We start from the raw sequence: 57,671 nt of genomic DNA on the forward strand, positions 1-57,671 counted from the left end.
GGCACAACCCGTTCGGGTACCGCTCGGGCGCGGTGCGGCCGTACGAGAGCGCGGTCGCCATGGCCGGCCTGGCCCGGGCGGGCTTCGAGAAGGAGGCCACCGGGCTGCTCAGGGGCCTGCTGGACGCGGCGGAGGTCTTCGGGTACCGCCTCCCGGAGATGTACGCGGCCGAGCAGCGCACCGCGGGCAGCGCTCCGCTTCCGCATCCGGCGGCCTGCCGTCCGGCGGCGGTCGCGGCGGCCGCGGGGATCCACGTACTGACCGCCCTGGCCGGTATCCGCCCGGACGCCCCCGCCGGCACGGTCGCCCTCGTACCGCTCCCCGGTGCTCCGCTCGGCGGGCTCCGCCTGTCCGGGCTGCGGGTTTCGGGGGAGCCCTTCGCCGTCCGGATCAGCCGGCTGGGCCTGGGCATGGTGGAGGAGGCCGCCGATGCGCTTCAACTGGGCGGGTAGGCGGCGCCCTGCCGATCGGGCCGGAGCGGGCCGGAGCGTCCGGTTCCCGGGTCCTAAGATCCGCAAAGCTCTGTTTATCGTCAGGCAGACGACTATGATCGCGGCATGTCGCCCTACGACCCGTCGGCCTTTCCGCCCTTCGCCGTCACCGTCGACCTGGTCGTGCTCACCGTGCGGCGCCATGCGCTCTGCGCGCTGGTCATCCGACGGGGTGAGCAGCCGTTCCAGGGACGCTGGGCACTGCCCGGCGGCTTCGTGCGCGGGGACGAGGACCTGTCGGCGGCCGCCGCCCGCGAGCTGTCCGAGGAGACCGGCCTCTGCGCCCACGACCCGGCCGCTCCGGACGTGGGCAACGGCGCACACCTCGAACAGCTGGCGACCTACGGCGATCCGAAGAGGGATCCGCGCATGCGCGTGGTCAGCGTCGCGCATCTGGTGCTGGCTCCGGACCTGCCCGCCCCCCGGGCCGGCGGCGATGCCAACAGCGCGCGCTGGGCCCCCGTCGACGAGCTCCTGTCGACCGACGGCCAGACCGGCGCCGGACTCGCCTTCGACCACGAGCAGATCCTCGCCGACGGGGTCGAGCGGGCCCGCTCGAAGATCGAGTACTCCTCGCTGGCCACCGCCTTCTGCCCGCCCGAGTTCACCGTCGGCGAGCTGCGCCGGGTCTACGAAGCGGTCTGGGGGGTCGCCCTCGACCCCCGCAACTTCCACCGCAAGGTCACCGGCACCCCGGGGTTCCTGGTGCCCGCCGGGGGTACGACGACACGTCAGGGCGGCCGCCCCGCCCAGCTGTTCCGGGCCGGCGGGGCCACCCTGCTCAACCCGCCGATGCTGCGCCCGGAAGTCTGACGCACGGGCGCCCCGCACCACCTCCGGGGCGCCACCCGGGCCGGAGGCCCGGCCGGGATCCGGGCGGGCGCGGCCGTGGGGCACGGCTCCGGCGCCGACACGGGTGAGATGCGCGGCGACCTGCGCCGTAAATCGGACATATCGCGTTATCTTGTTAGCGGAATTCACCCTGCCGCAGAGCGGTCTCACCCCCCGCGAGAGAAGCGATGCTCCAGGCCATCGGACTCACCAGCACCCCCCGCCGAAACCAGCCGCCCCTCGTGGACGACCTCACCTTCGAGGCCCGCCCCGGGAGCGTGACCGCACTGCTTGGCGAACCCGGCTCGGGCAAAACCACCGCGCTGCGGCTCATGCTCGAACTCGAACCGGGCCGCGGAGTCACCTACTTCCGAGGGCGCCCCCTGCACCGGATCCCGCATCCGGGCCGCGAGGTCGGCGTGCTCCTCGGCGACCTCCCCGGCAACCCCTCGCGCACCGTGCGCGGCCAGTTGCGGATGCTCTGCGCCGCCGCCGGCGTGCCGGCCGCGCGGGCCGACGCCATGCTGGAGGTCGTCGGCGTCGCGGGACTGCGCGACCAGCGGCTCGGCTCGCTCTCGCTCGGCATGGAGCGCAGGGTCGCACTGGCCGCCGCACTGCTCTCCGACCCCTGCACGCTCCTCCTCGACGAGCCCGCCGCCGGGCTCTCGCCCCGTGAACGGAGCTGGCTGCACGGGCTGCTGCGCGGCCACGCCTCCCTCGGCGGCGCGGTGCTCTTCACCACCGACGACGCGAAGGAGGCCGCCCGCAGCGCGGACCGGGTCGTGAGCATCGAGGCGGGCCGGCTCGTCGCCGACCAGGACGCCGCCGAGTTCGCCCGCACGCGGCTGCGGCCCCGCGTCGCCGTACGTACCCCGCACGCGGCCCGGCTGGCCGACGTACTGGGCCGGGAGGCGCGGGCCGCCCAGCGCACGGTGGAGATCGTGGAGGAGAGCGGCAGCCGGCTGTCCGTCTACGGCAGCAACTGCGCGGAGGTCGGCGAGGCCGCCTTCCGGCACGGCGTGCTCGTCCACCAACTCGCCGACGAGACCGGCGACGCGGGAGCGCAGCCGGCCCTGCCGCGCGCCCGGGACCGCGCCGGATCCGGGGCCGCGGCCCCGGCCACGGCCGCCGACGGAACGTCTGCCGCGTCCGGAGCGGGCGGCGGCGACCGGCACCGCTCCGCGCGCTCCGCCCGCTCGTCCCGCTCGTCCCGTTCGGGCGGGCCCGCCTCGGCCGTGCGCCGGCTCGGCGGCCCGCTGCGGCCCCTGCGCTACGAGCTGCACCGGACCTTCGGCACCGCCACCCCCGTGCTCACCGCCGCCTTCGTCGTCGCCGTATCCGTCGTCACCGCGCTGGTGCTGGCCCGGGTCGGCCACACCCCGCAGAACCGTTTGCTGGCCGCCTGGCCGGAGTTGCTCCCGCTGCCGCCCGCCGCGCTCGGGGCCGGACTGCTCGGAGCCCTGGCCTTCGGCGAGGAGTACCGCTACCCCGCGCTCGCCGCCGACCGCGGCACCGTCCCGCGCCGACTCGGGCTGCTCACGGCGAAACTCGGCGTCAGCGCCGCCCTGGCGCTGCTGCTCGGCGCCCTCGCGGTGACCGCCGACGCCGCCGCCCTGACCCTGGTGTTCGGCAGCGGGCCGCTCCGTACGCCCGCGGAATGGGTCTCCCCGGGTGCGAGTTGGGCAGGGCTGCTCATCGGCTGCGCCTGGTCCGGGGTCCTGGCCTCGGGCGCCTTCCGGTCCGCCTCCGCAGGCCTGGCCGCGGTGCTCGCCGTACCGGTCATGGTCGTACCGCTCGTGCGCAAGGCCCTGGACGGCCCGTCCGCGTACCCGGTCACCGGACTCGCGGAGCGGCTGCGCGGCCTGGCCTGGGCGCAGTGGCCGCCGGAGGCGGACCGCGTGGTCCTCGGGGCGATCCGGGTCATGGCCCAACCGGTCGGCACCGCGCTGGTGTTGTCGCTGATGGTCCTGTTGTGCGCCTATGGGTTCACAGGACTGCGAGGCCGCGTCCGTTTGTGAGGGATCGTTGGTGATCGTTCCGGTGCCGGTCCGGACCCAACGGGACCGTTGTGGTCCACATCAGACCCGGCGGACCGCAACTCCCCGCAAAAGGCCCGGTTCTTTATGATAAGTCGTCAATTGCGTAGGTGGCACCGATCACCCTTTCGTGTGCTTTTCACCAAAGACCTCAAGGGTCGCGGAGACACGGCCGACAAAGGATTCGTGAGTACCCTTGCGCACACCATGATGACCGCCGCCCGCCATGCCGATTCCGGCCTCGCCGGCGCGGGTGAACTCGACCGCTACCCCTACCCGGAGGCCTCGGGGGCCGACCGGGTGGGAGTGCCCCACTGGGACGGATCCGACATCGAGTTGAGCCGGGTCGGCCGCCGCGCCGCAGGCAGCCGCGGCCGCGGACTGCACGGCCAACTCGTCCAGCAGCTCGGCCAGATGATCGTTTCCGGTGACCTCGGCGCGGACCGCCCGCTGGTTCCCGAGGAGATCGGCCAGCGTTTCGAGGTCTCCCGCACCGTCGTCCGCGAATCCCTGCGCGTCCTCGAGGCCAAGGGCCTCGTCAGCGCCCGCCCCAACGTCGGCACCCGGGTCCGCCCGGTCGCCGACTGGAACCTGCTCGACCCCGACATCATCGAGTGGCGTGCCTTCGGCCCGCAGCGCGACGACCAGCGCCGCGAGCTGGGCGAGCTGCGCTGGACCATCGAACCGCTCGCCGCCCGCCTCGCCGCCGGCCACGGCCGTCCGGAGATCCAGCAGCGCCTCGTCGACATGGTCGAGATCATGGGACACGCCCTCGGGCAGGGCGATTCGATCACCTTCGCGCGTGCGGACCACGAGTTCCACGCCCTGCTCATCCAGGTCGCGGCCAACCGCATGCTGGAGCACCTCTCCGGCATCGTCTCCTCCGCCCTCCAGGTGTCAGGCAGTCCCATCACCGCCTGCGACCGCCCCAGCGAGACCTGCGTGGCGCACCACGCGCGCATGGTCGAGTGCCTCGCCGCCGGCGACGCGGTGGGCGCGGAGAACGCCATGCGCCAGCTCCTGACGGTGCATCCGGAGGTCGAGCGCGTGGTCCCGGCCCCGCGCGAGCACTGACGGGCAGCAGCGCGAGGGCGCGGGCGCACCGGTGGGCTGCCGGTCCCGGGCGGCAGGCCCGGACGGGGTCCGGGCAGGGCCCGGCGGCAGCGGAGTCCGGCTCCCCGCCGGGGTTCTGAGCGCCCCGGCCGGTTGCCGGCTCCGGTCCGCGGCCGTCGGGACGCCGATTCCGGGGAGCCGTCCGGCCCGCGAAACGGGGCGTGTTCGGGCAGACCGGACGTGCAGAAATCACGGTATGACCGGCATGGCATCAAACGTGGTGTGACTCGGGCCACGAAGATTGGGCGTAACGCTCCGCGAGGTCACGCGATGACCTAAGAGGTGATGGCCGACGGAGGGAAGACAGCAGCCCTTGGGGATGCTGTGCAGCTCCCCGGCCCCTGCCCGCGCCCCCGGCCCATCCCCAGTCGGTGGTCGTCGGCTCCGGTCCAGCACCACCAGGCCGGGGTCGGAAGCCGTTTCCATCGTTCCGAGAGGTTGTTCGTGTCGGCCAGCACATCCCGTACGCTCCCGCCGGAGATCGCCGATTCCGAGTCTGTGATGGCGCTCATCGAGCGGGGCAAGGCCGAGGGGCAGATCGCCGGCGATGACGTGCGTCGGGCCTTCGAGGCTGACCAGATTCCTGCGACCCAGTGGAAGAATGTTCTGCGCAGCCTCAACCAGATCCTCGAGGAAGAGGGTGTGACGCTGATGGTCAGTGCCGCGGAGTCGCCCAAGCGCACCACCCGCAAGAGCGTCGCAGCGAAGAGCCCCGTCAAGCGGACGGCCACCGAGCCCGTCGCCAAGAAGGCGGCGGCCGGGACGTCGGCCGCGGCCGCACCGGACGCGGTGGCCGGGGCGGCGGAAACGAATCCCGTCGAGTCCGGCGCCGACAGCGGCGCCGAGGCCCTCGCGGAGGGGACCGTGACCGAGCCCGCCGCCAAGAAGACGGCGGCGAAGAAGACGGCCGCGAAGAAGGCCGCGCCCGCCAAGAAGGCCGCGGCGAAGAAGACGGCGGCGAAGAAGACCGCCGCCAAGAAGGACGCCGACGACGCGGGCGACGAGGAGTCCGGGGAAGACGGTCCCGCCGCCAAGGCCGAGTCCGAGGACGAGGAGGAAGGCGCCGAGAGCAAGGGCTTCGTCATCTCGGACGACGAGGACGACGCCCCGGCCCAGCAGGTCGCCGTGGCCGGCGCCACCGCCGACCCCGTCAAGGACTACCTCAAGCAGATCGGCAAGGTCCCCCTCCTCAACGCCGAGCAGGAGGTCGAGCTCGCCAAGCGCATCGAGGCCGGGCTCTTCGGCGAGGACAAGCTCGCCAACTCCGACAAGCTGGCGCCCAAGCTCAAGCGCGAGCTGGAGATCATCGCCGAGGACGGCCGCCGGGCCAAGAACCACCTGCTGGAGGCCAACCTCCGCCTCGTGGTCTCCCTCGCCAAGCGCTACACCGGCCGCGGCATGCTCTTCCTGGACCTGATCCAGGAGGGCAACCTGGGTCTGATCCGTGCCGTGGAGAAGTTCGACTACACCAAGGGCTACAAGTTCTCCACGTACGCCACCTGGTGGATCCGGCAGGCGATCACCCGCGCCATGGCCGACCAGGCCCGCACCATCCGCATCCCGGTGCACATGGTCGAGGTCATCAACAAGCTGGCCCGAGTCCAGCGCCAGATGCTCCAGGACCTGGGCCGCGAGCCCACTCCGGAGGAGCTGGCCAAGGAACTCGACATGACCCCCGAGAAGGTCATCGAGGTCCAGAAGTACGGCCGCGAGCCGATCTCGCTCCACACCCCGCTCGGTGAGGACGGCGACAGCGAGTTCGGCGACCTGATCGAGGACTCCGAAGCGGTCGTACCGGCCGACGCCGTGAGCTTCACGCTCCTGCAGGAGCAGCTGCACTCGGTCCTCGACACGCTGAGCGAGCGCGAGGCCGGGGTGGTCTCGATGCGCTTCGGCCTCACGGACGGCCAGCCCAAGACCCTCGACGAGATCGGCAAGGTCTACGGGGTCACCCGTGAGCGCATCCGCCAGATCGAGTCGAAGACCATGTCGAAGCTGCGCCACCCGTCCCGGTCCCAGGTGCTGCGCGACTACCTCGACTGATTCGGGCCGACGGGGCGGCGAGGGGTTCGCCGCAGGTCGTCGCCGGTGGCCGCGCGGGTGCGCACGGCCACCGGGCGTCCCACTCTGAGTGGAGTCATGCACACTCGGAGTCAGGAGGCCTCATGCGTCGTCCCTTTGCCCGTGTCCTGGCGGGAGCGCTGACCCTGGCGGCGGGAGCGGCGGCGGCGCCGCTCTTCCAGGCGCCGCGAGCGGCCGCGGACAGCGTGGTGATCGGCGGAACGCCGGTGAAGGTGGCCGATGCCCCGTGGGTCGTGGCCCTTGCGAGCCGTGACCGGTTCGGGGGTACGCGCGGCGGCCAGTTCTGCGGGGGGGTCCTCGTCACCCCGACCAAGGTGGTGACCGCGGCCCACTGCCTGGGGCGCCAGGTGCTGGGAGGCCCGGTCGAATCGGTCCGCGACTTCCGGGTGATCACCGGGCGTACGGAGCTGCGCGCCGGCGAGGGCCGGGAGATCGCGGTGCGGTCCGCCCGGGTGAACCCGGCCTACGACCCGGGCAGCAATGCCGGGGACCTGGCGGTGCTGGAGCTGGCCGAAGCCGTGGCCGCGCAGAACGTGCTGCCGATGGCCGGCTCCGGGCATCCGGCCTACGGGGCCGGCACCGAGGCGGCCGTGTACGGCTGGGGAGACACCAGCGGCTTCGGCGACTACGCCTACGCGCTGCGGGCCGCCAGGGTGACGGTGCTGGCGGACGAGGTGTGCGGGCGGGCCTACCCGGGGGACGCCGACGGTCAGTACCGGGCCGACTCCATGGTGTGCGCGGGGGACCGCGAGGGCGGCAAGGACGCCTGCCAGGGGGACAGCGGCGGCCCCCTGGTGGCCCAGGGCCGGCTGATCGGGCTGGTGTCGTGGGGGCGCGGCTGCGGGCGGGCGGACAGCCCCGGGGTGTACACGCGGATCGCACCGCTGATCGGTTTCGTCGCCGACTCCGCCAGCGGCCCGGAGGCGGCCCGCGGGGAGCTGGGCCGTCCTGGTGCCCACGGAGCGCTGGGAGTGGGCGTACGCCCCGCTCAGGGGCCCGGGAGGGGCCTCGCGGCAGGGGACCGGCCGGCGCCGCGGCGCTGAACCCCGTCCGGACATGAGGACGGGCGGTCCCTCTGGGTCGCAGAGGTACCGCCCGTCGACCGGCTACGCCGGTCCTGGCTCGTCGGATGCGAGGTGTAGGCCTTGTGTCAGCGGTCCTCGGGTTCGGCAGCACTGGCTGCCGGAGCGGACGTAAGCCGCTCGGTCTCATCCTGTATTTCCGCGGCGATCTTCTTGAGTTCCGGCTCGAACTTGCGTCCGTGGTGGGCGCAGAAGAGCAGTTCACCGCCGCTCAGCAGGACGACGCGCAGATATGCCTGGGCGCCGCAACGGTCGCATCGGTCAGCGGCCGTCAGCGGGGTCGCGGGTGTCAGAACAGTAGTCACGTCGCCTCTTCTCTAGCTCGACGAGCTGTCGTACCAGGGTCAACATCCAACCAGGCCGAAAACGTTCCCGCTCGCGGCTTTTCCTCGAAACTTCCTTCCGAAGCTGGCCGGCCGTTGCCGGTTGGCGGCGAAGGAGCCGTATTGCGTTGCTTTACGGTTTCGCGTTGTCAGGTCGTTCGCTTGTCGCAGTTCTGCCCTCTCCGGCTGAGTGCCGGTTGTTGATGAGGACGTGCCCGAACACTAAATGGTTCATGCGCGGAAGGGAACGTGATGTTTGCTTCACCCTCACGGGGGATCGAACATGCGTGCGGACCTGCACTAGGCTGGTGAAGGGGCTGGGATGGCGTTGCATCGGCTCTACCAGGCCTCGGTACCCTTCCAACGGCAACCGAGCCACCACTGCGCCCGACCGGGCCAGAAAAGAAATTCAGCGAGGAGCGAACTGCGTGACCGCCGACACGTCCGTGCCTTCCAGCGCACTGCTGACCGGAGCAGACCGGGACGGCTCCAACTACACCGCGCGGCACCTGCTCGTCCTCGAGGGCCTCGAGGCCGTCCGCAAGCGCCCCGGCATGTATATCGGCTCCACCGACAGCCGGGGCCTCATGCACTGCCTCTGGGAGATCATCGACAATTCCGTCGATGAGGCCCTGGGCGGGTACTGCGACCACATCGAGGTGATCCTCCACGAGGACTCCTCCGTGGAGGTCCGCGACAACGGCCGCGGCATCCCCGTGGACGTCGAGCCCAAGACCGGCCTCTCCGGGGTCGAGGTCGTCATGACCAAGCTGCACGCCGGCGGCAAGTTCGGCGGCGGGTCGTACGCGGCCTCCGGCGGCCTGCACGGCGTCGGCGCCTCCGTCGTCAACGCCCTCTCGGCGCGTCTGGACGTGGAGGTCGACCGGGGCAGCGCGACGCAGGCCATCAGCTTCCGCCGCGGCGTCCCCGGCATGTTCACCGAGCAGGGCCCCGACAGCCCCTTCGACCCCGCCAACGGTCTGCGCAAGGGCAAGCGGATCGCCAAGGGCAAGACGGGCACCCGCATCCGCTACTGGGCCGACCGGCAGATCTTCCTCAAGGACGCCAAGCTCACGCTGGACACGCTCTACCAGCGCGCCCGCCAGACGGCCTTCCTCGTACCCGGCCTGACCATCGTGGTCCGCGACGAGCGGGGCCTGGAAGGCGCCGGCAAGACCGAGGAGACCTTCCGCTTCGACGGGGGCATCAGCGAGTTCTGCGAGTACCTCGCCCAGGACAAGGCGGCCTGCGACATCCTGCGCCTCACCGGCACCGGCATCTTCAAGGAGACCGTCCCGGTCCTCGACGACCGCGGCCACATGACCCCCACCGAGGTCACCCGCGAGCTCGGCGTCGACATCGCCCTGCGCTGGGGCACGGGGTACGAGACGAACGTGAAGTCGTTCGTGAACATCATCGCCACCCCCAAGGGCGGCACCCACATCTCCGGCTTCGAGCGCTCGGTCACCAAGACCGTGAACGAGGTGCTGCGCTCCGCGAAGCTGCTGCGCGTCGCCGAGGACGACGTGGTCAAGGACGACGCGATGGAGGGCATGACGGCGGTCGTCACCGTCCGCCTCGCCGAGCCGCAGTTCGAGGGGCAGACCAAGGAGGTGCTCGGCACCTCGGCGGCCACCCGGATCGTCGCGGCCGTCGTCGCCAAGGAGCTCAAGGCCTTCCTGACCTCCACCAAGCGGGACGACAAGCAGCAGGCCCGCTCCGTCATGGAGAAGATCGTCGCGGCCGCCCGGACCCGGATCGCGGCCCGCCAGCACAAGGAGGCGCAGCGCCGCAAGACCGCGCTGGAGTCCTCCTCGCTGCCCGCCAAGCTGGCCGACTGCCGCAGCGACGACGTGGAGCGCAGCGAGCTCTTCATCGTCGAGGGCGACTCGGCGCTCGGTACGGCCAAGCTCGCCCGGAATTCGGAATTCCAGGCGCTGCTGCCCATCCGGGGCAAGATCCTCAACGTCCAGAAGTCCTCGGTCTCGGACATGCTCAAGAACGCCGAGTGCGGGGCGATCATCCAGGTCATAGGAGCCGGTTCGGGCCGGACCTTCGACATCGACGCCGCCCGCTACGGGAAGATCGTCCTGCTCGTGGACGCCGATGTGGACGGCGCGCACATCCGCTGCCTGCTGCTCACGCTCTTCCAGCGCTACATGCGCCCGATGGTCGAGGCGGGCCGGGTCTTCGCCGCGGTGCCGCCGCTGCACCGGATCGAGCTCGTCCAGCCGAAGAAGGGCCAGGACAAATACGTCTACACGTACTCGGACAACGAGCTGCGCCAGACCCTCCTGGAGTACCAGCGCAAGAACGTCCGGTACAAGGACTCGATCCAGCGCTACAAGGGCCTCGGCGAGATGGATGCCGACCAGCTGGCGGAGACCACCATGGATCCCCGGTTCCGCACCCTGCGCCGGATCAACATCGGCGACCTGGACTCGGCCGAGTCGGTCTTCGACCTGCTCATGGGCAACGAGGTGGCTCCGCGCAAGGAGTTCATCACCAGCTCCGCCGCCACCCTCGACCGTTCGCGGATCGACGCCTGACCGGACCGGGGGCCGCCGGGGGATCCCCGGTGGCACTTCCGTGGCACTGGCACACCCGTGCTCTTCACTCCATCACCTGATGGAGTGAAGAGCACCGGGACACCAGTCCGGAAACCGTTTCTCCCGCACATCCTTGTGGGCACGCGGCCACTGCGGCGGCGGACAAGGAGAGTTCGGTGGACAAGCACGAAGGTCGTGATGCCGGAACGATCCGGCTGGACGACCCCTGGTACGACGCACTGGCCGTCGGTTGGGGCGAGGGCGAGAGTGCCGGCGCAGGCGAGGGATCGGGCGGAGCGGAAACGTCACCGCCGAGTTCCTCCCCGGGCGGCGCGCCCGCGCGAGCGGCGTCCGACATCTACCTCGAAGTGCAGCGCAGCGCCGCCTTCCAGGAGGTGCGCGGCCGCTACCGGAGGTTCGTCGTCCCCGCCACCGTCGGCTTCTTCCTCTGGTACGTCGCCTACGTGATCGCCGCCACCACGGCGCCCGGCATGATGGCCCGGCCCGTGTTCGGGTCCGTCAACGTGGCCCTCCTCGCGGGCCTCGGCCAGTTCCTCAGCACCTTCGTCCTGACCTGGGCCTACGCCCGCCACGCCCGGCTGCGGCGCGACCGCGCGGCGCTGGACCTGCGCTGGACGGTCTTCGAGCAGGAGCAGGTCCGCCGGGCGGACGCCGGGGAGCGCACCCGGGGACGGGGGGCGGGCCGGTGACCACCGAGCACCAGACACTCGCGCTGCTCCTGTTCAGCGTCTTCATCGCCGTCACCCTGGGCATCACCACCTGGGTGAGCCGCAACCGGCACGGTTCGGCGGAGGAGTTCTACGCGGGCGGGCGGCTGTTCTCCCCGATGGAGAACGGTTTCGCCATCGCCGGCGACTACATGTCAGCCGCCTCCTTCCTCGGCATCTCCGGGCTCATCGCCCTCTTCGGCTACGACGGCCTGCTGTATTCGGTGGGCTTCCTCGTCGCCTGGCTGGTGGTCCTGTTCCTCGTCGCCGAACTCGTCCGCAACTGCGGCCGGTTCACCCTCGCCGACGTGGTCGTCGCCCGCATGAAGGAGCGGCCGGTGCGGATCGCCGCCGGGACCTCCTCGGTGGTCGTCTCCGTGCTGTACCTCGTCGCGCAGATGGTCGGCGCCGGCAGCCTCGTGGGCCTGCTGCTCTCCGATTCCGGCCGGGCCGCACGGACGCTGACCGTCATCGGGGTCGGTGCGCTCATGGTGATCTACGTGTCCTTCGGCGGCATGCGGGCCACCACCTGGATCCAGATCGTCAAGGCCGTACTGCTGATGGGCGGGGCGATCACCCTGACCGTGCTCGTACTGCTGCGCTTCCACGGGAATTTCGACCAGCTGCTCAGCAGCGCCGCCGAGCGCAGCGGGTACGGCGACCGCTTCCTGGGCCCCGGGCTCAAGTACGGCGGCGACTGGACGGCCCGCTTCGATTTCATGAGCCTCGGGCTCGCCCTGGTCCTGGGGACGGCCGGGCTGCCGCACATCCTGTCCCGCTTCTACACCGTGCCCACGGCGCGGGCGGCCCGCCGGTCGGTGGTGTGGGCGATCGGGCTGATCGGCGGCTTCTACCTGATGACCATCGTGCTCGGCTTCGGCGCGGCGGCCCTGCTCGGACCGGAGGAGGTCCGGGCCTCCAACGCCTCGGGGAACACCGCGGTTCCGCTGCTCGCGGCCTTCCTGGGCGGCGGGGCCGACTCGACCGGCGGCGCGGTGCTGTTCGCCTTCGTGGCGGCCATCGCCTTCGCGACCATCCTCGCGGTGGTCGCGGGGATCACCCTCGCCTCGTCGGCCTCCGTCGCCCACGACCTGTATGCCTCGCTCAAGCGCCGTCACGCCCGGCAGCGCAGCGAGGTGGCGGTGGCCCGGGTGGCGGCCGTCGGGATCGGGGCGGTGGCGATCGCGCTGGGTCTGCTCGCCCAGGACCTGAACGTGGCCTTCCTGGTGGGTCTGGCCTTCGCGGTGGCGGCCTCGGCGAACCTGCCGGTGCTCCTGTACTCGCTGTTCTGGCGCGGGTTCACCACGCGGGGCGCCGTCTGGTCGGTGTACGGGGGACTGCTCCCGGCCGTGCTGCTGGTGGCCCTGTCCCCGGTGGTCTCGGGCAGCCCCGAATCCCTGTTCCCGGGCGTGGACTTCCAGTACTTCCCGCTCCAGAACCCGGGCATCGTGTCCATCCCGCTGGGCTTCCTGGCGGGCTGGCTGGGCACCGTGACCTCGGCGGAGGAGCCGGACGAGCGGCGGCACGCCGAAACCGAGGTCCGTGCGCTGACGGGCGCCGGGGCGGTCTAGGACCTTTCGCCGGAGTCCCGCCCGCGCGGTGCGCCGTGCCGCAGGCCGTCGATCACGAGGTCGATCAGGCGGCCGGCGCGTGCCTCGCCCTCGGGGCCCGGGCCCACGCGCCAGAGGAAGCCGAGCATGAGCAGGAGGTCGTCGGGGTCCGCGTCCGCGCGGACGACCCCGGCGGCCTTCGCCGCGTCGAGGAGGGTGATGACGGCGCCGATGACGAGGCGGTAGTTCTCGCCCGCGAGCCGTTCGTCGGTCAGGGCGTGGAGCACGTCGGTGAGGCCGTGCTTGATCCGGCCGTAGTGGGCGAGGCGGTCGAGCCAGAGCCTGAGCGCCTCCAGGGGCGGATGGTCCTCCAGGAGTGCGGGGGCGTACGCGGCGAGTTGCTCGACCTCGTGCAGGTACACGGCCACGATCAGGTCTTCCCGGGTGGGGAAGTGCCGGTAGAGCGTGCCCGGGCCCACGCCGGCGGCCTTGGCGATGGCGTTCGTCGAGGTGTCGGGGGTCGCGGTGAGCATCTCCCGGGCGACGTCGATGATCCGGGCACGGTTGCGGAGTGCGTCGGTCCGTCGGGCCGGAACCCGTTCGCCGCCGGTGGTCATGTGTGTGGCTCCTCCGTGTGCGGGAGCTCGTGCCCCGCGCTCCCGTTTGCGTACCGGAGAGGTCTCCGTTACGTTGGAAGGGCGTACCGGAGAGGTCTCCGGACCAGTAGAGCACACCTGGGGCACTCCCTGCCCGACGGGTGAGGAGGAGTGCGACATGACCGCAACGGTGCTGGTGACCGGGGGTACGGGATACGTGGCCGGCTGGTGCGTCACCCGGCTGCTGGAACAGGGCTACCAGGTACGGACCACCGTGCGCGGGCCCGGCCGCGAGGACGCCGTCCGGGCGGCCGCCGCCGCGGGCCTCGGCGCCGACGGTTACGAAGCCGCCCGGGACCGGCTCGGATTCGCCGTCGCCGACCTCACCTCGGACGCCGGCTGGGACCGTGCGGTGGAGGGCTGCGGCTACGTGCTGCACGTGGCCTCCCCGCTCGGGGGCGACGCCCCCAAGGATCCGGACGCGCTGATCGGACCGGCCCGCGACGGCGCCCTGCGCGTCCTTCGCGCCGCCGTGGACGCCGGGGTCGAACGCGTGGTCATGACCTCGGCCTGCGCCGCCGCCAGCCCGCCGCTGGGCGCACCGGACAGCGTCAGCGACGAGACCCGCTGGACGGACACCGCCGATCCGACCCTGACCGCCTACCGGAAGTCCAAGGCCGTCGCCGAGCAGGCCGCCTGGCAGTTCATGCGCGAGCGGGACGCCGAACGGCGACTGGTCACCGTGCTGCCCGGAGCGGTCTTCGGGCCGCTCCTGCACCACTCCCAGCGCGGCTCGGCGCAGATCGTGGAACGCCTGCTCGGCGGCATGCCGGGAACGGCCCGGATCGGCTTCGAGGTCGTGGACGTCCGGGACCTCGCCGACCTCCACGTACGCGCCATGACCGCCCCGGAGGCGGCCGGGCAGCGGTTCATCGGCGCGGGCGAGTTCCTGTGGATGTCCGAGCTGGCCGACGTCCTGCGCGACCGGCTCGGCGTCGCGGCCGCCAAGGTGCCCACCCGGACGCTGCCCGACACGGCCGTACGCCTCCTCGCGCGGGTCACGCCGGGCCTGCGGGCCCTGACCCCCTACCTGGGACGCAAGCACCTGCACGTCCCGGACAAGGCCGAACGCGTGCTGGGCTGGCGCACCAGGCCCGCCGCCGACACCCTCGCCGACTGCGCCCGCAGCCTCGCGGAGCACCCGCTGCCGGTCGCGGGCTGACCGACCGGCGCCCACGGCCGCCCGGGCGGACGCGCCGCGGCCCGAGAACCGACCTTCCTGGAGCATCCGTGAGCACCCCGCAGCAACCCCTGGCGCACAACCCCTTCGACGCCGCCTCCACCGCCGAGGACGTGATCGAGGGCATCGACCTGAGCGGCCGGACGGCCGTCGTGACCGGCGGGCACTCGGGCATCGGCCTGGAGACCGCCCGGGTCCTGCGCGCGGCGGGAGCCCGCGTGGTGGTTCCCGTACGGCACCCGGACCGGGCGGCCGAGGCGCTCGCCGCCGTCGGGGCCGTGGACGGGGTGCAGATCGAGCGGCTCGACCTGATCGACCCCGCCTCCGTGGACGCCTTCGCCGAGCGGTTCCTCGCCACGGGCAGCCCGCTCCACATCCTGGTGAACAGCGCCGGGATCATGGCCGTGCCGCTCGCCCGGGACGCACGCGGCTGCGAATCCCACTTCGCCACCAACCACCTGGGGCACCACCAGCTCGCAGCCCGGCTCCGGCCCGCCCTCGCGCGGGCCGCCGGGGCCCGGGTGGTCGCGGTCTCCGCCGCCGCGCACCGGATGTGCGGGATCGACTTCGAGGATCCCCAGTTCGAGCGGCGCGAGTACCTGCCCATGCTCGGCTACGGCCAGTCCAAGACCGCCAACATCCTCTTCGCCCGCGAGCTGGACCGGCGGGGCCGAGGCGAGGGCATCCGCGGGTTCTCCCTGCACCCCGGCGCCATCATCGACACCAACCTCAGCCGCTACACCACTCCCGAGAGCCTGCGGGCGATGGGCCTGGCCGACGCGAGCGGCCGGGCGGTCGTCGACCCCCACGCGGGCAAGAAGACGGTCCAGCAGGGTGCCTCCACCACCGTCTGGTGCGCCACCAGCCCCCTGCTCGACGGGATGGGCGGCGTCTACTGCCGGGACAACGACATCACGACCGTCGGCGAACCCGACCCCGCCACCCTCGATGCCCGCAACCACCGCACCGCGCGGGCCGCGCCGCCCGCCGGCCTCTCCCCGCACGCGGCCGACCCGGAAGCCGCGGCCAGGCTCTGGGAGCTCAGCGACCGGCTGGCCGGCATCACCCGGTAATGGGCGGACGCCAGGCGTAGCGGTGTTCCGGGCGGCCGGTCTCGCCGTACCGCAGGGCGAGGACGACGCGGCCGGCGCGGTCGAGGAGCTTGAGGTAGCGCTGGGCGGTCTGGCGGCTGATGCCCGCACGGTCGGCGATCTGCTGCGTGGAGAGCGGGCCTTCGGCCGTGCGCAGGATCCCGCGGACCAGGTCGGCGGTGGTGGGGGAGTGGCCCTTGGGGAGGTCGCTCGGTGCGTCGGCGCCGGCCGCGGCGAGGGCGCCGAAGATCCGGTCCACCTCCGCCTGCTCGGCCTCGCCGCCCGTGTCCAGGGTGCGTCGCAGGGCCCCGTAGGCCTCCAGGCGGGTGCGCAGGCCCGCGAAGGTGAAGGGCTTGACCAGGTACTGGAGGGCGCCCAGGCGCATCGCGGCCTGGACCGTGGCCAGGTCGCGGGCGGCCGTCACCATGATCACGTCGGTGTGGTGGCCGCGCTCGCGCAGGCGCCGGACCAGGTCGAGGCCGTTCTCGTCCGGGAGGTAGTGGTCGAGGAGGATCAGGTCCACGGGGCGGGAGTCGAGGAGCGCCAGCGCCTTTGCCGCCGAATGGGCCCGGGCCGACACCCGGAAGCCCGGCACCTTGGCCACGTAGGCGGCATTGATCCGGGCGACGCGCACGTCGTCGTCGACGACCAGCACGTCGAAGGCGCCGGACCCGTGGGGAGCGCCGGATCCGCCGGGCGTGCCGGGCGTGCCGGGAGGATTGAAGGTGCCGGCGGCGCTCATCGCAGGGCCTCCGGGAGGAAGACGGAGAATTCCGCCCCGCCGTCCGCCGCCTCGCCGGCCCGGACCGTGCCGCCCTGCCGTTCGGCCAGGCGCCGCACCAGGGCGAGGCCGAGCCCGCGTCCGCGGTGGGCCCCGGCCCGGGGCTGCTTGGTCGACCAGCCCTCGGTGAAGATCTCCTCGCGGCGCGCCACCGGGACGCCGGGGCCGCTGTCGCGGACCCGCAGGACCGCCGTGCGGCCGTCGGCCCGGATGTCGACCTCGACCAGCGGCGCGGGCGAGCCGACCGCGGCGTCCAGCGCGTTGTCGACCAGGTTGCCGAGGATGGTGACCAGGCCTCCCGGGTCGACGAGGCGGTCGGGCAGCAGAGCGGAATCGGCCAGCCGCAGGGGGACCCCGCGCTCGGCCGCGACCGTGGCCTTGCCCATCAGGAGGGCGGCGAGCAGGGGGTCGTGCACCCGCTCGGTGACCTGCTCGGTGGTGCTGCGGTGCACCCCGACCACCTCCGTGACGAACTCGACGGCCTCCTCGAACAGGCCCAGTTCCAGCAGGCCGAGGAGGGTGTGGAGCCGGTTGGCGTGCTCGTGGTCCTGGGCGCGCAGGGCGTCGATCAGGCCCTTGGTGGAGTCGAGCTCGCGGCCCAGGTGCTCCAGCTCGGTGCGGTCGCGCAGGGTGGCCACGGCTCCGCCGTCCTCGGTGGGCATCCGGTTGGCGACCAGGACCCGGGTGCCCTGGACGGTGAGCAGATCGCGGCCGGTGACCCGGCCGGTGAGGACCTCGGTGGTGCGGCCCGCGCCGAGCACCTCGTCCAAGGCGCGCCCCGTGGCGGCGTCGGCGGCCTCGGGTGCGAGGCCCAGCAGCCGGGCCGCCTCGTCGTTGACCAGCCGGACCCGGCCGGCCCGGTCGAGGGCGATCACGCCTTCGCGGATGGAGTGCAGCATCGCCTCGCGTTCGGCGAGCAGGCCCGCGATATCGGAGAAGGCCAGGTCGCGGGTCTGCCGCTGAATCCTGCGCGAGAGCAGGTAGGCGGCGAGCGCGCCCGCCGCGAGGGCCCCGCCGGCGTACGCGAGCAGGCCCGGGATGGCGCCGAGCAGGCGGCCCTGGACGCTGTCGTAGGCGATGCCGACGGACACGGCGCCGACGATCTCCCCGTCGGCGGCGAGCAGCGGGACCTTGCCGCGGGCCGAGCGGCCCAGGGTGCCCTCGTCGATCTCCATGACCTCGCGGCCGGCCAGCACCTCGCCGGGGTCGGTGGAGACGGGCCGCCCGATGCGGTCGGGGCTCGGGTGCGAGCGGCGGATGCCGTCCAGGTCCAGGACCACGACGTACTCGGCGCCCGTGGCCGAGCGGATCCGCTCGGCGGAGGCCTGTACCGGGCTGTCCGGCGAGGGGGCCGAGCCGAGGAGACCGGCCGCCAGGGAGGGGTCGGCGGCGGCGCTCTGGGCGATGGCCAGGGCGCGCCGCATGGCCTGGTCGTCGAGCTGCGCGCTCAGCGGGGCCAGGAAGAGGCCGGTGGCCAGGGCGAGGACGCCGGCGGCGATGGCCAGCTGCGTCAGCAGGATCTGGGAGGCGGCCCGGCGGGGCAGCCCGAGGCGGCGAGTGGTCGTGGGGAGGAACCGCAGGGACCGCATGAGTACGAACGGTAGGCCGGTTCGGACGTAAGCGGAATGTGGCCCCCTCACGCAAATCCCTTGCGTTATTTGCGCCCAGCTTGCGCAAGCGATGACGGCACGAAAGTGCTGTCAGGGATGTAGACGACTCGGCAAAGCTCTGCAACTCTCGCACCGAACATCGCAAATTCCTATCTTCCATGGTTCAGAAAGTTCATGTCGAGGGACGAGGACATATGAGAAGGCACAACTGGAGATGGCGGACCCTGGCCGCCTTGATCAGCACGGCCCTGCTGATGCTGGGCTGGCCCGCTCTGACCGCCGTGGCCGCCGGCGGACCGAGCGTCTCGGCGGGCAGGCCCGCCACGGCGAGCAGTACCAACGGCGCCTACGCGCCCGGCAACGTCACCGACGGCAACCAGTCCTCGTACTGGGAGAGCGCCGGCAGCACCCTGCCGCAATGGGTGCAGACCGACCTCGGAGCCACCACCCGCGTCGACCAGGTGGTGCTCAAGCTCCCCGCCTCCTGGGAGAGCCGCAACCAGACCCTGTCCGTCCAGGGCAGCGCCGACGGCACCAGCTTCAGCACCCTGGTGAGCTCGGCGACCTACACCTTCGGCCAGGGCGCCGGAAACGTGGTCACCATCGGCTTCCCGGCCACCCAGGCCCGGTACGTGCGGATCGACATCACCGCCAACACCGGCTGGCAGGCCGCCCAGCTCTCCGAGCTGGAGGTCCGCGCCCCCGGTGACTCCGGTACCAACCTGGCCCTCGGCAAGACGCTCACCGCGAGCAGCAACACCCAGGTCTACGTGCCGGGCAACGCCAACGACGGCAACGCCGCCAGCTACTGGGAGAGCGTCAACAACGCCATGCCCCAGTGGCTCCAGGCCGATCTGGGCTCCTCTGTCCGCGTGGACCGCGTGGTCCTGAAGCTCCCCGAGAACTGGGGCGCCCGCAGTCAGACCCTCAAGATCCAGGGCAGCGCGAACGGCACGGACTACACCGACCTGACCGCGTCCAAGGCCTACGACTTCAACGCCGCCGGCGCCAACACGGTGAGCATCACCTTCGACGCCACCACCACCCGCTACGTACGGGTGTGGATAGCGTCCAACTCCGTACAGCCCGGCGGGCAGCTCTCCGAGCTGGAGATCTACGGACCGACGACCGGTGACGTCCAGGCCCCGACCGCCCCGACGGCGCTCGCCTACACCGAGCCCGCGACGGGCCAGATCAAGCTCACCTGGAACGCCGCAACCGACAACACCGGCGTCACCGGGTACGAGATCTACGCCAACAACCAGCTGCGCACCAGCGTCGCGGGCAACGTCACCACCTACACCGACACCCAGCCGGCCTCCGCGAGCGTGACCTACTTCGTCCGGGCCAAGGACGCGGCCGGCAACCAGTCGGGGAACAGCAACAGCGTCACCCGCGCCGGCGACACCGGTGACACCCAGGCACCGACCGCCCCGGCGTCCCTGACCTTCACCGAGCCGGCCGCCGGGCAGATCAAGCTCACCTGGCAGGCCTCGACCGACAACGTCGGCGTCACCGGCTACGAGGTCTTCGCCAACAACGTGCTGCTCACCACGGCCGCGGGCAGCGCCACCAGCTACACCGACACCCAGCCCGCCACCGCCACCGTGAGCTACTTCGTCCGGGCCAAGGACGCGGCGGGCAACCGCTCCGGCGACAGCAACTCCGTGACGCGCAACGGCAGCGGGGGGACGGGCGGCTCCAACCTGGCCGTCGGCAAGCCCATCGAGGCCTCCTCCGTGATCCACACCTTCGTCGCGGAGAACGCCAACGACAACAGCACCTCCACCTACTGGGAAGGGGCCGGCGGCGCCTACCCGAGCACCCTGACCGTCAAGCTCGGCGCCAACGCCGACGTCGACCGCCTGGTCCTCAAGCTCAACCCGGACAGCAGCTGGGGCACCCGCACCCAGAACATCCAGGTGCTCGGCCGCGAGCAGAGCGCCTCCGGCGTCACCGGCCTGGTGGCCGCCAAGGACTACGTCTTCAACCCGGCCTCCGGCTCCAACACCGTCACCATCCCGGTGACCGCCCGGGTCGCGGACGTGCAGCTGCGCTTCACCTCCAACACCGGCTCCTCCAACGGCCAGATCGCCGAGTTCCAGGTCATCGGCGTCGCGGCGCCGAACCCGGACCTCCAGGTCACCGCGGTGAGCGCCAGCCCGGCCGCCCCGGTGGAATCGGACTCCGTCACCCTGTCCGCCACCGTCAAGAACACCGGCCCGGCCCCGGCCCCGGCGACCTCCGTCTCCTTCCAGCTCGGCGGCTCGAAGATCGCCTCCGCCAACGTGCCCGCGCTGGCCGCAGGGGCCTCGGCCACCGTCACGGCCGCCATCGGCCCGCGCGACGCGGGCAGCTACCCGCTGAGCGCGATCGTCGACGAGGCGAACACGGTCGTCGAGCAGAACGACACCAACAACAGCCTCACCGGCTCCCCGCTGGTGGTCCGCCCGGTCGACAGCTCGGACCTGGTGGCCTCCTCCGTCGGGTGGTCGCCGGGCGCACCGTCCGCCGGCCAGTCCGTGACCTTCTCCGTCACGGTCAAGAACCAGGGCACCGTGGCCGCGGCCGCGGGCACCCACAACGTCACCCTGACGCTCCAGGACGCGGGCGGCGCGACCATCCGTACGCTGACCGGTTCCTTCAGCGGCGCCCTCGCGGCCGGTGCCTCCACCGCACCGATCGCGCTCGGCAACTGGACGGCGGCCAACGGCAAGTACACCGTCAAGGTGGTCCTCGCCGACGATGCCAACGAACTGCCGGTCAAGCGCGCCAACAACACCTCCACCAAGTCCTTCTTCGTCGGCCGCGGGGCGAACATGCTCTTCGACACCTACGAGGCGGAGGACGGCGTGGTCGGCGGCGGAGCCAACGTCGTCGGCCCCAACCGGACCGTCGGCGACATCGCCGGCGAGGCCTCGGGCCGCAAGGCCGTGAACCTGGACGCGACGGGCGAGTACGTCGAGTTCACCACCCGGGCCGCGACCAACACCCTCGTCACCCGCTTCTCCATCCCGGACGCCCCGGGCGGCGGCGGCATCGACTCCACCATCAACGTCTACGTCAACGGCGTCCTCAAGAAGGCCCTGCCGCTGACCTCGAAGTACGCCTGGCTCTACGGGGCCGAGGCCGGTCCGGGCAACGCCCCCAGCGCCGGAGCCCCGCGGCACATCTACGACGAGGCCAACATCCTCCTCGGCGAGACCGTCCCCGCGGGCAGCAAGATCCGTCTCCAGAAGGATGCGGCGAACACCACGACCTACGCGATCGACTTCGTGAGCCTGGAACAGGCCACGGTCATCCCCAACCCGGACCCGGCCACCTACACGGTGCCCGCCGGCTTCAGCCACCAGGACGTGCAGAACGCCCTGGACAAGGTCCGCATGGACACCACGGGCAAGCTCGTGGGCGTCTACCTGCCGCCGGGGGACTACGACACGGCGAGCAAGTTCCAGGTGTACGGAAAGGCCGTGCAGGTCGTCGGCGCCGGACCGTGGTTCACCCGCTTCCACGCCCCGTCCTCGCAGGACAACACCGACAACGGCTGGCGCGCGGAGGGCACCGCGAAGGGCTCGTCCTTCACGGGGTTCGCCTACTTCGGCAACTACACCTCGCGCATCGACGGTCCGGGCAAGGTCTTCGACTTCGCCAACGTGACCGACATGACCATCGACAACATCTGGAACGAACACCAGGTGTGCCTCTACTGGGGCGCCAACACCGACCGGATCACGATCAAGAACTCGCGGATCCGGGACACCTTCGCCGACGGCATCAACATGACCAACGGCAGCACCGACAACCTCGTGGCCAACATCGAGGCGCGTTCCACGGGTGACGACAGCTTCGCGCTGTTCTCGGCCATCGACGCGGGCGGCGCGGACATGAAGAACAACGTCTACGAGAACCTGAGCGCCATCCTGACCTGGCGCGCGGCCGGTGTAGCCGTCTACGGCGGCTTCAACAACACCTTCCGCAACATCTACATCGCCGACATCCTCGTCTACTCGGGCATCACCATCAGCTCGCTGGACTTCGGGTATCCGATGAACGGATTCGGGACCGACCCGACGCTCTTCGAGAACATCTCGATCGTCCGGGCCGGAGGCCATTTCTGGGGGGCGCAGACCTTCCCCGGAATCTGGATCTTCTCGGCTTCCAAGGTGTTCCAGGGAATCCGCATCAACAACGTCGACATCGTCGATCCGACCTACAGCGGAATCATGTTCCAGACGCAGTACGTGGGCGGCCAGCCGGTCAATCCCATCAAGGACACCATCCTGAAGGACATCACCATCACGGGGGCGAAGAAGAGCGGCGACGCCTTCGACGCCAAGTCCGGCTTCGGTCTCTGGGCGAACGAGATGCCCGAGGCGGGACAAGGGCCTGCGGTGGGTGAGGTCACCATCCAGAACCTGAGGATGAGCGACAACGCCGTGGACGTGCGCAACACGACCTCGACGTTCAAGATCAACCAGCTGCCGTAGCGGGCGGCCGGCCCAGCGGATCGAGGGCGGCGGGGTATCCCTTCGGGGTGCCCCGCCGCTCCCAGCCGTGAGCTCCGCCGGGGTTGGTGGGACACGGGGGGTTCCGCGCCGGTTTCCGATGGGCCAAACTGGCCGTAATCGAACTGCAAGGAACTTGCATTGTTTGCGCTACTCTTGCGCTCATGACGCGACGACTTGCTCAAGTGGCGAAGAAGGTGGGGGTCAGCGAGGCAACGGTCAGCCGGGTGCTCAACGGCAAGCCGGGCGTCTCGGAGACGACCCGCCAGTCCGTGCTCACCGCCCTGGACGTCCTCGGCTACGAGCGCCCCACCCAGCTGCGCGGCGAACGGGCCCGGCTGGTCGGCCTGGTCCTGCCGGAACTCCAGAACCCGATCTTCCCGGCCTTCGCCGAGGTGATCGGCGGCGCGCTGGCCCAGCAGGGGCTGACCCCGGTGCTCTGCACGCAGACCACCGGCGGGGTCTCGGAGGCCGACTACGTCGAGCTCCTGCTCCAGCAGCAGGTCTCCGGCGTGGTCTTCGCCGGCGGGCTCTTCGCGCAGGCCGACGCCCCGCACGAGCACTACCGGCTGCTCCACGACCGCAAGGTCCCGGTGGTGCTCATCAACGCCTCGATAGAGGACCTCGGCTTCCCGTGCGTCTCCTGCGACGACGCCGTCGCGGTCGAACAGGCCTGGCGGCACTTGGCCTCCCTCGGTCACGAGCGCATCGGACTGGTGCTGGGTCCGCCCGACCACATCCCCTCCCTGCGCAAGCTGGTGGCCGCCCAGGCGGTCGCCGCGGCGGCCGGCACCGAGCTGCCCGCCGCACACGTGGAGCGGGCGCTGTTCTCCCTGGAGGGCGGCCACGCGGCCACGTCGAGGCTGCTGGACCGCGGGGTGACCGGCATCATCTGCGCGAGCGACCCGCTGGCCCTGGGGGCCATCAGGGCGGCCCGCCGGCGCGGCCTGGACGTGCCCAGTCAGATCTCCGTCGTCGGGTACGACGACTCGGCCTTCATGAACTGCACCGAACCCCCGCTGACCACCGTCCGGCAGCCCATCGAGGCCATGGGCAGGGCGGCCGTGGAGCTGCTCACCGCGCAGATCCAGGGGGCCGCCGTACAGCCCGGGGAGCTGCTCTTCGAGCCCGAGCTCGTCGTGCGGGGCTCCACCGCGCAGGCCCCGCGCCCCCGTCCGGAGTAACGCCCCGCCGGGCTGCACCGAGTTCGGCCCCCGGCCACAGGGCCCCGAAACGTCCCGCTGACGTTTCGGGGCCCTGTTTTGCGTTCACCCCTCGCACTGTCCGGCGCTCTGCTGCCAATGTCTTGCGAAATCTGCGCGAGATATTGCGTTCATCTGTCGGTGGTGGTTGAGTGTGCCGCGCTCGCCTCCTTACACGCCCCACGCCTCCTGCTCGATGCTCGAAGGGGACCACCGATGAGAACCAACATCCGCCGCACCACCGCGACCGCCCTCGTCTCGGCGCTCGCCGTCACCGCCCTCGCGGCCTGCGGCACGAGCAGCAACGGAGACGACCCCAAGGAGCAGCCGTCCGGCGGTTCCTCGGACGTCTCCGCGCCGCTCGACCCCAAGACCAAGGTCACCATCTCCATGGACTGCATGCCGCCCGCCGCGAAGAAGGCGGAGCTCAAGCAGTGGAAGGAGGACGTGGCGGAGTTCAACAAGACCTACCCGAACGTCACGATCGACGGCCGCTCCACCCCCGGCCAGTGCCTGGAGCCCCCGCGGTTCACCGCGATGCTCAAGGCCAAGTCGCAGCCGGACGTCTTCTACGCCTACTTCACCGACCTCAAGCAGGTGCTGGACAACGACGGGGCCGAGGACATCTCCGCGTACGTCACGGCCAAGACGGTCCCGGGCATCGATGACATCGACAAGAACGTCGTCAACACCCTCAAGCAGGACGGCAAGCTCTACGGCCTGCCCACCAGCAACTACACGATGGGCCTGCTGATCAACCGCAAGCTCTTCACGCAGGCGGGCCTCAACCCCGACCAGCCCCCGCGCACCTGGGACGAGGTCCGCGCGGCCGCCAAGAAGATCGCGGCGCTCGGCAACGGCACCGCCGGCTACGGCGAGTACAGCGTCGAGAACACCGGCGGCTGGCACTTCACGGCCGCCATGTACGGCATGGGCGGCGATGTCGTCGGAGCCGACGGCAAGGCGGCGTTCAACAACGCGACCGGCAAGCAGGTCGCCGACAACCTCAAGGCCATGCGCTGGGAAGACGACAGCATGGGCAAGACCCAGCTGCTCAAGTGGGGCGACCTGCAGAAGCAGATGGCCTCGGACAAGCTCGGCATGTTCCTCGCCGCCCCCGACGACATCACCTACATGGTCCAGCAGCTCGCCGGCAAGTACGAGAACTTCGGCATGGGCCCCATCCCCGGCGGCGCCGCGACGCTGGCCGGCGGCAACGGCTACATGATCAAGAAGGGCAGCTCGCCGGACAAGATCAAGGCCGCCATCGCCTGGCTGAACTTCAAGACGCTCGCGGTCGGCAAGGGGCAGTTCCAGTACGACCGTTCCAAGACCGACGGTCTGCCGGTCGGCCTTCCGCAGCCCGCCTTCTTCACCGGTGCCAGCAAGGCCAAGGACGATGAGCTGAAGGCCGCCAGCGCCACCATGCCGGTCGTCAACTTCAAGCCCTTCCTGGACAGCCCGGTGGCCGGCAAGGCCGAGCCGGCGAAGGCCCAGGAGGTCTACAAGGTGCTCGACAAGGTGATGTCGGGAGTCCTGACCAACAAGGACGCAGACACGGCGCAGCTCCTCGCGGAGGCCGAGAAGGCCGTCAACCAGGTGCTGGCCAACCAGTAGCGGTCCCGGCCGGGGGAGGTCCGGGCTGCCTCCCCGGCCCGGACCCGCCCGCAGGCCCCGTACCCGCAAATCGACGGCGACGACCCACCAAGGAGCGAGCGGCGATGTCGGCTCCCACCCTGCCCGGTACCTCTCGTGAGGAATTCCTCCGGGCGTTCAAGCGGAACCTCTCGGCCCACGGTTTTCTGATCGGCGCCGTCCTCTGCTTCTCCTTCTTCTCCTGGTACCCGATGGTCCGGGAGTTCCTGCTGGCCTTCCAGAAGACCGAGGGCGGAGCCGTCCACTGGGTCGGCTGGGACAATTTCCGCTACGTCTTCAACGATCCGAACTTCTGGCAGGCCTGGCGCAACACCCTCCTCTTCAGCGGGCTCGCGCTGGTACTCGGCTTCGCCGTGCCGTTCGTGATCTCGATCGTGCTCAACGAATTCCGGCACGCGCAGGGCTACTTGCGCCTGCTGGTCTACCTCCCGGTGATGATGCCGCCGGTGGCCTCGATCCTGCTCTTCAAGTACTTCTACGACCCCGGTTACGGGGTCTTCAACAGGATTCTGGAATTCCTGCACCTGCCGGCGCAAGACTGGCTGCAATCCACCGATACCGCGATGCTCTCCGTCGTCATCGCTTCCACGTGGATGAACATGGGCGGCGCGACCCTGATCTACCTGGCAGCCCTCCAGGGCATCCCCGGGGAGCTCTACGAGGCGGCGGAGCTCGACGGAGCCGGGGTGCTGCGCAAGATCTGGTACGTCACGATCCCGCAGACCAAGCTCATCCTCTCGCTGATGCTGCTCATGCAGATCATCGCCACGATGCAGGTGTTCGTCGAGCCGTTCATGCTCACCGGCGGCGCTGGCCCCGAAGGGTCGACGACCACCGTCGTCGTCCTCATCTACCAGTACGCCTTCAGTTTCAACCAGTACGGCGGCGCCGCGGCCCTGGGCCTGTGCCTGCTCGTCCTGCTCGCCGGCTTCTCCGCCGTGTACGTCCGGCTGAGCCGCGACAACGAGAACTGACGGGAGCACCCTCACATGTCAGAGCGCACGCTCATATCCCCGGCCCAGCTCGGCCGCCCCCGGGGCAAGGCCGTCTACTGGACCGTCCTGGCCCTGGTGGTCATCGGCTTCACGGTCGTCTTCCTCGGGCCCCTCTACTGGATGGTCGTCAACGGCCTGAAGTCCACCGCGGAGTTCACCCAGGTCCCGCCGACCGTGGTGCCGGACTCCCTGCACCCCGACAACTACTCGGCGGCCTGGGAGGTCATGGACCTCGCCAAGCTGCTGTTCAACACCCTCTACTACGCCTTCGGCGCCCTGGCCTTCCAGCTCGTCCTCGACGTGGCCGCCGCCTACTCGCTGTCCAAGCTCCGGCCGGTCTTCGGCAAGGCCGTCCTCGGCATGATGCTGGCCACGCTGATGATCCCGGCCACCGTCCTCGTCGTACCCCAGTACCTGACCGTCCTGGACATGCCGCTCATCCAGCGGAACCTGCTCAACACGCCCTGGGTGATCTGGCTGCCCTCGGTCACGAACGCCTTCAACATCTTCCTTCTGAAACGATTCTTCGACTCCATCCCGGGCGAGATCCTCGACGCCGCCTCCATCGACGGAGCCTCCTCCCTGCGCACCCTGCGCTCCGTGGTCCTGCCGATGTCCCGGCCGATCCTCGGCGTCGTGTCGATCTTCGCCGTCGTCGGGGTCTGGAAAGACTTCCTCTGGCCCATGCTCACCCTCCCCGATCCGGCCCTGCAGACGCTCAACGTCGGCATCTACTCGCTCTCCAGGGGAGTGCCCGAGAACCATCTCGTCGCCGCACTCGCGATGGCCTCGGCGCCCACGCTCATCATCTTCCTGATCTTCCAGCGCAACATCATGAGCGGCCTGACGGCAGGCTCCCTCAAGGGGTGAGCACCACCCCGCACCGCTGCCGTGCCCGGTCGCCCCCATGAAAAGACCGCTGCGAAAAGAACGCCGTGAAAGGACCCCTCCGTGGCTGACTTTCCCCTGCCCGAAAACGCCGCCGACTGGTGGCGCTCGGCCGCCATCTACCAGGTGTACGTACGGAGCTTCGCCGACGGCGACGGGGACGGCACCGGTGACCTCGTGGGCGTCCGGGCCCGCCTCCCCTACCTCGCCGAACTGGGCGTCGACGCCCTGTGGTTCACCCCCTGGTACCTCTCCCCGCTCGCCGACGGCGGCTACGACGTCGCCGACTACCGCACCATCGACCCCGCCTTCGGCACCCTCGCCGAGGCCGAGAAGCTCATCGCCGAGGCCCGCGAACTGGGCATCCGCACCATTGTCGACATCGTCCCGAACCACGTGTCCGACCAGCACGCCTGGTTCAAGGCCGCCCTCGCCGCCGGCCCCGGCAGCCCCGAGCGGGAGCTCTTCCACTTCCGCCCCGGCCGCGGGGAGCACGGCGAACTGCCGCCGGGGGACTGGCCCTCGCAGTTCAACGGAGCGGCCACCTGGACGCAGGTACCGGACGGGGAGTGGTACCTGCACCTCTTCACCCCCGAGCAGCCCGACCTCAACTGGGACCACCCGGCCGTCCGCCGGGAGCACGAGGAGGTCCTGCGCTTCTGGTTCGAGCGCGGGGTGTCCGGCGTACGGATCGACTCCGCGGCCCTGCTCGCCAAGGACCCGGCCCTGCCCGACCTGGCCGGCCGCTCGCCCGAACCCTGGCCCGGCGAGGTCCACCCGTACATCGACCGCGACGACCTGCACACCATCTACCGCTCCTGGCGGGCCATCGCCGACGAGTACGGGGCCATCTTCGTCGGCGAGGTCTGGCTGCCGGACTCCGAGCGCTTCGCCCGCTACCTGCGCCCCGACGAGCTGCACACCGCCTTCAACTTCTCCTTCCTCAGCTGCCCGTGGGACGCCGGCCGGCTGCGCACCTCCATCGAGGAGACCCTCGCCGAGCACGCCCCCGTCGGAGCTCCCGCCACCTGGGTGCTGTGCAACCACGACGTGACCCGTACGGTCACCCGCTACGGACGCGCCGACACCGGCTTCGACTTCGCCACCAAGGCCTTCGGGACCCCCGCCGACCTGGCCCTCGGTACCCGGCGGGCCCGCGCCGCCGCGCTGCTCACCCTCGCCCTTCCCGGCGCCGTCTACGTCTACCAGGGCGAGGAACTGGGGCTTCCCGAGGCCGAGATCCCGCTCGGCCGCATCCAGGACCCCATGCACTTCCGCTCCGGCGGCACCGACCCGGGACGGGACGGGTGCCGGGTCCCGCTGCCGTGGACCGCGGAGCCGTGGAACGAGTCCTGGCTGCCCCAGCCCGCGGACTGGCCGCAGTACGCCGCGGACCGCCAGGCCGGGGACCCGGACTCGATGCTCACCCTCTACCGGACGGCCCTGGGCCTGCGCCGCGCCGCCGGCGGGTTCGGCGGCGGATCGCTGGAGTGGCTGCCCGCGCCGCCCGGAGTGCTCGCCTTCGGCCGCCCCGACGGGCTGGTCTGCGTGGCCAACCTGTCTCCCGAGCCGGTCGCGCTCCCGGCCCACACGAGCCTCCTGCTCAGCAGCTCCGCCCTGGATGCGGAGGGGCTGCTCGGACAGGACACGGCGGTCTGGCTGCGGACCTGACGCCGCAGCCGGACCGCCCGGACCCGCGGGGCCTCCCCGCCCGTCACGACCCCGCCCGTCACGACCCCGCAGGTCACGACCCCGCCCGTCACGACCCCGCCCGTCACGGCAGCGGCTGTGGCGGGCGGGGCCCGTGGTACTGCCCGCTCGGTCGCATCCGCAGCGGGCGCTCCTCGTACTCCTCCAGCGCGTGCGCGATCCACCCGGCCGTCCGGGCCACCGCGAACACGGTCTCACCGGCCTCCGGGGCCATCCCGCAGGAGACCGTCAGCACCGCCAGCGCCAGGTCCACATTGGGGTACAGGCCGCCGCCGTGCCGGGCCATCACCCCGGCTACCTCGCGCGCCGCGCCCAGCGCCGGACCGGCCTGCGCCAGCGGCTCCAGCCGCGCGAACAGCGCCGTGGCCCGCGGATCCTCGCCCGCGTAGAGCCGGTGCCCGAGCCCTGGCACCCTGCGCCCGGCCCGCAGGTACTCCGCCACCACCGGGGCGGCGCCGCCCCGCTCCAGCACCTCCACCAGCATCCGGTGCGCGAGCCGCCCGGCCGCTCCGTGCAGGGGGCCTTCGAGCGCGCCGAGCCCGGCCGAGACCACCGCGTACGGATGCGCGCGCGCCGACGCGGCCACCCGTACGGCCAGCGTGGAGGCGGCCAGGTCGTGGTCCGTCAGCAGGGCCAGGGCCAGGTCCAGGACGGCCAGCGCGTCCGGATCGGGATCCACGGCGGAGAGCCGGGGCCACAGCTGCCGGGCGAGGCGGCCGTCCCCGCCCCACTGCGCGGGGCCCACCTCGGGCAGGGCGCCGACCAGGGTGGGGATCAGGGAGCGCGCGGAGCCCAGTACCGACGGCGCGGACAGGTCGAAGCGCAGCGGGTCCGCGACCGCGGCGGCGGCGACGGCCACCCGCAGCCGGTCGATCGGGCCGCTGTGCTCGGGCAGCGCGGCGACCGCCCGCCGGGCCGCGGCGAGGGACTCCGGGGGAGCGGTGAACCGGGCCCCGCGCACCAGGGTCCCCGTCCAGAGCCACTCGGCTACCTCCTCGTAGGGGTGCCGCGAGGCCAGTTCCACGGCGTCCACACCACGGAAGTAGTACCGGTCGGACTCGATCAGGGTGAGCGCCGTGCGCACGGAAAGCTCCCCGGCGGAGGCGGCGGACCCGGAGGGTCCCGCCGCCTCGCGCCGGCTGCGGTGGGCCAGGGCCTCCACCTCGCGGGCGTCGAAACTGCTGGAGCGTCCGACCGGATCGCGGCGGCTCGTGAGCTGGCCGCGGCTGACGTACGCGTACACGGTCGCGGGCTTCACCCCCAGCAGCCGGGCCGCCTCCTGGGTGCCGATCCGTCGCTCACCGGGCTCACCGGACTCACCGGGCTCGTCGTTCATGACGCTCATGACGCACACCCTACATATATTGATTCAATCAATATTGACAGTGATTGAGTCCATCATGGATGGTCGATCCATGAACACCACCGTCGCACCCGCCGAAAGCCCCCGCGGACTCGCGGGAGTCGTGGTCACCGACACGCAGCTCGGTGACGTCCGAGGCCTCGAGGGCTTCTACCACTACCGCCAGTACTCGGCCGTCGAGCTCGCCGGGAGCCGCACCTTCGAGGACGTGTGGCACCTGATGTTCCGCGGCGCGCTGCCGGCCGGCGCCGCCGAACGGGCCGCCTTCACCGCCGAGACCGTCCCGCTGCGCCGGCTGCCCGCCGAGGTACGGGACGCCCTGCCCGCCCTCGCCCGCGCCACCGCCCTGTCCGGCCCGCTCTCCGGGCTGCGCACGGCGCTCGCGCTGCTCAGCGCCTCCGCAGGCTTCCGCCCGGTCTACGACCTGACCCCCGAACGCCGGGCCGCCGACGCGCTGGCCGCCTGCGCCGCCGTACCGACCCTGCTCACCGCCCTGTACCGGCTGGGCCAGGGGCTGGAGCCGGTGGAACCGCGGGACGACCTCCCCTACGCCGCCAACTACCTCTACATGCTGACCGGACGGGAACCCGAGCCGGTCAGGGCCCGCGCCGTGGAGCAGTACCTGATCTCCACGATCGACCACGGCTTCAACGCCTCCACCTTCACCGCCCGCGTGATCGCCTCCACCGGCGCCGACGTCGCGGCCTGCCTCACCGGCGCGATCGGCGCGCTCTCCGGCCCGCTGCACGGCGGCGCCCCCAGCCGGGCCCTGGACACCCTCGACGCCATCGGCACGGCGGACCGGATCGATCCGTGGATCCGCGAACGGGTCCTCGCGGGCGACCGCATCATGGGCTTCGGACACCCCGTCTACCGCACCGAGGACCCGCGCTCGCGGATGCTGCGGGGGATCGCCCTGCAGTTCGGCGGGCCGCTCGTGGACTTCGCCGTGGAGGTCGAGCGGCACGTCGAGGAGATCCTCGCCGAGCTCAAGCCGGGCCGGGAACTGCACACCAACGTGGAGTTCTACGCGGGCGTGGTCATGGAGCTGTGCGGGCTGCCGCGCGAGATGTTCACGCCGACCTTCTGCGCGGCCCGCGTGGTCGGCTGGAGCGCGAACGTCCTGGAACAGGCCGCCGACTCGAAGATCATCCGGCCTGCGGCCCGCTACACCGGCCCGACCCCGCCCCAGCCGGTCCCCGCCCTCGGCTGACGCTGGCTACGATCGACCGGGTGAACAGCATCCCCGTCGTCGTCCTCGCCGGTTTCCTCGGATCCGGCAAGACGACCGTCCTCAACCACCTCCTCGGCAACCGGGGCGGCACCCGCATCGGGGTCGTCGTCAACGACTTCGGCTCCATCGAGGTCGACGCGATGTCGGTGGCCGGCCAGGTCGGGGACTCGATGGTCTCCCTCGGCGGCGGCTGCCTGTGCTGCGCCGTGGACGGCAGCGAGCTGGACGCGTACCTGGAGAAGCTCGCCGACCCCGTCCACCGCATCGACGTGATCGTCATCGAGGCCAGCGGGCTGGCGGAGCCGCAGGAGATGGTCCGGATGCTCGTCGCCAACGAGAACCCGGCCGTCCGCTACGGCGGCATGGTGCAGATCGTCGACGCGGCGGAGTTCGACGCGACCCGGGCCAGGCACCCCGAGACCGACCGGCACCTGGCCGTCGCCGACCTGGTGGTCCTCAACAAGACCGACCGGATCGACGCCGCCGAACACCGCCGGATCGAGGGCGCGCTCGCCGGGCTCTGCGCACCGGGCATCCCGGTCGTCGGCGCGGACCACGGGCGGATCGACCCGGAGCTGCTCTTCGACCGCCGCCCGTGGACCGAGACGCGCGGCCAGCTGTCCTTCGAGGACCTGCTGTCCCAGGCCGACGACCACGCGGAGGATCACGCGCAGCACGCCCACGCGGCCTACGCGAGCACCGAGTTCGTCTCCGAGCAGGCCCTCGGCCCGCGCCGGTTCATCGAGTTCCTGGACCGCCGGCCGGCCGGCCTCTACCGGATCAAGGGCTCCGTCCACTTCGGCGTCCCCGGCCACGAGGAACGCTACGAGGTCCACGCGGTCGGCCGCTTCCTCCGCTTCACCCCGCACCCCTGGGGCCGGGGCGAACCGCGCCTGACGCAGCTCGTCCTGATCGGCTCGGGCACCGACGGCCCCGCCCTGCTCCGCGAGCTGGCGGCCTGCCGGGAACCGGAGCCGTGGCACGGGACCCCGGAGAGCATGTGGGGCGTCCTGCGCTACGTGGACCGCCCGGCGGAGACGGCTCCGGAGTCCGGCCTGGACCCGGACACGGACCCGGACACGGATCCGGACCCGGAAGCTCATGCCGATACCGAGGACTTCTAGGAGCCGCCCCGTGCGGAGTCAGGCGACCTCGACGCCGAAGTCGCCGAGCAGGGGCTCCAGCCCGCCCGGGTAGCCCTTGCCACCGATGACGAAGTCCCAGTCGCCACTCGGGCGACGCCGGAAGGAACCGAGAACCAGGGCGGTTTCGCCGGCCCGGCCGTCGGAGACCTCCAACTGGCCGAGCTCCCCGCCCCTGGTGTCCAGCAGCCGGATCCGGGCATCCGTGAAGCCGGCCAGGTCGGCGTCCGGATTGGCTTCCGGGTCGACCGCGGCGACGATGACCAGCCGGTCGGCCTGCTGCGGCAGCTCTTCGAAGGCGACCAGCAGAGCGGCCTTGTCCGGCGCCGAGTGCGCGTGGGTACGTACCGAACCCTCCGGACTGCCGGGGTTGTTGAAGAACACGAAGTGGTCCTCGCTCAGCACCCGGTTGCCTTCGCAGACCAGCGCGCACACGTCCAGCGCGACCGAACCGGCCCAGGACATGCCCAGCACGTTGTACTCGGCGGGGAGGGCCGGCCCGGCCGTTCGCTGCGCGGGCACGGGGGCCGCCGTGGGGCCCCCGCCGAGGCGTCCGCGCAGTCCGTGCTGGTGCAGCAGGTCCACGAGTACGGCCCCGTCGACCAATTCCAGAGGCTTGTCCTCGATGAAGGCGTACGAGGTGGGCCCGAAGCCAGCGGTGGTGACCAGGACACCCTTGTTCGCCCCGCGGTCCTGGACCGTTCCGTACAGGTCCCGCACGGCCGTCGGCGGGACCGTGTTCCGGTAGCGCTTGACCTGCACCACGATCCGGCCGCCCCGGATCGGCGTCGGGTCCAGCGCCTCGACGTCCACGCCGCCGTCACCCGACCGCTGGGTGGTCACCGCCTCCATGCCCATGGCCCGGAACAGTTCGGCCACCAGGTTCTCGAAGACGATCGGGTCCATGGAGAAGAGATCCGGCTCCTCCGCGTGCCCGCCGTGGCTGACCACCGTGCCGACCTCCTCGGGCCGGCGCCCGGGCCGGACCGCGGTCAGCTGGTCGGGTCGCGCCGACAACTGGCCGCGCAAGCCCTCGACCAGGCAGTCCGCCGCACTGACCTGCTCCAGGCGCAGCCCGGAGAAAGCGGAGCGGCCGGCCTGCACGGTGGCGAGTACGAACTGCGCGTCCTGTCCCGTCACCGGATCGTGGGAGTCCACGAGGCCGTTCACCACGACCGAGTCCACCACCGCGAACTCGTCCGCCGCGTACACCTCGCGCACCACCAGCAGCAGGCACTGCGCCAGCACGTCCCGGTACAGCCCCCGGCGTTCTGTGGCCGGGCGGGGCTTCACCTTGTACTGGCCAGTGCTCGGCAGGTACTGGACCGACCTGGCTTCGGGCACGACCGCGTAGCTGGGCAGCTCCCAGTCCAGCACCAGCTGGCGCGCGGCCCTGTCGTACGCGGCCGCCACCTGCCTCGGCAGGGCCTCGGGCCAGGCGGTGGAGGCGAAGAGGGCGGCCGAGAAGTACTCCACCACAGCCTCCGGGTCTCCGGCCCGCAGTTGCCGACTCAGCTCGTCGAGCCCGCGGTTGTGCGCCCGGATCCCGGCGATCTGGTCCGCCGCCCATACGTCGTACTGCTGCTGGCACGCCGCCAGTTGCTGCTGCCGCTGTGCTTCCGCGGAGTGCGCGGCCTGCCAGGCCCGGGTGTACCGGGCGTGCGCGTCCCGCTCCGCCTGCGCCCGCTGGCCCGAGCCGAGAGTCCACCCGGCGCTCTGCTGCTCGAACTGGTCGATGCGCGGCATCGGTACAGGGTGCGCGAGATGGCCGGGATCGAACGGCTCCGGCCGCTCCGGTCGGATCAGGGTGGACATCCGGAACGCCGGCGTTCGGCACCCCGCGACCAGCAGGCCCCGGAGGGCGTCGACTTCGGCGTCGAGCTGTGCGGACCGCCGACGTGCCTCGCCCTCGTGATGCTGCCGTTCGGTCGCCTGCTCCCGCCGGTTGCCCAGCACGGCGGGTCCGGGTGCGGGGGGTCCGGGCTCGTACTGCATCTGCTGCGTTCGGCGCTGGGCCTCAGCCCAGTCCCTGATCGATCCGCCCGACCGAAGACTCGTCACTTCTCTGTCTCCCCGCCCCACCCACCAGTGCCAAGAGGGAAAACACTAGTCGCCATTCGGGTGGTACGTCCGCTCCGTCGTCACGGCAGTACCACCCGAATGACCTGCAACCTCCTACAGCACGGCCCCCGCCAGCGCCCCGACCACGGCCGGCAGCGCCGTGCCCGAGCCGTCCCGGCGCGGGTCGACGGCCGGCAGCAGGGCCGGGGTGCCGTTCGCCGCGGCCGCGCGGACCGGGGATGCGCCCGCCCAGGCCAGGAGCAGGATGTCCTCGCCCTTCAGGAACCGCTGGCAGCGCACGCCGCCGGTGGCCCGGCCCTTGCGCGGATACTGGTCGAACGGGGTCAGCTTCCCGGACTGCATCGAATCGTCCAGCGTCCCGTGCGAGCCCGCCACCGTGAACACCACGGCCTCGCGCGCCGGGTCCACCGCCGAGAAGTGGATCACCTTGGCGCCGTCCGCGAGCTTGATGCCCGCCATGCCGCCCGCGGGGCGGCCCTGCGGGCGGACCTGGCCCGCCGGGTAGCGCAGGAGCTGGGCGTCGTCGGTGATGAAGACCAGGTCCTCCTCGCCCGTGCGCAGCTCGACCGCCCCGATGATCCGGTCACCGTCCTTGAGGGTGATGACCTCCAGCTCGTCCTTGTTGGCCGGATAGTCCGGCACGACCCGCTTGACCACGCCCTGTTCGGTACCGAGCGCCAGCCCCTGCCCCGACTCGTCCAGCGAGGTCAGGCAGACGACCTTCTCGTCGCCCTCCAGTCCGGAGAGGAACTCCGAGACCGGGGCGCCGCCCGCCAGGTTCGGCGCGGCGTGGGTGTCGGGCAGCTGCGGCAGGTCGATCACCGACAGCCGCAGGAGCCGGCCGTACGAGGTGACCACGCCGATCTCGGCCCGCGCGGTCGCCGCGACCTGCGAGACGATCAGGTCGTGCTTGGCGCGCGCTCCGCCCTCCTCCTCGGCAAGCGGCTCGGCGTTCGGCGTGCGGGCGAGCAGCCCGGTGGAGGACAGCAGCACCCGGCAGGGGGTGTCCTCGACCTCCAGGGGGACCGCCGCGACGGCCGTTCCCGCCGACTCCAGCAGCACCGTACGGCGCTCCGTGCCGAACTTCTTCGACACCGCGGCCAGTTCCGCCGAGACCAGCTTGCGCAGCTCGCTGTCGGAATCCAGGATCCCGGTCAGCTCGTCGATCTCGCCGGCGAGGCGGTCGCGCTCGGACTCCAGCTCGATCCGGTCGAAGCGGGTGAGGCGGCGCAGCGGGGTGTCCAGGATGTACTGGGTCTGGATCTCGCTCAGGGAGAAGCGCTCCATCAGGCGCTCCTTGGCCTGCGCGGAGTTGTCGCTGTCCCGGATGATCCGGATGACCTCGTCGATGTCGAGCAGGGCCACCAGCAGGCCCTCGACCAGGTGCAGGCGGCCCTGCCGCTTGCCGCGGCGGAACTCGCTGCGCCGGCGCACGACCTCGAAGCGGTGGTCGAGGTAGACCTCCAGCAGCTCCTTGAGGCCCAGCGTCAGCGGCTGCCCGTCGACCAGCGCGACGTTGTTGATGCCGAAGGTCTCCTCCATCGGCGTCAGCTTGTACAGCTGCTCCAGCACGGCCTCGGGGTGGAAGCCGTTCTTGATCTCGATGACCAGGCGCAGGCCGTGCGAGCGGTCGGTGAGGTCCTTGACGTCCGCGATGCCCTGGAGCTTCTTCGAGCCGACCAGGTCCTTGATCTTCGCGATGACCTTCTCGGGGCCGACCGTGAAGGGCAGTTCGGTGACGACCAGCCCCTTGCGGCGCGGGGTCACGTCCTCCAGGGCCACCGTGGCACGGATCTTGAAGGTGCCGCGGCCGTTCTCGTAGGCGTCCTTGATGCCCGAGAGGCCCACGATCCGGCCGCCGGTGGGCAGGTCGGGACCCGGTACGAAGCGCATCAGCGCTTCCAGGTCCGCCTCCGGGTAGCGGATCAGGTGGCGGGCGGCCGCGATGACCTCGCCGAGGTTGTGCGGGGCCATGTTGGTGGCCATGCCCACCGCGATCCCGGACGCGCCGTTGACCAGCAGGTTCGGGTAGGCGGCGGGAAGGACGACCGGCTCGCGCTCCTGGCCGTCGTAGTTCGCGGCGAAGTCGACGGTGTCCTCGTCGATCCCGTCCGTCATCAGCGAGGCGGCGTCGGCCATCTTCGACTCGGTGTACCGCATCGCGGCGGGCGGGTCGTCGTTGCCGAGCGAGCCGAAGTTGCCGTGGCCGTCGACCAGCGGGAGCCGCATGGAGAAGGGCTGCGCCATGCGCACGAGGGCGTCGTAGATCGACGCGTCGCCGTGCGGGTGCAGCTTGCCCATGACCTCGCCGACGACCCGGGCGCACTTCACGTAGCCGCGGTCGGGGCGCAGGCCCATCTCGTTCATCTGGTAGACGATGCGCCGGTGCACCGGCTTCATGCCGTCGCGGGCGTCGGGCAGGGCGCGGGAGTAGATCACCGAGTACGCGTACTCGAGGAAGGAGCCCTGCATTTCGTCGACGACGTCGATGTCGAGGATCTTCTCCTCGAAATCCTCCGGCGGCGGGGTCTTCGTGCTGCGGCGGGCCATCGCTGCGCGGCTCCTTAACCAAGAATCGGGATGAGCTGAGCTCTCACGGGGTGGGGCGGGTACGGGACTGGGGCGGGGCGGGTACGGGCGGACGAGCGGTTTCGGACAGGGGTGACGCGGACCATTGTGGCCCGAGGCACCGACAACGCCGACTCCGACCCAGGACTGGGCCGGGAACTTCTCCGCCTGCCGACACGCTTGCATACAGTGGCAGGTCTGACAGGAATCTCTGCATCGCGATCGAAGGGACCACATGCCCATGGGTCACACGGCCACAGCTCACGCCGGCTCCGGCGGCCTCACAGCGACCGAGCACCGGCTGGCCAACGGCCTGCGCGTGGTGCTGTCCGAGGACCACCTGACCCCGGTCGCCGCGGTCTGCCTCTGGTACGACGTCGGCTCGCGCCACGAAGTCAAGGGACGTACGGGCCTGGCTCACCTCTTCGAGCACCTGATGTTCCAGGGCTCGAAGAACGTCTCCGGCAACGGCCACTTCGAACTGGTCCAGGGAGCCGGCGGTTCCCTCAACGGAACCACCAGCTTCGAGCGGACCAACTACTTCGAGACGATGCCGACCCACCAGCTGGAGCTCGCGCTGTGGCTGGAGGCGGACCGGATGGGCTCGCTGCTGGCCGCCCTGGACGACGAGTCCATGGAGAACCAGCGCGACGTCGTCAAGAACGAGCGCCGCCAGCGGTACGACAACGTCCCGTACGGCACGGCCTTCGAGAAGCTGACGGCCCTGGCCTACCCGGAGGGCCACCCGTACCACCACACCCCGATCGGCTCCATGGCCGATCTGGACGCCGCGTCCCTGGAGGACGCGCGCGCGTTCTTCCGTACGTACTACGCGCCCAACAACGCGGTGCTCTCGGTCGTCGGCGACATCGACCCCGAGAAGACGCTCGCCTGGGTCGAGAAGTACTTCGGCACGATCCCCGGGCACGACGGCAAGCAGCCGCCGCGCGACGGCTCGCTGCCCGAGATCATGGGCGGGCAGCTGCGCGAGGAGATCGTCGAGGAGGTACCGGCCCGTGCGCTGATGGCGGCCTACCGGCTCCCGCACGACGGCACCCGCGAGTGCGACGCCGCCGACGTGGCGCTGACCGTCCTGGGCAGCGGCGAGTCCTCCCGGCTCCACAACCGCCTGGTGCGCCGCGACCAGAGCGCCGTCGCGGCCGGTTTCGGCATGCTGCGCCTCGCCGGCGCGCCCTCGCTGGGCTGGCTGGACGTCAAGACCTCCAGCGGGGTCGAGGTGCCCGCCATCGAGGCGGCCGTCGACGAGGAGCTCGCGCGGTTCGCCGCCGAGGGCCCGACGGCCGAGGAGATGGAGCGCGCGCAGGCCCAGCTGGAGCGAGAGTGGCTGGACCGGCTGAGCACGGTGGCCGGCCGCGCCGACGAACTGTGCCGCTTCGCGGTGCTGTTCGGCGACCCGCAGCTCGCGCTGACCGCCGTCCAGCGCGTCCTCGACATCACCGCCGAGGAGGTGCAGGCCGTGGCCGCGGCCCGACTGCGCCCGGACAACCGTGCGGTGCTCGTCTACGAGCCGATCGCCGCGGATGACATCGAAGAGACCGACGCGAGCGACCAGAACGAGGGGGCGGAGCAGTGAGCGACACCGCAGCCGACACCGCAGCCGACACCGCAGCCGTCACGATGACCTTCCACCCGCGCCCCGAGGCCGGCGAACCGCAGCCGTGGGCCTTCCCGGCCCCCGAGCGCGGGGTCCTGGCCAACGGCCTGACCCTGCTGCGCTGCCAGCGTCCGGGCCAGCAGGTGGTCGCGGTCGAGATCAACCTCGCCGCCCCGCTCGACGCGGAGCCCGAGGGCCTCGACGGGGTGGCCACGATCATGGTGCGCGCCCTGTCCGAGGGCACCGACAAGCGTTCCGCCGAGGAGTTCGCCGCCGAGCTGGAGCGCTGCGGCGCCACCCTCGACGCGCACGCCGACCACCCGGGCCTGCGGGTCTCCCTGGAGGTTCCGGCCTCCCGCCTGCACAAGGCGCTGGGGCTGGTCGCCGAGGCCCTGCGCGCGCCGGCCTTCGCCGACGCCGAGGTCGACCGCCTGGTGCGCAACCGGCTCGACGAGATCCCGCACGAGAGCGCCAACCCGCAGCGCCGCGCCGCGAAGCAGCTCTCGAAGGAGCTCTTCCCGGCGTCGCTGCGGATGTCGCGCCCGCGCCAGGGCACCGAGGAGACGGTCGCCCGCATCGACTCCGCGGCCGTACGCGCCTTCTACGAGGCCCACGTGCGCCCCGCGACCGCCACCGCGGTGGTCGTGGGCGACCTGACCGGCATCGACCTGGACGCCGTCCTGGCCGACACCCTGGGCGCGTGGACCGGTGACACCACCGCCCCGCGCGCGGTTGCGCCGATCACCGCCGACGACACGGGCCGCGTGGTCATCGTGGACCGCCCCGGCGCGGTCCAGACGCAGCTGCTGATCGGCCGCATCGGGGCCGACCGGCACGACCGGGTCTGGGCGCCCCAGGTGCTCGGCACGTACTGCCTGGGCGGCACGCTCACCTCCCGGCTGGACAAGGTGCTGCGCGAGGAGAAGGGGTACACGTACGGCGTGCGCGCCTTCGGCCAGGTGCTGCGCTCCACCGCCGACGGCAAGGGCGCCTCGATGCTCGCCATCAGCGGCTCGGTGGACACCCCGAACACCGGCCCGGCCCTGGACGACCTCTGGACGGTGCTGCGCACCCTCGCGGAGGGCGGTCTGACCGACGCCGAACGGGACGTGGCCGTGCAGAACTTGGTGGGGGTGGCCCCGCTGAAGTTCGAGACGGCGGCCTCCGTGGCGGGCACGCTCGCCGACCAGGTCGAGCAGGAGCTGCCGGACGACTACCAGGCGCAGTTGTACGCGCGGCTCGCCGAAACCGGCACGGTGGAGGCCACTTCGGCGGTCGTGAGCGCCTTCCCGGTGGACCGTCTGGTCACGGTCCTGGTGGGCGACGCCTCGCAGATCGAGGAGCCCGTACGGGCGCTCGGCATCGGCGAAGTGACCGTGGTCACCAACTGATCGTCAGTTGATCTCCGGCTGATGTCCGGCGGGCCGTCAACTGGCCCGCCGCTCAAGGGGCTCCGGCGGCTTGTCCGCCGGGGCCCCTTTTGTCCTTATTTTCCCTTTAGTGGTGTGGTTGCTTGTATGCGGTGTGGCGTACGCAACAAAAGGGCGCGTCTGTTTGGCGATTGACTGATGATCCGCCTAGCGTCGGCCGTGCTGTTCGTCAGTTGTAACCGCCGCACCCGCGGCACCGGACAGCGATCGCCGAGTCCCCGTCAGGCGCGAGCCTGGGGAGCCGGGGACCCACTTGTGTCCCTGGGGTGAATCGGACCGCCTCGCAAGAGGGGGCCCGTAGGAGACCTTCCTGCTCCGAACCCGTCAGCTAACCCGGTAGGCGAGAGGGAAGGAAAGGATCAACCTCTTCATGGCGTTTGGCAGTCGTGCAGCCGGTTCCGGTTCCGGCAAGCACCGTGGTTCGAGCCGTCTCAGCCGCAGGACCGCCGGCTACGCCGGCATAGCCGCCCTCGCCACCACTGGTGTCGTCGGCTCCCTCGCCGGTCCCGCGTTCGCCGCGGACCACTCGCCCTCCATCGAGGACACCGGCACCCTCAACACCATCGTGGTGGCCGACGAGCTCGCCGGTGACGTCGAGGCCCAGGCCCAGTCCCAGCAGCGGGCCGCCGAGGCCGCCGCCGCCAAGGCGCAGGCCGAGGCCGACGCCAAGCAGCGCGCCGCCGAGGCCAAGGCGAAGGCCGAAGCCCAGGCGAAGGCCGAGCGCGAGGCCGCCGAGCGCGCCGCCCGCGAAGAGGAGCGCAAGCGCCTCAACACCTTCGTCTCGCCGATCGACGGCTCCTACGTCAGCACGCAGTACCACGCGGGCGGCGGCATGTGGTCCTCCGGCAGCCACACCGGCATCGACTTCCACGCCTCCTCCGGCACCTCCGTGCACGCGGTCGGCCTGGGTACCGTGGTCGAGGCGGGCTGGGGCGGCGCGTACGGCAACAACGTCGTCATCAAGCACGCCGACGGCACGTACACCCAGTACGGGCACATGTCCTCGCTGAACGTCTCCGTCGGCCAGCAGGTCACCCCGGGCCAGCAGATCGGCCTGTCGGGCTCCACCGGCAACTCCAGCGGTCCGCACCTGCACTTCGAGGCCCGCACCGGCGCCGACTACGGTTCGGACATCAACCCGCTCACGTACCTGCGCTCGCACGGCGTCAGCGTCTGACCCGCTCGCCACGCACCACACGTCTTCCGCGAAGGCCCCGGCTCTCTGAGAGCCGGGGCTTTTGTCGTGCTCCGTGCCCCGCGTTGTGTGAATGTTTCGTATTTCAGGCCGTCCTCGGAAATTATCGTGTGTTGCAATAGAGTCGCAACGCGCACAGCCATACGAAAAAGGCGGAGGTCCGGTCTTGCGTATTCCCGCGCACACGGTATGCACAGCGATCCGCGACGACATCGTCTCCGGGGTGTTCGGGCCCGGCGCCCGGCTGACCGAGGAAGTGCTGGCCCGCCGGTACGGGGTCTCGCGCGTCCCCGTGCGCGAGGCGCTGCGCACGCTGGAGTCCGAGGGGTTCGTGACCACCCGCCGGCACGCGGGCGCCTGCGTGGCCGAGCCGACCGCGCAGGAGGCGGCCGACCTCCTGGAGCTGCGGATGCTCCTGGAGCCCCTCGCGGCCGCCCGGGCGGCCCGGCGGCGCAGCGAGGCCCACCTGAAGGTGCTGCGCGGCCTGGTCAGGCTGGGGCAGGAGCGGGCCAGGAGGGGGCAGGGGGAGGATCTGCGCTCCCTGGGCGGCTGGTTCCACGAGACGCTCTCCCAGGCCTCTGGCAGCCCCGGGCTCATCGCACTGCTCACCCAGATGCGTCACAAGGTGGCCTGGATGTACGTGGTGGAGGCCCCGGTGCGGCCCGTGGAGTCCTGGGCGGAGCACGGCGCGATCGTGGACGCGGTGGCCCGGGGCGACGCCGAGCGGGCCCGGGCGCTGACCGCGGTGCACGTGGACCGGGCGGCGGGGGCGCACCGGCTGCGCGTGAGGACTTTGCAACCTGCCGTAAACACGGCAAGCGTTCCGCATTAACAAACGGCGTATACAAAGGGGGGATATCCGGGCCGGGTAATCGGGCCCGCGCGCCCGGGTGTCCCGTACGGCTTTTATGGCCGGAATTCCTGCCGCCGGAATGGAGTGCGCAGGAATGGATGCGGGTATTCCGTCCGGCCCCGGCCGGGGCCCCGAAAGCAGCGAAGCCGTTGCCCTCGACCGTCGTGGTGGTCGGGGGCAACGGCTTCGCCGTGCAAGTCCTGCGGATCCTGCGAGTCCTGCGGGTCGAACCCGAAGGGGTCAGACGGTCTCGGGGAGCTCCTCGAGGCCCTCGGCGACCAGCTTCGCGAGGCGGTCCAGTGCGGCCTCGGCGCCATCGGCGTCGGACGAGAGGACGATCTCCTCGCCGCCCTGGGCGCCCAGGCCCAGAACCGCCAGCATGGAGGCGGCGTTGACGGGGTCGCCGCCGGCCTTCGCGATGGTCACCGGGACGCCGGAAGCGGTCGTCGCGCGGACGAAGATCGAGGCGGGACGAGCGTGCAGGCCCTCGGCCCAGCCGACGTTGACGCGGCGCTCTGCCATGGTGATGCCCTTCAGGTTCTTACGGTTGTCTAGACCAGTCTCTCACGACGTCCGGAATGGTCGAACCGACCTTCGGCCCGACTTTCCCGCCGTTCGACCTACCCCAGCTTGCCCTGATTCGAGTCAGCTTGCCCGATGCGCCGCGCCCAGGCCACTCGACGCGTTCGCGCCTTAAGGTGACCCCATGACGACCGAGTCCGACCCCTCGTACCCGGACCACTGGGAAGCCGACGTCGTCCTTCGGGACGGCGGGACCGCCCGGATCCGGCCCATCACCACCGAAGACGCGGGCCGGCTGGTCAGCTTCTACGAGCAGGTCTCGGACGAGTCCAAGTACTACCGGTTCTTCGCCCCCTACCCCCGGCTCTCCGACCGCGACGTGCACCGCTTCACGCACCACGACTACGTGGACCGGGTCGGCCTCGCCGCGACGATCGGCGGCGAGTTCATCGCCACCGTCCGCTACGACCGGATCGACGCCGACGGCCGCTCGGCCACCGGACCCTCCGACGAGGCCGAGGTCGCCTTCCTCGTCCAGGACGCCCACCAGGGGCGCGGAGTCGCCTCCGCCCTGCTCGAACACATCGGCGCGGTCGCCCGCGAACGCGGGATCCGCCGCTTCGCGGCCGAGGTGCTGCCCGCCAACGGCAAGATGATCAAGGTGTTCACCGACGCCGGCTACCAGCAGAAGCGCAGCTTCGAAGACGGCTCCGTCCACCTCACCCTCGACCTCGAACCGACCGCCGAGTCCCTCGCCGTCCAGCGCGCCCGCGAGCAGCGCGCCGAGGCCCGCTCCGTCCAGCGGCTGCTGTCCCCCGGATCGGTGGCGGTGATCGGAGTCAGCCGCTCCCTCGCGGGCGTGGGTGCGGCGGCCCTGCGCAACCTGCGCGACAGCGGCTTCCACGGCCACCTCTACGCCGTCAACGAGGCGGTCACCCGCGATCTGCTCGACGGCGTACGGGCCTACCCCACGCTCGGCGCCGTCGGCGCCCCGGTCGACCTCGCCGTCATCGCGGTCCCGGCGGACCGGGTCCCGGACGCGGTCGCGGCCTGCGGAGAACACGGGGTGCAGGGCCTGGTCGTCCTGTCCGCCGGATACGGGGAGAGCGGGGCCGAGGGCATGGCCCGCCAGCGCGAACTGGTGCGGCAGGTGCGCTCCTACGGGATGCGGCTGATCGGACCGAACGCCTTCGGGGTGATCAACACGGCCCCCGAGGTGGAGCTGAACGCCTCCCTGGCCCCCGCTCCGGCCCCCGCGCGGGGACGGGTAGGCCTCTTCACCCAGTCCGGGGCGATCGGCATCGCACTGCTCTCCGGGCTGCTGCGGCGCGGGGAGGGACTGTCCTCCTTCGTCTCCGCCGGGAACCGGGCCGACGTCTCCGGCAACGACATCCTCCAGTACTGGTACGACGACGAGGCCACCGACGTCGCACTCATGTACCTGGAGACCCTGGGCAACCCGAGGAAGTTCACCCGGCTCGCCCGGCGCACCGCGGCCGTCAAGCCGGTGGTCGTCGCCAGGGGCGGCCGGCACACCCCCGCCGGACACGTGGTCCCCGGCACCCGGCTGCCCGAGGCGACCGTCTCGGAGCTGCTGCGGCAGGCGGGCGTCATCCGGGTCGACACGGTGACCGAGCTGGTGGACGTGGGCCTGCTGCTGGCCTCGCAGCCCGTACCGGCCGGGCCGCGGGTGGCCATCCTCGGCAACTCCGAATCGCTCGGCGTGCTCACCTACGACGCCTGCCTGACGGAAGGGCTGCGGCCGCTGCCGCCGCTCGACCTGACCACGGCCGCCTCGCCGGAGGACTTCCGTACGGCCGTCTGCGCCGCGCTGGCCTCGCCGGACACCGACGCCGTCGTCGTCACCGCGATCCCCTGGGTGAGCGAGCACGCGCTCGCCGACGATCTGGCCGAGGCCCTGCGGGCGGCCGCCGCCGCGCACCCCGGCAAGCCGGTCGCCGTGGTCCACGTGGAACTGGGAGCCCTCGCGGAGGCGCTCTCGGCGGCCACGGCGCCGACCGCCGCGACGCAGTTCGCGAACGCCCTGCCCGCGACGCTGCCGACGCCCGCGACGGCCCTGGCGGCCCTGGCCGGGGCCGATGCCGGGCGCGGCGCCGACGCCCCGCCCGCCTCCGTGCCCGTCACCGCGCCCGCGGCCCCGGCCGCGCCCTTCCGGCCGGAGCCGGCGTCCGACGCTGCGGGGAACACGGCCGTGCCCGCTCCCGGAACCGCCCGGATCCCCAGCTACCCCGCCGCCGAGCGGGCCGTCAAGGCCGTCGCCGAAGCCGTCCGCTACGGGCAGTGGCGCCGGGGCATCGCCGAGGTCGGGCAGGTGCCCGAGTTCGAGGACATCGACGAGAGCGGCGCCGCCGGGCAGCTCTCCCGCCTGCTGGCCGGGGTGGGGGAGGAGCAGGTGGCCACCCTGGACGACCCCGATGCCCGCGAGCTGCTCGCCCGCTACGGGATCCGGGTGCTCTCCACGCTCCCGGCCCCGAGCCCCGACGCCGCGGTCCGGGCCGCCCAGGTCCTCGGCTACCCCGTCGCACTGAAGACCACCGCCCCGCACCTGCGCCACCGCGCCGACCTCGGCGGAGTCCGCCTCGACCTCACCACCGAGGCCGAGCTGCGCCGCTCGTACGAGGAGCTCACCCACGCGCTGGGCAAACCGCAGGAGCTGCTCCCCGTGGTCCAGTCGATGGTCCCCCGGGGCGTCGACACCGTCATCCGCTCCGTCATCGACCCCGCCGCCGGAGCCGTCCTGTCCTTCGGACTCGCCGGGGTCGCCTCCGAACTCCTCGGCGACACCGCCCACCGGCTGGTTCCCGCCACGGACAAGGACGCGGCGAGCCTGATCCGCTCCATCCGCACGGCCCCGCTGCTCTTCGGCTGGCGCGGCAGCGACCCCGTGGACACCCCCGCCCTGGAGGAACTGCTCCTGCGCCTCTCCCGCCTCGTCGACGACCACCCCGAGGTAGTCGGGGTAGCGCTGGAGCCCGTCGTCGTGGCCGCCGAGGGACTGTCCGTGCTCAGCGCCACGGTCCGCGTCGCCCATCCGCCCGCCCGCGGCGACCTCGGCCCGCGGACCCTGCCCAGCTACTGAGGTCCGACGGGCCCGAGGGCGGCCGGGGTGCCCCGTACGGGCCTTAGGATGGACCTCATGGCGAAATCCGGTACGACGACCCAGGGGCTGCGCACGGCGATCGAGCGCAGCGGCTACTACCCGGCCCTCGTGGCCGAGGCCGTGGAGGCCGCGGTGGGCGGCGAGCCGATTTCGTCGTACCTGGTCCACCAGGAGACGACCTTCGACTCCAACGAGGTGCGCCGGCACGTCACCGTGCTGGTCCTGACCGGCAACCGCTTCATCGTCAGCCACACCGACGAGCAGGCCGCCGACGCCGGTTCCCCGTCGCCGTACGCGACCACCTCCACCGAGTCGGTCAAGCTGGCCAGCATCTCCTCCGTGGTGCTCAGCCGCGTCGTCGCCAACCCGGAGTCCTACACCCCGGGCACCCTGCCCCGCGAGGTCGTCCTGACCATCGGCTGGGGCGCGGTCTCGCGCATCGACCTGGAGCCCGCCGCCTGCGGCGACGCCAACTGCGACGCCGACCACGGCTACACCGGCAACTCCACCGCCGACGACCTCAGCCTGCGCGTCAGCGAGGCCGGCGACGGCCCCGAGGCGGTCCGCCAGACCCTGGTCTTCGCGCAGGCACTCAGCGAAGCGACCGCGGCCACCTCCGCCACCCCCGCCCGCTGATGGCGTCGTACTCCGCCGCGCAGAGCTGGCAGGACGAGCCCGAGCTGCTGGACCTGGCCGGGGCCCCGGTGCCGCACTACGGCACCGGCTCGCTCGCCGACCTGCTGCCCACCCTCGTGGCCGGCCAGGGCGTACCCGGCTTCGAGGCCTCGATCGCCGAGCTGAGCCCGGCCGACCGGAACTGCGTGTTCCTCGTCGACGGCATGGGCTGGGAGCAGATCAAGGCCCACCCGGACGAGGCCCCGTACCTCACCTCCCTGCTCTCCAGCTCGCGCGGCGGCACCGGCCGTCCGATCACCGCGGGCTTCCCGGCGACCACCGCCACCTCGCTGGCCTCCGTCGGCACCGGCCTGCCGCCCGCGCGGCACGGCCTGCCCGGCTACACCGTGCGCAATCCCGCCACCGGCGAACTGATGAACCAGCTCCGCTGGCATCCGTGGACATCGCCCAAGCCCTGGCAGCCGTACCCGACCGTCTTCCAGCAGGCGGACGCGGCCGGGGTGGCCACGGCGCAGGTGTCCTCGCCCGCCTTCCAGACCACCCCGCTCACGAAGGTCGCGCTGAGCGGCGGCACCTTCCTCGGCCGGATGACCGGCGAGGAGCGCATGGACCTCGCGGCCGAGCGGCTCGCGGCCGGCGACCGCTCGCTCGTGTACACGTACTACAGCGAGCTCGACGGGGCCGGCCACCGGCACGGGGTCGACTCCGACGCCTGGCGCGGCCAGCTCATGTACGTGGACCGCCTCGTCCAGCGCCTGGCCGAGCAGCTGCCGCCGCGCACCGCGCTGTACGTGACCGCCGACCACGGCATGGTGGACGTCCCCTTCGACGAGGACTCCCGCATCGACTACGACGACGACTGGGAACTCGGCGCGGGCGTGGCCCTGCTGGGCGGCGAGGGCCGGGCCCGGCACGTGTACGCCGTACCGGGCGCCGAGGCCGACGTCCTGACCGTCTGGCGCGAGGTGCTCGGCGACCGCTTCTGGGTGGCGAGCCGCGCGGAAGCCCTGGAGCTGGGCTGGTTCGGAGCACCGGGCGAATGCGACGAGCGGGTCCTCGGCCGCATCGGCGACGTCATCGCCGCCGCCCAGGCCGACGTGGCGATCACCGCCTCGCGCGCCGAGCCCAACGAGTCGGCCCTCGCGGGCATGCACGGCTCGATGACCCCGGCCGAGCAGCTCGTCCCGCTGCTCGAAATCCGCACCTGAGGCTCCCGCCGCCCCCCTCCCGCCCCTTCCCTCGAAAGGCCCTGTACTCCCCATGCCCGAGCTGGTGTTCTTCTCCGGAACGATGGACTGCGGAAAGAGCACGCTGGCGCTCCAGATCGCCCACAACCGTGACGCGCGGGGCCTGCAGGGCGTGATCTTCACCCGTGACGACCGCGCGGGCGAGGGCAAGCTCTCGTCCCGTCTCGGCCTGGTGACGGAGGCGGTGGAGGCGCCGGAGGGCATGGACCTGTACGCGTACCTGGTGGCCCAGCTCTCGGCGGGCGGCAGGGTGGACTACGTGATCGTGGACGAGGCCCAGTTCCTGGCCCCCGACCAGATCGACCAGCTGGCGCGCATCGTGGACGACCTCGGTCTGGACGTCTTCGCCTTCGGCATCACCACGGACTTCCGCACCAAGCTCTTCCCCGGCTCCCAGCGCCTGATCGAGCTCGCGGACCGCCTGGAGCAGCTCCAGGTCGAGGCCCTGTGCTGGTGCGGCGCCCGCGCCACGCACAACGCCCGCACGGTGGACGGCGAGATGGTGGTCGAAGGCGCCCAGGTGGTCGTCGGCGACGTGAACCGCCCGGCCGGGGAGATCGGCTACGAGGTCCTCTGCCGCCGCCACCACCTGCGCCGCATGACCAGCGCCGCGGCCCGCGCCGGCGCCCTCTCCCCGGACGTCCTCCCCGTCAACCACGCCTGAGAGACTGCGGTTCCGTCCCCAGGTCCTCCCAGCCCGGTACGCAGGGCGCGCACTTGCCGGCGTCAGCGATAGCGGATCACGCGCACGCCGGATTCCCCGAACGTGTCCAGGCTTCGCAGCTCATTGGCCGATCCGTCGATGAGGCCCACATGTCCGGCGTGCGTGTGTAGCCCTGTGAGGAGCAGCCCGGTGGATTCGCGCCCGCGTTCGTCCTGGCGCCGTACCCACACGAGCGCCCGTCCGCCGACCGGTAGTGCGGCGAGGGCCCGTACGGACTCGGAGATGGTCGAGAATTCACTGACCTCCAGGACCGGGCCCAGCTTCGCCATCGTCGGGGCGAACCAGTCGGCGTCCCCGGAGGCGGGTGTCGGACCCATCGCCTCGCCCCGGTTCCAGGCGTCGAGGAACCCCCAGGGGTCGGAGTTGGGCAGCAGGAACGGCTCCTCGGACCCCTTCGGAACCACCACGGCGGCATCGAGCATCGCGTGGCGCCAGTCCCCGCTGCGCAGGGCGGCCGTGGTCTGGCAGGCGAACAGCCACCCGCGGGCCGTCTCGTCTCCGGCGTCGGGCAATACCAGCTCGACGGGATCGGTGTACGTGGACCTGAGCCACTCCTCGCCCTTGATCCGGGCTGCCGCGAGGTCACCAGCGGTCCGAGGAACTCTGGTCTTCACCCGGGCGAAGACCAGCTCACGCAGTCCGACCGTGTCCAGGCGAGCCAGACCCCCGGTCATCCCATCCAGGAACACCACGGTTCCGTTGTTGTTGTGCGCGTACACGAGGTGGCCGCTGACCTCGGTCCCGCGGATCGCCCGCCGCACCCACACCACGCCCTGCGTGCCGGGTCCGGACTTCTCGGCCTGCGCGATCACCTCGTCCCAGTCGGCGCACCGCAGCTGCTCCGCCGTTGGGAAGTAGCGCCGTAGCAGGAGCTGCCACCACCCCGGTGCCTCGTGAGCCGGCTGCCATGGCAGCGGGGACGACGGCCAGCCCGCGATCGCAGCGGCCACCGTGACCACGCAGCCACGTGAATTGAGTCTCAGCGCCTGCCTCTCGGGATCGCGCTCCACCTGGTTCTGCGTGTATTCCGCAGCATCACCCCAAGGATCATCGGCCGCCGGATGGAACGGCACCCCAAGGTCCTTGGGCACCACCACGGAAGCGGCCAGCATCGGGGTCCGTGGATATCCGGGCTGCTCGATCGCCTGACACGCGAACAGCCACGTGCCGGCATCCTCGGCCACCGGTTCGATGCTCGCCAGTTCGACCAGGCCGCGGTAGGTGGTGAGCAGCCATTGCAGGGCCATCTGCCACGGCTCGGCACGCACTGTCCTCGCCAGGCCGCCGGTGTCCCAGCCGCCGTGCCGAACGTAGGCGAAATACTCGTCCAGGGGGAGGTGGGAGGGGGGAAAGCGCACCGGAGAGCCGTCCTTGGGGACCAGGACCATCCTCGTGAGAGGGCCGGCCGCTCCACCGGGGGTGTCGACGCTCTGCTGCGTGTCGTACCTGATGATCCAGGCCAGGTCGTGCTCCTCGCTCAGTTGTGGCTGTACGACGACTGCCCAGGGCTCGTGGGCGAATGCCTGTGCAAGGTAGGGGCGTGCCGCTTCCACGGCCTCGTTCAACGTGAGCATCTCTGGTTCCTGACGGTGCTAGCGATAGGGGACATGAGCGATTTCGCTGACGTTGAATGTCTCCAACCTGGCCAGCGTTCCGGTTTGGCCATCCAGGAAGACCACTCCGTGAGGAGTGTTCACAGCGTTGAAGACGTGGCCCATCCCGCCATGGCGGGAAATGGCGACGACGCTGCGAGAATCTGGCCCGCGTTGTTCCAGGTCCTTGATGATGTCGTCGTAGCTCTGTACGACCTTCTTCGCATCCGGAGTCACCCCGAGCTCCTTGTACGGGATGTCACCCGGTCCGGTCTTCGGTGCGGCTGATACCTCGACTCCGTCCAGCCTTTTGTCGAGAGTCGGCACGTTGTTCGTGCAGTTGTACTGATAGCCGGGTGCGCCGGTGTTGTTCATGTCCTTGAGCCACGGGTACTGATCGTCGATGAACTTCTGAGCCTGCTTCGGGCTGACCGAGTCGGCGTGGATCGAACCGCGCTCCGTGACGCCCTTGACCGGCTGCGCCAGGTGCGACCAGGCCGAGGGCTTCACGGCCGCCGCCTCGGCCAGTCGCACCCCTGCTCGGGCGCTGCCGATGCCCTTGGTGCCGATGAGTTCGGGCACGAGGCGGCCCAGGCCCTCGGACGGATCATCCTTGAAGCTGTCGATCAGAGCACCGGGAATCCGCTCCGGATGCGCTGCCGTGGAGACGAGGCCGGCCAGGGTCATGTTGAGGTTCTGCTGGTACTCGGAAGGGTGGGTCAGGTTGTACGGGTCCATCGGGTTCAGACCACGGGCGAAGTCGAGCAGGCCGGCCGTCCCCTTGACCACGCCGCCGACGAAGTGGTTGAGCTCCACCGCCGTGCTGCCGTACGAGTCGGTGACCCCGGCCAGCGCCCGGTCCGTCGCCGACGGCTCCTTCGGGGCATGCGTCACTGCCACCGCCAGCACCTTGGCCGCGGTTTGCGCGGCCTCGTTGCGCTGTCGGCGGGCCTCGGTTCTGTAGGTGTCGACCTTCGTGGCGTACGCCTCGTGGGCGTCCTTGGCGGCCTTGACCGCCACCTCGTAGAGGTCGATGGCCTGCTGCGCCTGCTGCTGCGCCCACTCCACCGTTTGGCCCGCATCGTGGACGACCTCGACATGGACGTCTTCGCCTTCGGCATCACGACGGACTTCCGCACGAAGCTCTTCCCGGGCTCGCAGCGCCTGATCGAACTGGCCGACCGCCTGGAGCAGCTCCAGGTGGAGGCCCTGTGCTGGTGCGGGGCCCGCGCCACCCACAACGCCCGCACGGTGGGCGGCGCCATGGTCGTCGAGGGCGCCCAGGTGGTGGTCGGTGACGTGAACCGTCCGGCGGAGGAGATCGGCTACGAGGTCCTGTGTCGCCGCCATCACCGCAAGCTGATGACGAGCGCCGCGTCCCAGGCCGGCGCCCTCTCCCCGGACGTACTGCCGGTCAACCACGCCTGACGGGGCGTTCTCAGGGGGCCTGTGGGAACCGCTGGAGTCCCCGATAGCGTGTTGTTCCAGGACGCTGACCGCCACTGGAGGGGATGCAGCCGATGGAGCTGACCGTAGAGATCGCGGCGATACGGGACGGGATGGGTGATCCCGGACGTCTGGTGGGGGAGTTCCGGCGCGCTGCGCTGCTGGTTCCGCTGGCCGAGGGCCCTGACGGCGGTCTGATGTCGGCGGTGTCCGGCGGCATTCGCTGGATCTACGCGTTCACGGACGAGGAGGCCCTCGCCCGGTTCGCGCAGGCGCGTGGTGAGGCGGAGTCCGGCCGGGAGTGGGAGTTCCTCTCGGTGCTGGGTGCGCGGCTGGTGGATGCGGTGGTTCCGCTGGCGGAGGGTCCGGCGGGTGTGGTCGTGAACGTGGCGGACGGCGACGGGTCGATGTTCTTCCCGCCGGTGGTGGGGATCGTTCCGGACGCGAACGCCGTTGACCTGGCCGGTCCCGGGGAGGTCGCCTGATGGCGGGCGACGGGGATCTAGAGGTTTCGCCGGCGGCGGTCAAGAACATTCAGGACGGGCTGCGGGCGGCGGTCGGGGAGCTGCGGGAATCGGGGGATGCGGCCGGCGCCTCGATGGGTGCGGGGTTCGAGAACCTGGCGATGACGGGGATGGAGGCCGGGCACGCGGGTCTGGCCACGGACTTCGAGGACTTCTGCGAGCGCTGGGAGTGGGGCGTGCGGAGTCTGGTGCAGAACGCGAGCACCCTCGCCCAGTCGTTGGGGATCGCGGCGGGGACGGTGTGGGAGGAGGAGCAGTACCTCCAGGGCTCGTTCAAGGTGGTCGCGAACGCGGCCGCGTTCGGCAATCCGCACGCGAGTGAGGACGAGATCGAGCAGAAGGGCTGGGGGGACATCTTTTCCGCGGACGCCTACAAGCCCGATTACAGCCCGGAGTCCTTCGAGAAGAGCGCCGAGGACATGAAGAAGACCTGGTCGGACACCGGGGACCAGCTCACCTCCACCGGGAAGATCGGTTCGCTGAAGGACCTGTTGGAACAGGCGAAGCGTGACGGGGGCGGTCACTGATGGGCTGGCGGGATTTCGTTCCGGACGTCATCGAGGACGGCGTCGAGAAGGGTGCGGAGAAGGTCGGCGACGCGGTCGAGTGGGCCGGTGACAAGACGGCCGACGTCGCCGAGCACGTCGGTCTGGATGACGCCGGGGACTGGATCCGCGACAAGAGCCGCTCTGCCGCAAACCAACTCGGCGCGGATGTTGCCGAGTTGGAGCTTGGGCAAACCGAGGACCCGAACAAGCTGGTCTACGGCAGTGTGTCGAAGATCCGGGCGCAGGTGTCCCATCTGAACGATTTCAAGGCGTCGTTCGACAAGGTCGGCAACGGGCTGAAGGGGATGGGGGAGCCGGACGGGCTCAAGGGCAAGGCGGCGGATTCGTTTCGTGAGTCGGTGGCGAAGGAGCCGCCGCGCTGGTTCAAGGCGGCCGAAGCCTTCGGGAAGGCCGCCGACGCGATGGGCCGGTTCGCGGAGACGGTGGAGTGGGCGCAGGGCCAGGCCAAGGAGGCGCTGGAGGAGTACAACCATGCGAAGAAGGTCTCCACGGACGCCCGCACCGCGCACAACAAGCTGGTCGACACCTACAACGACGCGGTGAGGGCGGAGAAGGACACGCTGCCGCCGCGCCCGTCGGAGGACTTCGCCGACCCGGGCATCGCGCTGGCGACGGCCGCGCAGGACAAGCTCACCAGTGCCCGCAAGCAGCGCAACGACGTGGCGGAGACGGTGCGTACGGCGGTCCGTGCGGCGCGGGACGCGGCTCCGCCGAAGCCTTCGTACGCGAAGCAGCTCGGCGACGGCATGGACTACATGGACCTGGCCAAGACGCACCTGGCGGGCGGTGTCATGAAGGGCACGGCGGGGATCGCGAACTTCGCGCGGGCGCTGAACCCGATGGATCCGTACAACCTGACGCACCCGGCCGAGTACGTGACGAACCTGAATGCGACGGCCGCGGGTCTGGTCACGGCGGCCAACGACCCGCTCGGTGCGGGCAAGCAGATGCTCGACGAGTTCATGAAGGACCCCTCCGAGGGCATCGGCAAGATGATCCCGGAACTCATCGGCTCCAAGGGCCTGGGCGCACTCAAGAAGGGCGCCACGGTCGCCAGGCACGCCGATGACCTGAAGCCCGGCCGCACCCAACTCGGCAAGGACGGCCCCGGCAGTTCCTCGCGCGCCCCCAAGGACAAGACGTGCATCGACGACCCGGTCGACGTCGCGACCGGACGGATGCTTCTGCCACAGACCGACCTGGTCCTGCCGGGCTCGCTGCCGCTGGCCCTCACCCGTACCTTCGAGTCCTCGTACCGGGCCGGCCGCTGGTTCGGGCCCTCCTGGGCCGGCACGCTCGACCAGCGGTTGGAGATCGACGCCGAAGGGGTCGTCCGGATTGGCGAGGACGGCAGCCTGTTGTGCTACCCGCACCCCGCCCCGGGCGTTCCCGTATTGCCCACCCATGGCCGGCGCTGGCCACTGGATCGGATGCCCGAGGGCGAGTTCACGGTCACCGACCCCGACACGGGCCGGGTCTGGCATTACGCCGCCGAGGGCGTCCTGGTTCAGCTCGACGACCGAAACGGTGCCTGGATCGCGTACGAGTACGACGATGACGGCAGCCCGACAGCCGTCAGCCACAGCGGCGGCTACCGGGTGCACGTCACCACCGCCGAGGGCCGGATCACCTCGCTCTCCCTGGGCGACGGCACCAGGATCCTGGACTACGGCTTCGACGACGGCCACCTCACCGAGGTGGTCAATTCCTCGGGGAAGCCGCTCCGGTTCGGCTACGACGATCAGGCCCGAATCACCTCCTGGACCGACACCAACGGCCATCACTTCGATTACGCCTACGACGACCGCGACCGTTGCATCGCCCAGTCGGGCACCAACGGTCACCTCAACGTGCGCTACGTGTACGAGCCGGGTCTCACCCGCGCCACGAACGCACTGGGTCACCTCCGGCGGTACGAGACGAATGAACGGGCGCAGGTGGTGGCCGCGACCGATGCCACCGGTGCGCTGGTCCGCACAGAACGCGACCATTTCAACCGCCTGTTGTCGCACACCGATCCGCTGGGCCGGCGGACCGGACTCTCGTACGACGAGGCAGGCCGGATCACGTCCGTGGTGGGACCGGACGGCCGTAGGTCGACGGCGGAGTACAACAGCCTCGGCCGGCCGGTGCGGATCGTGAACTCCGACGGCACCGTGGTGCGGCAGACCTACGACGAGCGGGGAAACCGCACCTCGGTGACGGGCCCTTCGGGCAGCACCACTCGCTTCGCCTACGACGAGCGCGGGCACATCGCCTCGGTGACCGACGCACTGGGCAATATGACGGCGGTCCGCTGTAACGCGGCGGGACTCCTCGTCGAGACGGTCGATCCTCTGGGCAACCGCACCCGTTGGGAGCACGACGCCTTCGGCCGCACCGCCGCAGTGACGGATCCGTTGGGCCACACCGTCCGCATGGAGTGGAGCGTGGAGGGCCGAATGCTGCGCCGTACGGCCCCGGACGGCGGCTCGGAGTCCTGGACGTACGACGGCGAGGGCAACTGCGTCCGGTTCACCGACGCCGCGGGCGGCACGACCCTCTCCGAGTACGGGGACTTCGACCTGCTCACCGCCCGCACCGGACCGGACGGACTGCGGTACAGCTTCACTCACGACGCCGGGCTGCGGCTCACGGACGTCACCAACCCGCAGGGCCTGACCTGGTCGTACAGCTACGATCCGGCGGGCCGCCTGGTCGCAGAGACGGATTTCGACGCCCGCCGCACCGGCTACGCCTACGATCCGGCGGGTCGCCTCACGGCCCGCACGACGGCCACCGGCGAACGGATCACCTACGCGTACAACGAACTGGGCCAGGTCCTCCGCAAGGAGGCCGCCGGAGCGGTCACGACGTACGAGTACGACGTTTCGGGCCGGCCCGCCCGGATCGTCGGCCCGGACGCAGAGGTCATACGGTTGCGGGACCGGGCCGGACGGCTGATCTCCGAGACGGTCGACGGCCGCACGCTGACGTTCACCCACGACGAGGTGGGGCGTCGGACGGGGCGGACCACCCCCGTGGGGGAGCAGACCGAGTGGACGCACGACGCGGCCGGGCGCCGGACGCGCCTCACCACGGCGGGCCGAACGGTCACCTTCGAACGTGATGCCGCCGGCCGGACCCTGTCACGTTCCCTGGGCGGTGGAGCCTCGCTCTCCCGCACCTTCGACGAAGTGGGCCGCCTCACGGGGCAGCAGCTGATCGGCCACGATGGCCGGGGCCTGCGGCGACGCGGCTACGCCTACCGCGCAGACGGTGCTCTCACGGAGATCGACGACAGCCTGACCGGACCCAGCGCCATCACCCTCGATGCGGCTTCCCGTGTCACGTCGGTGGACGCGGAGAACTGGACCGAGCGGTACTCCTACGACGAGGCGGGCAACCAGACCTCGGCCTCATGGCCGGCCTCACACCCCGGCGGCAAGGCCCAGGGGGACCGGGTGTACGAGGGCACCCGTATCCAGCGCGCCGGATCGGTTCGCTACGAGTACGACGCGGCGGGCCGTGTCACCCTCCGGCAGAAGGCCCGCCTTTCCCGCAAGCCCGACACCTGGCGGTACACGTGGGACTGCGAGGACCGGCTCACCTCGGTGATCACGCCGGACGGCACGACGTGGCAATACGGGTACGACCCGTTGGGGCGTCGCACCTCCAAACAGCGTCTCGCCGGGTCCGGAGAGGTGGTGGAGGAGACCCTGTTCACCTGGGACGGCCCGGTGCTGTGCGAGCAGACCACGATCTCGCCCGACCTGCCGCACCCGGTCACGCTGACCTGGAACCACCAGGGCGCGCACCCGCTGACCCAGACGGAGCGCATCACCACGGGCTCCTCGCAGTCCGAGATCGACACCCGGTTCTTCTCGATCGTCACGGACCTGGTGGGTACTCCGACCGAGCTGGTCGACGAGAGCGGGCAGGTGGCCTGGCACACCCGGGCCACCGTGTGGGGTACGACCACCTGGAACCGGGACGCGACGGCGTACACCCCGCTCCGGTTCCCCGGGCAGTACTTCGACCCCGAGTCAGGCCTCCACTACAACGTCTTGCGGACCTACGACCCGGAGACGGCGCGCTATCTCTCGCCCGATCCGCTGGGTCTCGCCCCGGCAGCCAACCCCGTGGCCTACGTCCACAACCCGCACACCTGGGCCGACCCGCTGGGCCTGACACCGTGTCCCGAGGACGAGCATCTGTTCCGGGGCACCACACGCGGATTCGACGGAAGTCCGGGCGTCCAGGAGCTGACCATCACGCCGACGTCGACAGATCCCGGTGTGGCCACGGTGTTCGCGACCCGGGCGCAGGAGTTCGGCGACGCCGTCGTCCAAGTCGTCCCGCGCAGTTCCCTGGACGGGGTGGAGACCTACCACGGCTACATCCGGCGGGAGGCGGAGGTGCCTGTCGGTCTGTCCCCGGCGGAGGTCACGGCCCGTGCGTCGGCGGAGATTCCGTCCGCGGCTGCCCGCGACATCCTGAGGGATATGGGCGTCCATGTCCCCAGTCGGATCAACCAGGCGGACATGGACCCCCTGCTGGAATACGACGTCCCTAAACTGACACCGGAACAGATCTCGGAATTCGTTCGAAGGGCTCATGAGTATGGCGGCTGACGCCCACCGGCTCCTCATCATCTCGGTCGAGAGCGCAGAAACCTCACGGGCCGTCTGCGTGGTACGGAGCCTGTACGGATCCGCACGCGTCGGGATGCGCTACCAGCTGCCCTCCCCGGCGGACGGAACCGTCGAA

41 protein-coding genes, 1 pseudogene and 1 riboswitch (2 of these 43 cut by a window edge) are annotated in these 57,671 nt (G+C 71.3%); of the genes and pseudogenes, 32 read left to right on the forward strand and 10 right to left on the reverse strand.

Translation table 11 applies throughout. The features are described from left to right. The 6 genes from ACFWNV_RS00200 to ACFWNV_RS00225 all read left to right on the forward strand — a co-directional run. Positions 1 to 452: the 3' portion of a glycogen debranching N-terminal domain-containing protein gene (locus ACFWNV_RS00200; RefSeq protein WP_383938001.1), read on the forward strand. It extends 1,549 nt beyond the left edge of the window; only the last 452 of its 2,001 coding nucleotides appear in the window; its start codon lies beyond the left edge, outside the window; the stop codon is at positions 450 to 452. Between the two features lie 105 nt (positions 453 to 557). Continuing rightward, on the forward strand, positions 558 to 1,304 hold the full coding sequence (locus ACFWNV_RS00205) for an NUDIX domain-containing protein (protein ID WP_250748883.1): 747 nt from the start codon (positions 558 to 560) through the stop codon (positions 1,302 to 1,304). Between the two features lie 206 nt (positions 1,305 to 1,510). Further along, positions 1,511 to 3,340 carry an ATP-binding cassette domain-containing protein gene (locus ACFWNV_RS00210; RefSeq protein WP_383938004.1) on the forward strand — a complete coding sequence of 610 codons (1,830 nt, stop codon included), beginning with the start codon at positions 1,511 to 1,513 and terminating at the stop codon, positions 3,338 to 3,340. A 225-nt stretch (positions 3,341 to 3,565) separates the two neighbouring features. Further along, positions 3,566 to 4,432 carry a FadR/GntR family transcriptional regulator gene (locus tag ACFWNV_RS00215; RefSeq protein ID WP_383938388.1) on the forward strand — a complete coding sequence of 289 codons (867 nt, stop codon included), beginning with the start codon at positions 3,566 to 3,568 and terminating at the stop codon, positions 4,430 to 4,432. 477 nt (positions 4,433 to 4,909) lie between these two features. Beyond that, the gene (locus tag ACFWNV_RS00220) at positions 4,910 to 6,514 is read left to right on the forward strand and encodes an RNA polymerase sigma factor (RefSeq protein WP_383938007.1); all 1,605 of its coding nucleotides are present in this window, start codon (positions 4,910 to 4,912) and stop codon (positions 6,512 to 6,514) included. Positions 6,515 to 6,636: 122 nt separating this feature from the next. Continuing rightward, a complete protein-coding gene (locus tag ACFWNV_RS00225) occupies positions 6,637 to 7,596 on the forward strand; it encodes a serine protease (RefSeq protein ID WP_383938010.1) in 960 nt (319 codons plus the stop codon). A gap of 107 nt (positions 7,597 to 7,703) precedes the next feature. Here the strand turns inward: ACFWNV_RS00225 and ACFWNV_RS00230 are convergent, their stop codons facing one another. Next, the gene (locus ACFWNV_RS00230) at positions 7,704 to 7,940 is read right to left on the reverse strand and encodes a hypothetical protein (protein ID WP_112449103.1); all 237 of its coding nucleotides are present in this window, start codon (positions 7,938 to 7,940) and stop codon (positions 7,704 to 7,706) included. Positions 7,941 to 8,386: 446 nt separating this feature from the next. Between ACFWNV_RS00230 and ACFWNV_RS00235 the strand changes: the two genes are divergently transcribed. The 3 genes from ACFWNV_RS00235 to ACFWNV_RS00245 all read left to right on the forward strand — a co-directional run bounded on the left by ACFWNV_RS00235 (position 8,387) and on the right by ACFWNV_RS00245 (position 12,806). Continuing rightward, complete coding sequence (locus ACFWNV_RS00235; protein ID WP_383938013.1) at positions 8,387 to 10,507, forward strand: type IIA DNA topoisomerase subunit B; 2,121 nt, start codon at positions 8,387 to 8,389, stop codon at positions 10,505 to 10,507. A 176-nt stretch (positions 10,508 to 10,683) separates the two neighbouring features. Next, a complete protein-coding gene (locus ACFWNV_RS00240; protein ID WP_383938016.1) occupies positions 10,684 to 11,217 on the forward strand; it encodes a DUF485 domain-containing protein in 534 nt (177 codons plus the stop codon). Continuing rightward, complete coding sequence (locus ACFWNV_RS00245) at positions 11,214 to 12,806, forward strand: cation acetate symporter (protein WP_383938018.1); 1,593 nt, start codon at positions 11,214 to 11,216, stop codon at positions 12,804 to 12,806. The genes ACFWNV_RS00240 and ACFWNV_RS00245 overlap by 4 nt, the downstream gene beginning before the upstream one ends. Here ACFWNV_RS00245 and ACFWNV_RS00250 read toward each other — a convergent pair. After that, positions 12,803 to 13,402, reverse strand: a complete 600-nt coding sequence (locus ACFWNV_RS00250) for a TetR/AcrR family transcriptional regulator (protein ID WP_383938021.1) — start codon at positions 13,400 to 13,402, stop codon at positions 12,803 to 12,805. The two genes, ACFWNV_RS00245 and ACFWNV_RS00250, sit on opposite strands and share 4 nt — an antisense overlap. Positions 13,403 to 13,559: 157 nt before the next feature. Here ACFWNV_RS00250 and ACFWNV_RS00255 point away from each other — a divergent pair, with 157 nt between their 5' ends. Both ACFWNV_RS00255 and ACFWNV_RS00260 read left to right on the forward strand, forming a co-directional pair. Next, complete coding sequence (locus ACFWNV_RS00255) at positions 13,560 to 14,603, forward strand: NAD-dependent epimerase/dehydratase family protein (RefSeq protein ID WP_383938024.1); 1,044 nt, start codon at positions 13,560 to 13,562, stop codon at positions 14,601 to 14,603. 68 nt (positions 14,604 to 14,671) lie between these two features. Beyond that, entirely contained in the window at positions 14,672 to 15,694 is a 1,023-nt protein-coding gene (locus tag ACFWNV_RS00260) for an SDR family NAD(P)-dependent oxidoreductase (protein WP_383938027.1), read from the forward strand. On the opposite strand, the gene ACFWNV_RS00265 is transcribed toward ACFWNV_RS00260, so the two are convergent. Next, the gene (locus ACFWNV_RS00265; protein WP_383938030.1) at positions 15,684 to 16,454 is read right to left on the reverse strand and encodes a response regulator; all 771 of its coding nucleotides are present in this window, start codon (positions 16,452 to 16,454) and stop codon (positions 15,684 to 15,686) included. The genes ACFWNV_RS00260 and ACFWNV_RS00265 overlap by 11 nt on opposite strands. Then, positions 16,451 to 18,082, reverse strand: coding sequence for an ATP-binding protein (locus ACFWNV_RS00270; protein ID WP_383938033.1), 1,632 nt, complete (start codon positions 18,080 to 18,082; stop codon positions 16,451 to 16,453). Before ACFWNV_RS00270 ends, ACFWNV_RS00265 begins: the two co-directional genes overlap by 4 nt. Positions 18,083 to 18,297: 215 nt before the next feature. On the opposite strand from ACFWNV_RS00270, the gene ACFWNV_RS00275 reads away from it, so the two are divergent. From ACFWNV_RS00275 to ACFWNV_RS00300, 6 genes are all read left to right on the forward strand, one after another. Next, a complete protein-coding gene (locus tag ACFWNV_RS00275; RefSeq protein WP_383938036.1) occupies positions 18,298 to 22,590 on the forward strand; it encodes a discoidin domain-containing protein in 4,293 nt (1,430 codons plus the stop codon). 182 nt (positions 22,591 to 22,772) lie between these two features. Further along, positions 22,773 to 23,792: a LacI family DNA-binding transcriptional regulator gene (locus ACFWNV_RS00280; RefSeq protein ID WP_383938039.1), complete on the forward strand. Its 1,020-nt coding sequence runs from the start codon at positions 22,773 to 22,775 to the stop codon at positions 23,790 to 23,792. 234 nt (positions 23,793 to 24,026) lie between these two features. Continuing rightward, entirely contained in the window at positions 24,027 to 25,427 is a 1,401-nt protein-coding gene (locus tag ACFWNV_RS00285) for an ABC transporter substrate-binding protein (RefSeq protein ID WP_383938043.1), read from the forward strand. Positions 25,428 to 25,531: 104 nt separating this feature from the next. Then, entirely contained in the window at positions 25,532 to 26,440 is a 909-nt protein-coding gene (locus ACFWNV_RS00290) for a carbohydrate ABC transporter permease (RefSeq protein ID WP_383938045.1), read from the forward strand. 15 nt (positions 26,441 to 26,455) lie between these two features. Next, the gene (locus ACFWNV_RS00295) at positions 26,456 to 27,331 is read left to right on the forward strand and encodes a carbohydrate ABC transporter permease (protein ID WP_383938048.1); all 876 of its coding nucleotides are present in this window, start codon (positions 26,456 to 26,458) and stop codon (positions 27,329 to 27,331) included. Between the two features lie 81 nt (positions 27,332 to 27,412). Beyond that, positions 27,413 to 29,020, forward strand: coding sequence for an alpha-amylase family glycosyl hydrolase (locus ACFWNV_RS00300; protein WP_383938051.1), 1,608 nt, complete (start codon positions 27,413 to 27,415; stop codon positions 29,018 to 29,020). Between the two features lie 103 nt (positions 29,021 to 29,123). Here ACFWNV_RS00300 and ACFWNV_RS00305 read toward each other — a convergent pair whose 3' ends face one another. Next, the gene (locus ACFWNV_RS00305; RefSeq protein ID WP_383938391.1) at positions 29,124 to 30,395 is read right to left on the reverse strand and encodes a citrate/2-methylcitrate synthase; all 1,272 of its coding nucleotides are present in this window, start codon (positions 30,393 to 30,395) and stop codon (positions 29,124 to 29,126) included. 64 nt (positions 30,396 to 30,459) lie between these two features. On the opposite strand from ACFWNV_RS00305, the gene ACFWNV_RS00310 reads away from it, so the two are divergent. Together ACFWNV_RS00310 and ACFWNV_RS00315 are read left to right on the forward strand one after the other, a co-directional pair. Beyond that, a complete protein-coding gene (locus tag ACFWNV_RS00310; RefSeq protein WP_383938054.1) occupies positions 30,460 to 31,635 on the forward strand; it encodes a citrate synthase in 1,176 nt (391 codons plus the stop codon). A gap of 20 nt (positions 31,636 to 31,655) precedes the next feature. Next, a complete protein-coding gene (locus ACFWNV_RS00315; RefSeq protein WP_383938057.1) occupies positions 31,656 to 32,780 on the forward strand; it encodes a CobW family GTP-binding protein in 1,125 nt (374 codons plus the stop codon). An 18-nt stretch (positions 32,781 to 32,798) separates the two neighbouring features. On the opposite strand, the gene ACFWNV_RS00320 is transcribed toward ACFWNV_RS00315, so the two are convergent. Further along, positions 32,799 to 34,793 carry a restriction endonuclease gene (locus tag ACFWNV_RS00320; protein WP_383938394.1) on the reverse strand — a complete coding sequence of 665 codons (1,995 nt, stop codon included), beginning with the start codon at positions 34,791 to 34,793 and terminating at the stop codon, positions 32,799 to 32,801. A 180-nt stretch (positions 34,794 to 34,973) separates the two neighbouring features. Beyond that, the gene (locus ACFWNV_RS00325) at positions 34,974 to 37,430 is read right to left on the reverse strand and encodes a DNA topoisomerase (ATP-hydrolyzing) subunit A (RefSeq protein WP_383938060.1); all 2,457 of its coding nucleotides are present in this window, start codon (positions 37,428 to 37,430) and stop codon (positions 34,974 to 34,976) included. A 253-nt stretch (positions 37,431 to 37,683) separates the two neighbouring features. Here ACFWNV_RS00325 and ACFWNV_RS00330 point away from each other — a divergent pair, with 253 nt between their 5' ends. The 4 genes from ACFWNV_RS00330 to ACFWNV_RS00345 all read left to right on the forward strand — a co-directional run bounded on the left by ACFWNV_RS00330 (position 37,684) and on the right by ACFWNV_RS00345 (position 42,520). Next, positions 37,684 to 39,042, forward strand: a complete 1,359-nt coding sequence (locus tag ACFWNV_RS00330) for a M16 family metallopeptidase (protein WP_383938063.1) — start codon at positions 37,684 to 37,686, stop codon at positions 39,040 to 39,042. 44 nt (positions 39,043 to 39,086) lie between these two features. Continuing rightward, positions 39,087 to 40,454: a M16 family metallopeptidase gene (locus ACFWNV_RS00335; protein ID WP_383938397.1), complete on the forward strand. Its 1,368-nt coding sequence runs from the start codon at positions 39,087 to 39,089 to the stop codon at positions 40,452 to 40,454. Between the two features lie 237 nt (positions 40,455 to 40,691). Next, positions 40,692 to 40,851: riboswitch (cyclic di-AMP (ydaO/yuaA leader) on the forward strand. Positions 40,852 to 40,863: 12 nt separating this feature from the next. Next, positions 40,864 to 41,670: a M23 family metallopeptidase gene (locus ACFWNV_RS00340; protein WP_383938066.1), complete on the forward strand. Its 807-nt coding sequence runs from the start codon at positions 40,864 to 40,866 to the stop codon at positions 41,668 to 41,670. A gap of 184 nt (positions 41,671 to 41,854) precedes the next feature. After that, positions 41,855 to 42,520 (forward strand): GntR family transcriptional regulator, encoded by a 666-nt coding sequence (locus ACFWNV_RS00345; RefSeq protein WP_383938069.1) that lies wholly within the window; start codon positions 41,855 to 41,857, stop codon positions 42,518 to 42,520. Between the two features lie 261 nt (positions 42,521 to 42,781). Here the strand turns inward: ACFWNV_RS00345 and ACFWNV_RS00350 are convergent, their stop codons facing one another. Then, positions 42,782 to 43,063, reverse strand: a complete 282-nt coding sequence (locus ACFWNV_RS00350; RefSeq protein WP_383938072.1) for an HPr family phosphocarrier protein — start codon at positions 43,061 to 43,063, stop codon at positions 42,782 to 42,784. A gap of 184 nt (positions 43,064 to 43,247) precedes the next feature. Between ACFWNV_RS00350 and ACFWNV_RS00355 the strand changes: the two genes are divergently transcribed. The 4 genes from ACFWNV_RS00355 to ACFWNV_RS00370 are packed head-to-tail and all read left to right on the forward strand — an operon-like array spanning position 43,248 to position 48,731. Then, entirely contained in the window at positions 43,248 to 46,163 is a 2,916-nt protein-coding gene (locus tag ACFWNV_RS00355) for a GNAT family N-acetyltransferase (protein WP_383938075.1), read from the forward strand. A 48-nt stretch (positions 46,164 to 46,211) separates the two neighbouring features. Continuing rightward, the gene (locus ACFWNV_RS00360; RefSeq protein WP_383938079.1) at positions 46,212 to 46,820 is read left to right on the forward strand and encodes a DUF5998 family protein; all 609 of its coding nucleotides are present in this window, start codon (positions 46,212 to 46,214) and stop codon (positions 46,818 to 46,820) included. Beyond that, a complete protein-coding gene (locus ACFWNV_RS00365; protein ID WP_383938082.1) occupies positions 46,820 to 48,028 on the forward strand; it encodes an alkaline phosphatase family protein in 1,209 nt (402 codons plus the stop codon). The genes ACFWNV_RS00360 and ACFWNV_RS00365 overlap by 1 nt, the downstream gene beginning before the upstream one ends. 52 nt (positions 48,029 to 48,080) lie before the next feature. Next, positions 48,081 to 48,731 carry a thymidine kinase gene (locus tag ACFWNV_RS00370; RefSeq protein WP_383938085.1) on the forward strand — a complete coding sequence of 217 codons (651 nt, stop codon included), beginning with the start codon at positions 48,081 to 48,083 and terminating at the stop codon, positions 48,729 to 48,731. Positions 48,732 to 48,793: 62 nt separating this feature from the next. Here the strand turns inward: ACFWNV_RS00370 and ACFWNV_RS00375 are convergent, their stop codons facing one another. Together ACFWNV_RS00375 and ACFWNV_RS00380 are read right to left on the reverse strand one after the other, a co-directional pair. Then, complete coding sequence (locus tag ACFWNV_RS00375; RefSeq protein ID WP_383938088.1) at positions 48,794 to 50,356, reverse strand: YrhB domain-containing protein; 1,563 nt, start codon at positions 50,354 to 50,356, stop codon at positions 48,794 to 48,796. A gap of 27 nt (positions 50,357 to 50,383) precedes the next feature. Then, positions 50,384 to 51,403 carry a toxin glutamine deamidase domain-containing protein gene (locus ACFWNV_RS00380; RefSeq protein ID WP_383938096.1) on the reverse strand — a complete coding sequence of 340 codons (1,020 nt, stop codon included), beginning with the start codon at positions 51,401 to 51,403 and terminating at the stop codon, positions 50,384 to 50,386. Here ACFWNV_RS00380 and ACFWNV_RS00385 point away from each other — a divergent pair. From ACFWNV_RS00385 to ACFWNV_RS00405, 5 genes and pseudogenes are all read left to right on the forward strand, one after another. Continuing rightward, positions 51,299 to 51,811 (forward strand): annotated as a pseudogene (locus ACFWNV_RS00385) (thymidine kinase); the annotation flags it as partial. The gene ACFWNV_RS00380 and the pseudogene ACFWNV_RS00385 sit on opposite strands and share 105 nt — an antisense overlap. Before the next feature lie 92 nt (positions 51,812 to 51,903). Next, positions 51,904 to 52,314: a hypothetical protein gene (locus ACFWNV_RS00390; protein ID WP_383938100.1), complete on the forward strand. Its 411-nt coding sequence runs from the start codon at positions 51,904 to 51,906 to the stop codon at positions 52,312 to 52,314. Further along, a complete protein-coding gene (locus ACFWNV_RS00395) occupies positions 52,314 to 52,880 on the forward strand; it encodes a hypothetical protein (protein WP_383938103.1) in 567 nt (188 codons plus the stop codon). The genes ACFWNV_RS00390 and ACFWNV_RS00395 overlap by 1 nt, the downstream gene beginning before the upstream one ends. After that, on the forward strand, positions 52,880 to 57,535 hold the full coding sequence (locus ACFWNV_RS00400; protein WP_383938106.1) for a putative T7SS-secreted protein: 4,656 nt from the start codon (positions 52,880 to 52,882) through the stop codon (positions 57,533 to 57,535). The genes ACFWNV_RS00395 and ACFWNV_RS00400 overlap by 1 nt, the downstream gene beginning before the upstream one ends. After that, positions 57,519 to 57,671, forward strand: the 5' portion of a protein-coding gene (locus ACFWNV_RS00405; RefSeq protein WP_327304152.1) for a hypothetical protein. Its footprint extends 135 nt past the window's final position; only the first 153 of its 288 coding nucleotides appear in the window; its start codon is at positions 57,519 to 57,521; its stop codon lies beyond the right edge, outside the window. The genes ACFWNV_RS00400 and ACFWNV_RS00405 overlap by 17 nt, the downstream gene beginning before the upstream one ends.

Source organism: Streptomyces sp. NPDC058401, assembly GCF_042722885.1.
In the GTDB taxonomy this organism is placed as follows: Bacteria; Actinomycetota; Actinomycetes; order Streptomycetales; family Streptomycetaceae; genus Streptomyces.

Coding starts and splice junctions, on each gene's coding strand:
- ACFWNV_RS00205 (WP_250748883.1), top strand. CDS start 558: ATGTCGCCCTACGACCCGTCGGCCTTTCCGCCCTTCGCCGTCACCGTC.
- ACFWNV_RS00210 (WP_383938004.1), top strand. CDS start 1,511: ATGCTCCAGGCCATCGGACTCACCAGCACCCCCCGCCGAAACCAGCCG.
- ACFWNV_RS00215 (WP_383938388.1), top strand. CDS start 3,566: ATGATGACCGCCGCCCGCCATGCCGATTCCGGCCTCGCCGGCGCGGGT.
- ACFWNV_RS00225 (WP_383938010.1), top strand. CDS start 6,637: ATGCGTCGTCCCTTTGCCCGTGTCCTGGCGGGAGCGCTGACCCTGGCG.
- ACFWNV_RS00250 (WP_383938021.1), bottom strand. CDS start 13,402: ATGACCACCGGCGGCGAACGGGTTCCGGCCCGACGGACCGACGCACTC.
- ACFWNV_RS00255 (WP_383938024.1), top strand. CDS start 13,560: ATGACCGCAACGGTGCTGGTGACCGGGGGTACGGGATACGTGGCCGGC.
- ACFWNV_RS00265 (WP_383938030.1), bottom strand. CDS start 16,454: ATGAGCGCCGCCGGCACCTTCAATCCTCCCGGCACGCCCGGCACGCCC.
- ACFWNV_RS00270 (WP_383938033.1), bottom strand. CDS start 18,082: ATGCGGTCCCTGCGGTTCCTCCCCACGACCACTCGCCGCCTCGGGCTG.
- ACFWNV_RS00275 (WP_383938036.1), top strand. CDS start 18,298: ATGAGAAGGCACAACTGGAGATGGCGGACCCTGGCCGCCTTGATCAGC.
- ACFWNV_RS00280 (WP_383938039.1), top strand. CDS start 22,773: ATGACGCGACGACTTGCTCAAGTGGCGAAGAAGGTGGGGGTCAGCGAG.
- ACFWNV_RS00285 (WP_383938043.1), top strand. CDS start 24,027: ATGAGAACCAACATCCGCCGCACCACCGCGACCGCCCTCGTCTCGGCG.
- ACFWNV_RS00290 (WP_383938045.1), top strand. CDS start 25,532: ATGTCGGCTCCCACCCTGCCCGGTACCTCTCGTGAGGAATTCCTCCGG.
- ACFWNV_RS00295 (WP_383938048.1), top strand. CDS start 26,456: ATGTCAGAGCGCACGCTCATATCCCCGGCCCAGCTCGGCCGCCCCCGG.
- ACFWNV_RS00305 (WP_383938391.1), bottom strand. CDS start 30,395: ATGAACGACGAGCCCGGTGAGTCCGGTGAGCCCGGTGAGCGACGGATC.
- ACFWNV_RS00310 (WP_383938054.1), top strand. CDS start 30,460: ATGGATGGTCGATCCATGAACACCACCGTCGCACCCGCCGAAAGCCCC.
- ACFWNV_RS00320 (WP_383938394.1), bottom strand. CDS start 34,793: ATGCAGTACGAGCCCGGACCCCCCGCACCCGGACCCGCCGTGCTGGGC.
- ACFWNV_RS00325 (WP_383938060.1), bottom strand. CDS start 37,430: ATGGCCCGCCGCAGCACGAAGACCCCGCCGCCGGAGGATTTCGAGGAG.
- ACFWNV_RS00330 (WP_383938063.1), top strand. CDS start 37,684: ATGCCCATGGGTCACACGGCCACAGCTCACGCCGGCTCCGGCGGCCTC.
- ACFWNV_RS00335 (WP_383938397.1), top strand. CDS start 39,087: ATGACCTTCCACCCGCGCCCCGAGGCCGGCGAACCGCAGCCGTGGGCC.
- ACFWNV_RS00340 (WP_383938066.1), top strand. CDS start 40,864: ATGGCGTTTGGCAGTCGTGCAGCCGGTTCCGGTTCCGGCAAGCACCGT.
- ACFWNV_RS00350 (WP_383938072.1), bottom strand. CDS start 43,063: ATGGCAGAGCGCCGCGTCAACGTCGGCTGGGCCGAGGGCCTGCACGCT.
- ACFWNV_RS00355 (WP_383938075.1), top strand. CDS start 43,248: ATGACGACCGAGTCCGACCCCTCGTACCCGGACCACTGGGAAGCCGAC.
- ACFWNV_RS00360 (WP_383938079.1), top strand. CDS start 46,212: ATGGACCTCATGGCGAAATCCGGTACGACGACCCAGGGGCTGCGCACG.
- ACFWNV_RS00365 (WP_383938082.1), top strand. CDS start 46,820: ATGGCGTCGTACTCCGCCGCGCAGAGCTGGCAGGACGAGCCCGAGCTG.
- ACFWNV_RS00370 (WP_383938085.1), top strand. CDS start 48,081: ATGCCCGAGCTGGTGTTCTTCTCCGGAACGATGGACTGCGGAAAGAGC.
- ACFWNV_RS00390 (WP_383938100.1), top strand. CDS start 51,904: ATGGAGCTGACCGTAGAGATCGCGGCGATACGGGACGGGATGGGTGAT.
- ACFWNV_RS00395 (WP_383938103.1), top strand. CDS start 52,314: ATGGCGGGCGACGGGGATCTAGAGGTTTCGCCGGCGGCGGTCAAGAAC.
- ACFWNV_RS00400 (WP_383938106.1), top strand. CDS start 52,880: ATGGGCTGGCGGGATTTCGTTCCGGACGTCATCGAGGACGGCGTCGAG.